Source organism: Pseudophaeobacter profundi (assembly GCF_029697505.1).
In the GTDB taxonomy this organism is placed as follows: Bacteria; Pseudomonadota; Alphaproteobacteria; order Rhodobacterales; family Rhodobacteraceae; genus Pseudophaeobacter; species Pseudophaeobacter profundi.
Genome location: NZ_JARJEF010000019.1, coordinates 1 through 45,578, shown reverse-complemented (window position 1 = coordinate 45,578; position 45,578 = coordinate 1). Strand labels below are relative to the sequence as shown.

Annotated in this window: 33 protein-coding genes, 1 tRNA gene and 1 pseudogene; 14 read left to right on the top strand and 21 right to left on the bottom strand. The window is 58.3% G+C overall.

Going from position 1 to position 45,578, the window contains the following annotated elements:
• Nucleotides 1-113 precede the first annotated feature (113 nt).
• Nucleotides 114-731, bottom strand: coding sequence for a type I restriction-modification system subunit M N-terminal domain-containing protein (locus P2081_RS19270; protein WP_278924421.1), 618 nt, complete (start codon nt 729-731; stop codon nt 114-116).
• A gap of 248 nt (nt 732-979) precedes the next feature.
• Between P2081_RS19270 and P2081_RS19265 the strand changes: the two genes are divergently transcribed.
• The gene (locus P2081_RS19265) at nt 980-1,447 is read left to right on the top strand and encodes a GIY-YIG nuclease family protein (protein ID WP_278924420.1); all 468 of its coding nucleotides are present in this window, start codon (nt 980-982) and stop codon (nt 1,445-1,447) included.
• Between the two features lie 224 nt (nt 1,448-1,671).
• Here P2081_RS19265 and P2081_RS19260 read toward each other — a convergent pair.
• The 10 genes from P2081_RS19260 to P2081_RS19215 form a co-directional block, all read right to left on the bottom strand.
• Nucleotides 1,672-1,746, bottom strand: a tRNA-Gln gene (locus tag P2081_RS19260).
• A 113-nt stretch (nt 1,747-1,859) separates the two neighbouring features.
• Entirely contained in the window at nt 1,860-2,855 is a 996-nt protein-coding gene (locus P2081_RS19255) for an NADPH:quinone reductase (protein ID WP_278924419.1), read from the bottom strand.
• Between the two features lie 76 nt (nt 2,856-2,931).
• Nucleotides 2,932-4,719 (bottom strand): transcriptional regulator, encoded by a 1,788-nt coding sequence (locus tag P2081_RS19250; RefSeq protein ID WP_313790364.1) that lies wholly within the window; start codon nt 4,717-4,719, stop codon nt 2,932-2,934.
• A 641-nt stretch (nt 4,720-5,360) separates the two neighbouring features.
• A complete protein-coding gene (locus P2081_RS19245; protein ID WP_278924418.1) occupies nt 5,361-6,308 on the bottom strand; it encodes an MBL fold metallo-hydrolase in 948 nt (315 codons plus the stop codon).
• 209 nt (nt 6,309-6,517) lie between these two features.
• A complete protein-coding gene (locus P2081_RS19240; RefSeq protein ID WP_278924417.1) occupies nt 6,518-7,693 on the bottom strand; it encodes an ABC transporter substrate-binding protein in 1,176 nt (391 codons plus the stop codon).
• Between the two features lie 47 nt (nt 7,694-7,740).
• Nucleotides 7,741-9,636, bottom strand: a complete 1,896-nt coding sequence (locus P2081_RS19235; RefSeq protein ID WP_278924416.1) for an AMP-dependent synthetase/ligase — start codon at nt 9,634-9,636, stop codon at nt 7,741-7,743.
• Between the two features lie 11 nt (nt 9,637-9,647).
• The gene (locus P2081_RS19230) at nt 9,648-10,421 is read right to left on the bottom strand and encodes an ABC transporter ATP-binding protein (RefSeq protein ID WP_278924415.1); all 774 of its coding nucleotides are present in this window, start codon (nt 10,419-10,421) and stop codon (nt 9,648-9,650) included.
• Entirely contained in the window at nt 10,421-11,188 is a 768-nt protein-coding gene (locus P2081_RS19225) for an ABC transporter ATP-binding protein (protein WP_278924414.1), read from the bottom strand. The genes P2081_RS19230 and P2081_RS19225 overlap by 1 nt, the downstream gene beginning before the upstream one ends.
• Nucleotides 11,185-12,270, bottom strand: coding sequence for a branched-chain amino acid ABC transporter permease (locus P2081_RS19220; protein WP_278924413.1), 1,086 nt, complete (start codon nt 12,268-12,270; stop codon nt 11,185-11,187). The genes P2081_RS19225 and P2081_RS19220 overlap by 4 nt, the downstream gene beginning before the upstream one ends.
• A 4-nt stretch (nt 12,271-12,274) precedes the next feature.
• Nucleotides 12,275-13,150 (bottom strand): branched-chain amino acid ABC transporter permease, encoded by an 876-nt coding sequence (locus tag P2081_RS19215; RefSeq protein WP_278924412.1) that lies wholly within the window; start codon nt 13,148-13,150, stop codon nt 12,275-12,277.
• A 470-nt stretch (nt 13,151-13,620) separates the two neighbouring features.
• On the opposite strand from P2081_RS19215, the gene P2081_RS19210 reads away from it, so the two are divergent.
• Entirely contained in the window at nt 13,621-14,232 is a 612-nt protein-coding gene (locus P2081_RS19210; protein ID WP_278924411.1) for a TetR/AcrR family transcriptional regulator, read from the top strand.
• Nucleotides 14,233-14,258: 26 nt separating this feature from the next.
• Here the strand turns inward: P2081_RS19210 and pcaQ are convergent, their stop codons facing one another.
• Nucleotides 14,259-15,233, bottom strand: coding sequence for a pca operon transcription factor PcaQ (pcaQ, locus tag P2081_RS19205; protein ID WP_313790363.1), 975 nt, complete (start codon nt 15,231-15,233; stop codon nt 14,259-14,261).
• Between the two features lie 62 nt (nt 15,234-15,295).
• Here pcaQ and pcaC point away from each other — a divergent pair, with 62 nt between their 5' ends.
• The 4 genes from pcaC to P2081_RS19185 are packed head-to-tail and all read left to right on the top strand — an operon-like array spanning nt 15,296 to nt 17,935.
• Nucleotides 15,296-15,712, top strand: a complete 417-nt coding sequence (gene pcaC / locus P2081_RS19200) for a 4-carboxymuconolactone decarboxylase (protein ID WP_278924410.1) — start codon at nt 15,296-15,298, stop codon at nt 15,710-15,712.
• Complete coding sequence (gene pcaH, locus P2081_RS19195; protein ID WP_278924409.1) at nt 15,709-16,449, top strand: protocatechuate 3,4-dioxygenase subunit beta; 741 nt, start codon at nt 15,709-15,711, stop codon at nt 16,447-16,449. Before pcaC ends, pcaH begins: the two co-directional genes overlap by 4 nt.
• Nucleotides 16,449-17,075 (top strand): protocatechuate 3,4-dioxygenase subunit alpha, encoded by a 627-nt coding sequence (gene pcaG, locus P2081_RS19190; protein ID WP_278924408.1) that lies wholly within the window; start codon nt 16,449-16,451, stop codon nt 17,073-17,075. Before pcaH ends, pcaG begins: the two co-directional genes overlap by 1 nt.
• A 14-nt stretch (nt 17,076-17,089) precedes the next feature.
• Nucleotides 17,090-17,935 (top strand): 3-oxoadipate:acetyl-CoA acetyltransferase, encoded by an 846-nt coding sequence (locus P2081_RS19185; protein ID WP_278924407.1) that lies wholly within the window; start codon nt 17,090-17,092, stop codon nt 17,933-17,935.
• A gap of 96 nt (nt 17,936-18,031) precedes the next feature.
• Here P2081_RS19185 and cueR read toward each other — a convergent pair whose 3' ends face one another.
• Complete coding sequence (gene cueR / locus P2081_RS19180) at nt 18,032-18,448, bottom strand: Cu(I)-responsive transcriptional regulator (protein WP_278924406.1); 417 nt, start codon at nt 18,446-18,448, stop codon at nt 18,032-18,034.
• Nucleotides 18,435-20,978: a heavy metal translocating P-type ATPase gene (locus tag P2081_RS19175; RefSeq protein ID WP_278924405.1), complete on the bottom strand. Its 2,544-nt coding sequence runs from the start codon at nt 20,976-20,978 to the stop codon at nt 18,435-18,437. The genes cueR and P2081_RS19175 overlap by 14 nt, the downstream gene beginning before the upstream one ends.
• A gap of 301 nt (nt 20,979-21,279) precedes the next feature.
• Between P2081_RS19175 and P2081_RS19170 the strand changes: the two genes are divergently transcribed.
• Nucleotides 21,280-22,392 carry an S-(hydroxymethyl)glutathione dehydrogenase/class III alcohol dehydrogenase gene (locus tag P2081_RS19170; protein ID WP_232405706.1) on the top strand — a complete coding sequence of 371 codons (1,113 nt, stop codon included), beginning with the start codon at nt 21,280-21,282 and terminating at the stop codon, nt 22,390-22,392.
• An 89-nt stretch (nt 22,393-22,481) separates the two neighbouring features.
• Here the strand turns inward: P2081_RS19170 and P2081_RS19165 are convergent, their stop codons facing one another.
• The 4 genes from P2081_RS19165 to P2081_RS19150 form a co-directional block, all read right to left on the bottom strand.
• Entirely contained in the window at nt 22,482-23,579 is a 1,098-nt protein-coding gene (locus tag P2081_RS19165; protein ID WP_278924404.1) for a M24 family metallopeptidase, read from the bottom strand.
• Nucleotides 23,580-23,895: 316 nt separating this feature from the next.
• Nucleotides 23,896-25,410, bottom strand: coding sequence for a SpoVR family protein (locus P2081_RS19160; protein WP_278924403.1), 1,515 nt, complete (start codon nt 25,408-25,410; stop codon nt 23,896-23,898).
• A complete protein-coding gene (locus tag P2081_RS19155) occupies nt 25,403-26,734 on the bottom strand; it encodes a YeaH/YhbH family protein (protein WP_278924402.1) in 1,332 nt (443 codons plus the stop codon). Before P2081_RS19155 ends, P2081_RS19160 begins: the two co-directional genes overlap by 8 nt.
• Nucleotides 26,735-26,751: 17 nt before the next feature.
• Nucleotides 26,752-28,686 carry a PrkA family serine protein kinase gene (locus P2081_RS19150; RefSeq protein ID WP_278924401.1) on the bottom strand — a complete coding sequence of 645 codons (1,935 nt, stop codon included), beginning with the start codon at nt 28,684-28,686 and terminating at the stop codon, nt 26,752-26,754.
• A gap of 789 nt (nt 28,687-29,475) precedes the next feature.
• Between P2081_RS19150 and P2081_RS19145 the strand changes: the two genes are divergently transcribed.
• From P2081_RS19145 to P2081_RS19130, 4 genes are all read left to right on the top strand, one after another.
• Nucleotides 29,476-32,637, top strand: a complete 3,162-nt coding sequence (locus P2081_RS19145; protein ID WP_278924400.1) for a beta strand repeat-containing protein — start codon at nt 29,476-29,478, stop codon at nt 32,635-32,637.
• 76 nt (nt 32,638-32,713) lie between these two features.
• Nucleotides 32,714-34,018, top strand: a complete 1,305-nt coding sequence (locus tag P2081_RS19140; protein ID WP_278924399.1) for a TolC family protein — start codon at nt 32,714-32,716, stop codon at nt 34,016-34,018.
• A complete protein-coding gene (locus P2081_RS19135) occupies nt 34,015-36,345 on the top strand; it encodes an ATP-binding cassette domain-containing protein (protein WP_278924398.1) in 2,331 nt (776 codons plus the stop codon). Before P2081_RS19140 ends, P2081_RS19135 begins: the two co-directional genes overlap by 4 nt.
• Complete coding sequence (locus P2081_RS19130) at nt 36,342-37,514, top strand: HlyD family type I secretion periplasmic adaptor subunit (protein ID WP_278924397.1); 1,173 nt, start codon at nt 36,342-36,344, stop codon at nt 37,512-37,514. The genes P2081_RS19135 and P2081_RS19130 overlap by 4 nt, the downstream gene beginning before the upstream one ends.
• A gap of 115 nt (nt 37,515-37,629) precedes the next feature.
• On the opposite strand, the gene P2081_RS19125 is transcribed toward P2081_RS19130, so the two are convergent.
• Both P2081_RS19125 and P2081_RS19120 read right to left on the bottom strand, forming a co-directional pair.
• Complete coding sequence (locus P2081_RS19125) at nt 37,630-38,343, bottom strand: trypsin-like serine peptidase (RefSeq protein WP_278924396.1); 714 nt, start codon at nt 38,341-38,343, stop codon at nt 37,630-37,632.
• Between the two features lie 617 nt (nt 38,344-38,960).
• Nucleotides 38,961-41,009 (bottom strand): PAS domain-containing hybrid sensor histidine kinase/response regulator, encoded by a 2,049-nt coding sequence (locus tag P2081_RS19120; RefSeq protein ID WP_278924395.1) that lies wholly within the window; start codon nt 41,007-41,009, stop codon nt 38,961-38,963.
• Between the two features lie 376 nt (nt 41,010-41,385).
• Here P2081_RS19120 and P2081_RS19115 point away from each other — a divergent pair, with 376 nt between their 5' ends.
• The 3 genes and pseudogenes from P2081_RS19115 (at nt 41,386) to arsB (ending at nt 44,068) form a co-directional block, all read left to right on the top strand.
• Nucleotides 41,386-41,796, top strand: a complete 411-nt coding sequence (locus tag P2081_RS19115; protein ID WP_278924394.1) for a sugar 3,4-ketoisomerase — start codon at nt 41,386-41,388, stop codon at nt 41,794-41,796.
• Entirely contained in the window at nt 41,793-42,887 is a 1,095-nt protein-coding gene (locus P2081_RS19110; RefSeq protein ID WP_278924393.1) for a DegT/DnrJ/EryC1/StrS family aminotransferase, read from the top strand. The genes P2081_RS19115 and P2081_RS19110 overlap by 4 nt, the downstream gene beginning before the upstream one ends.
• A gap of 171 nt (nt 42,888-43,058) precedes the next feature.
• Nucleotides 43,059-44,068 (top strand): annotated as a pseudogene (gene arsB, locus P2081_RS19105) (ACR3 family arsenite efflux transporter).
• A gap of 791 nt (nt 44,069-44,859) precedes the next feature.
• Here the strand turns inward: arsB and P2081_RS19100 are convergent.
• Nucleotides 44,860-45,189, bottom strand: coding sequence for a hypothetical protein (locus P2081_RS19100; RefSeq protein WP_278924392.1), 330 nt, complete (start codon nt 45,187-45,189; stop codon nt 44,860-44,862).
• Nucleotides 45,190-45,578 lie beyond the last annotated feature (389 nt).

Below are 45,578 nucleotides of genomic sequence, written 5' to 3'. Positions count from 1 at the left end.
TCCCATGTCTATCACTCCCAATCCCCCCAACGAAAACCGTCGGGGCAGTGTGTTCACATGGGTCAATTCTCAGTGACAATTTATCGGCATACCGGGTCAGTTCTCAGTGACAATCAACAATCATCGCCTTCTTGTGGATCGACCAGTCGCGCCATCAGCGAGGACACCTCTGCCGGGGTGTAGAATTCGCCGGCCTTTTTACCCGCCGTGGCCGCAAACCGGGAGATCAGATATTCATAGGCGCCGCCGATGATATCCAGCTGCCCCACACGGGTGGGCCGCAGGTCGAGCGCCGGTTTGGCGAAGTCTTCCAGCAGGTGGCGAAGGATGTCGTTCTTCTGCTCCTCATCGCCCAGTTTATTGGAGTTGAAGCTGATATCCTGGAACACATCGCGCAGTTTGGTGATGTTGGCCTCTTCGATGGCATGCAGGGCCTTGTCGATCCGCTCCCCATTGCCGGGTTCATGGCGACGTTTGTGCAGGTTGGAGAAGCTGGCACCCTGGGGCAGCACGAAGGCTTCTTGCTGCATCATCGCGTCAACCAGTTCCGGGGCATCGGGATGCTCGGCCTGGTAGCGGGTGAGATGATCCTGCCAGACATCGCTGAGATACTTCAGGAACAGCAGGGTCAGCACGTAATCCTTATAGATCGAGGGGTCGACGACGCCTCGGAAAGTGTCACAGGCTCCCCATGCGGCTTTGTTGATTTCAGATTGGGTAACGGGGGTCATTCAAGCATCCTGCCAGGAGAATTTTCGCGATATTTCAACAGTATCTTGAGGGGGCGGCCCGAACTCAAGCACAAACGGCCCTCCGGTGGCATTATGACCGGGCAGCTTGCCACACATGCTTACAGGATTAGTCCACTGCCGCCACGCTTGCTATGGTTGTGGCCAGCTGAAAAGATATGATCAGAAAATCCTAGTGTAGAGCTCAATGCCCTCCGGCCATCGCCTTCACAACCCTAAGGACGCCATCAATGGACGCAAAATTTGCCACAACGATAGAGAGCCTTCACCCCTCATTTGAAAGGTTATTGGAAATGCCCCCGTGCTCTGCTGGGCAACTGCCACGCGGGATGCCCGCGTCCGGAGTGTATCTGTTCAGTGACGGCGAGCAGCATCTCTACGTCGGAAGATCCCGCAACATGCGCCGCCGCTATGGCCTGCATACACGTCCAAGTGCCGACCATAACCAGGCCAGCTTCGCATTTCTGCTGGCAAGAGAAGCGACTGGGATGCTTACTGCCAGCTACAAACAAAAAGGTGGGCGCAAGGAACTAGCCAAGGATCCCGGCTTCATTCGGGCCTTCGCTGAAGCTAAAAGTCGAATTCGCAATATGAACTACCGGTTCGTAGAAGAAACCGATGGAACACGGCAAGCATTGTTAGAAATATACTGCGCGGTTGCCTTGGGAACGCCCTACAATGATTTTCGAACGCACTGACCACATTCATCGTCAAAAAGGCGGGCGTCACAGCAAGTCACTCAGGCGAAAAATCCCAGGAGATACGGTGGCAAAACAGGGGAGCTCAAACACCGGGTGTATTGGGTGCCTAGAATGCTCATAGCGCCCCAATAAACTGTGACCCGTGCGACACACACCGAACTGTAACACCGGCGGCTTACGAGCCTCACCTATCCCACTGAATTATAAAGAAAAAGTGTTACTGGCTGGGGTGGTAGGATTCGAACCTACGATCTTCAGTACCAAAAACTGTTGCCTTACCACTTGGCCACACCCCATCAGTGAGCGGCGTTCTAGTGCGAGTTTGGGGGGGGCGCAAGGGGATTTGAAGAAAAAAACAAAACTTTTTCTCCCCACCCTCATTCGCCCCCCGAAAACAGGCGTAAACGCCCTAGCTATCGTTGAGGCGGATCAGGACAGCGCCCTCGCGCGCGCCAGCCTCTACCGCCTGATGTGCAGCGCAAACCTCTGAAATATCGTAGACCTTTTGGATATCAAACTTCAGCGCCTCGGCCTCTAGCGCATCATTGAGACGTCGGATCGCCCTGTCGCGTTCAACTGTGCTCAGCAGGTAAACCAAAATGATATCCACCGTCACAGCCTTGAAGAGCAGCGGCATGAAGGGCAGCTTGGGCGACATCTCGCGGGCCGATCCATAGGCGGCGATGCGGCCGTTTTCTGCGATCACCTGGGCATCCGTGTCGATGTTGCAGCCGAGCTCGACTTCGACAATCAAATCGACGGGGTTGCCATCATTTGCAGTCAGAACCTGATCCCCGAGGTCCTCGGCGCGGTAGTCCAGCACCGTATCGGCGCCCGCGCGCCGCGCGCGGTCGCTGCCCTGGGCACCACAGGTCGCAATGACCCGTGCGCCGCCCCATTTGGCAAGCTGGACGGCCAGAATACCTACGGTCCCCGCCCCGCCCTGTACCAGCACTGTTTTACCCGTGACATCGCCCTGACCAAAAACTGCGTGACAGGCGGTCAGCCCCGGAATGCCAAGCACTGCGCCTGCTTCCAAGCTGACATTATCGGGCAGCGGCACGGCCTGCGCGGCTGGCAGGGTGATTTGTTGCGCCGCAGTGCCACAGGCGCGGCGGAACTGGCCGTTCCAGATCCAGACGCGCTCTCCGATACGACTGCTAGGCACACCGTCGCCCACAGCCGAGATCACCCCGGAACCGTCACTATGTGGAATGATATATTCCCAGGGAAAGCCAGTGAGACCGGGCTGACCACGCGTGCGGGTTTTCACATCCGAAGGGTTCACCCCGGTAAAGGAAACCTCGACCAGAACCTCGCCGTGATCAGGGCTCGGGGTGGGCAGTTCTTCCAACTGCAAAACCTCGGCGGCGGGCCCAAAGGCGCGGTAGGTGATAGCTTTCATAGTGGTAATTTCCTTGTGTTTTGTCTTGTCTGCCCGGTTCAAAAGCGGACCGCAGGTCGCAGCGACAGGCAATCCGCTATTTGCAGGATTGGGCGCAGAATACAGGGCGACAGCCGGAAAGACAGGGCCAAGATGGGGATTTCACCCGGTCCCCTGCCCCGCATCGAGACTGCGCCGCGGCGACGATCACAAGAGGTCGCGAAAGATCAGGCCGGAACGCCCGCTTGTTTGAGCGCATCTGCCCAGGCGTCCCCCCCCCCTGCGCAGCCGCACCGGGGTGTTCACTACTATACTGCGTCAGGTTAAAACTGGGAGAGGCCGCCAAGAGGTTTTGCACTGCGGCGCGCGCCTCGCCAGATCGACCGGCCAGTTGCAACGCAATCACCTTGGTACGCAGGCTGGCGGGATAGGCCGCATTGGCCTGCAACGAACGATCAGCCAAAGCCAGCGCGCGGTCGTAGTTATGCGCCGAAAGATTGGCAAATGCCGATACCGAGTCGAAATAATACTTCTGCGGCCCAAGTGGCGATAGGCGGCGCGCCGCATCGGTCAGTTCCACCGCCTCAATCGGGTGCCCCTGATAGGCCCAGGTGGCACCTTTCAGCAAAATCGCCAGTGCCTCGTTCGGGTTATCCTTCAGGGCCAGATCGTAGGATTCTTGTGCCTGCTCAAAATCAAACAGAAGATGGCTGGAAATCGCGCCTTTCAAGGTATGGGCGAGCGAAAAAGAAGGATCGGATTCCAGGGCAGCACCGGCGAATTGATTGGCAAGCCCCGCATCCATTTGACGGTCGCTGGAGAAGCCTTTTTGCACCCGCAACACATGCCAGAACCCAATCCAGGTCAGAACCAGCGGGTGTTTTGGGTCACGCTCCAGCAGAACCTTCAGCACCTCACGCGCGCGGCTGAAACGTTCCGGCGTCATTTCTTGCATCATCGAGATTGCCGCCATCAAAAGCATATGCCCTTCCAGACTGGGAAGCGGCTTGAACCCCGCAATGCGCACGGCCTCCCCGATCAGCGTCTGGCCAATCTGCCGCGTCGCCTCGCAGAGTGCCTCGCTGCGGCCCGTCATCAAATCCGGCAAGGGGCCCTCAAAATGGCGCGACCAGATCACCTGCTCACGCTCTGCGTCATGCAATTCGATCTCGGCGGCCACCACTTGGCCATTGGCCCGCACCGACCCCGATACCAAATATTTCACTCCGGCAACGGCAGAGACCTCAGAGGGGCGCACCCGGGTCGCATCAAACTGCCGCGAGGCCAGATAAGAGGTCACGGTAAAGGCCTGGCTGCGCGCCAGACTGCGCGACAATTCCTCTGCTATGAGAGAGCCCAGCGGCGAGGTGTCCTCTCCAGGTGCCAATTGCACAAAGGGCAAGACAGCGATCAGCGGCAACAGTGGTTCGGGCCGCAGGCGCCGTTCCTGCAGCGGCACCTGGCCCCGGCGCGCCTGGCTGCGCAGCGTATCATGCCGGATCTGCTGCAACCAGCGGGCAAAATTCGCCTCATGGGGCAGTTCAAATCCCTCCATGAATTCGGCATCGCCAGTGCCATCCTCAAAGGCAACACCATTCAAATCCAGGATAACCCTTTCGCGGTTCGCGCTAAGCAGGGCTGCGGCCTCTGCGCCGAGATGGCGGCGCGGTGTCGACAAAGCGGTGCGCAGGCTGGCCTTGGCCTGCTCTGGCTGCGCCAGACTCCACAGGGCTTGCTCCAGAAAGGCCCGGGTGCGTACCCCGGTATCCGCAGTACAGAGCAAAGCCAGAAGTGCCTGATGTTTAGCACCCAAAGGGATTGGTGTTCCGTCGCCCAGAGCGACACTAAAGGCACCAAATTGACCGACACGCAGCAAAACACTCATGAAACACCCACCAGACAACACTAAAGTATAATTAAAGTACAGCAATTCTCCCTTAAATTGTAAATAGTAATCACCATCAAATGAATTGAGAGAGACGTTCTCAGACCAAAACGGGAACACGTAACAGTGCAATCGATGATGCTAAATTATGCATATTCAATGACCTACGTCAGTCCCTCCCACTATTGGAAAAAATTCACTTTGATGAGGTGTTTTCTGCGCCAAACAGCCCTTTCAATCAAAAAACGACACGTGCGTATTGCGACCAGGTGAGTCGAATGACACCGTTGCCGCCCTGTCCCCCATGCAAAGTGGCATGATTCCCTCATGAAATATGGCGCTATGGTTGACCTTTTTCTGCATGCAAGCAGGCGCAGTCTCGAGACACAGTCGCGCAAGTTTCGACCAAAGGCCTGTGAACGCGGCTGTTCCCACGCCCGCCTTTGGTAAATCGACGGCCAGAAATACTGCCGCTGCCTGCTGCTACATCCCATTTTTCTGGGAAAAATGCCTCACCCCAATTCGCCAGAAAATTAAAGAGAAAAGGCAAAAATCAGGGTCAAAACACTAAATTAATTAATTCATTTAGATATACAGGTCAGAGACAACAGATCCCCCAGGAACATCCGGTGATAGCCCAATCAATTCACCGCATCGGGAATGAATTGAAAGCCGCTGCCCAGCAGTTCAACCCGGCCAATACCACCCTGCGGCAGATGGGCTCCAATCAAGCGCATTTGGTCATGTGCTAGCATATCCAACAGCCTTAAACGCGACTTTGCCGCCTGCTCTGTGTCTTGATCGGTGCCGATGGGCCAGCCCGGTTCAGCAAAGCTGACGTGGTGGTTGCCGATGGCATCCCCTCCAATCAGCAGGCTCTCTCCTGATGAGCGCAGAGCGAAGCACATATGCCCAGGTGTGTGGCCATAGCTGGCCTGGGCTTCGATACCTGGCAAGATCTCTTGGCCATCTTCAAACCGGGTGGAGCGTTCTGCCACGATCTGCATCCGGCGGCGCGCCCCTACCGCCATTGAGGCCCGCTCCTCGGAAATGGTCGACGCAGTATTGGGGTCAAACCAATAATCCCATTCAACCCTGCCCATCAGATATTCGGCATTGGAAAACAATGGATCGTCAAAATCATCCAGCACCCCCCAAAGATGATCCGGGTGGCAATGGGTAAAGACAACATGGGTCACCTCTTCGGGGGACAGACCTGCGGTTTCCAGCGCCGCGAGCAGACGCCCGGCAGACGCCTGGAAACTGGGGCCAGCCCCGGTATCAAACAGCACCACCCGGTTGGCATCCCGCAGCAGGGTGACATTGATCGGCGGCTCAATGGGACCTGCCCCGATCCCCTTGGCCTGCAGGATCTGGTCCACTGCGGCGGGTTCCAGCCCGGCAAACAGCATCGCACGCGGCAGCACCAGATGGCCATCCGACAGGGTCTGCACCTGCATGTCCCCAATGGTAAGATCCGCTGCCCCTGCTGTTGCCCAACCCTGCGCGGGCAACAGGAGCCCCGTGGCCAAACCCGTCGCCAAACCAGTCATGACGTCGCGCCGGTTCACTGTCATATCTTTTCCCATTTGGTTTTCCGCGCCTTCCAACGTTAAAATACATTCTTACATGCGAATTTATATGAGATTGCATCTTAATTCAACGCAACATCAACACGCCCAAGCCGAACCTGCTGCGCAATAGCACATAAAAAAGCCCGGCGTGCCTGTGGCAAACCGGGCCTTGTCTTTTGTCAGCCCCGCAATCTAGCGCGGGGAACCGCCGACTGGTACGCGCCTTACTGGCGGCTCAGCTCTTTCCACTTGCCGCCTTCGACAACCGAAATCACGATGTCATCAGCACCACGGTGATCATCGGTACTGTAGGAGATCTCAGTATCGGTCAGCTCGTCGAAATACTCGAGCGTTTCCATACCCTTGATAAAGGCTTCCTGCGTCAGATCGGGACCTGCCGCTTCCAGCGCGCGCACCACGGTATCCGCAGCCGAATAGCCAAGCATGGCAAAGCCGCTTGCTGGCTGGCCAAACATCGCATCATAATCCGCGATGAACTTGGCAGGGGCCTCGTCTTCTGCGCGCGCGATCAGGTCAACCCAGCCAGCCGCAGCATAGAGCCCCTCTGTCACGCCACCAGGCACGGCGGCGACAACATCCAGGAACCCCGCAGATGTGTTGAGGAATTTGACGTCGGTCCAGCCCAGCTTTTTGGCGGTGCCAACAACAGTGATACCCTGACGCACACCCAGCGCCATGGCAATGACGTCACAGCCCGCGGCCTTCAGCTTGGTCAGCGAGCCGACAAAATCCAGTTCATCCGGTTTATGGCTGGTTTCAGCAGCATAGTTCAGGCCCAGCTTTTCAGTCGTGGCCTTGGCGCTTTCCTGAATTTCCTTGCCAAAATCCGATGGAATATACATCGAACAGATTTCCTTGGCGTCGAATTCGCCAGCCAGATAGGTCACCCCGGCATCCACCTGATCATAGTAGCTGGAAAAGCCGATGAACTTGTTTTCGACTGGATCCTGCAGCATCTGACGCGCCGAAGACAGGGGGCCGATGTTGGGAATACCCTTTGGGTCCAGCAATTTAAAACCGGCAGTATTCATTGGCGTGCCCAACGACAGCAACATGCCAAAGACCTTGTCGCGGTTCAAAAGCTTGTTGTAACCCTGCATCGCGCGCGGGATCTGATAGCCGTTGTCTTCAACCACAAAGCGGATCTGGCGCCCATGCACACCGCCTGCGGCATTGACCTCGGCAAAGCGCATATTGGCACCATTGGTGGCGGGAACCCCGACCGCCGCAAAGATGCCGCTGAGGTCATTGACCGAGCCGAACACCACCTCGCTGTCGCTGACGCCCTGGCTTTCGGCCTGCACAGCAGAGCCCGCGCCAAGCGCCAGAGCGCCCGCCATCAAGGTCCCCGCCATCACTTTGGATGTTAGTGTCTTCATTTCCATTTCCTCCCTGGATTGATTCGCGGCGCGTTTGCTTCGCACCGTCAATACATGTCGTCGATCAGTGCCTTATGCTTCTTCTCCACAAAACTGCGTTTCAATTTCATTGTCGCCGTCAGCTCGTCATCCTCTGCGGTCAACAGAACATTGATCAGGCGGAAATCCTTGATCTGTTCCACTCGGGCAAAATCCCGATTGACCGCCTCCACCTCTTGGCCGATCTGCTGCACCACTTCAGGGGCGGCACAGAGCGACGCAAAGTCACTAAAGGGTATCTTCCGGTCTTGGGCAAATTTTTCAACGTTTTCCTGATCGATCATGATCAGACAGGTCAGGTATTTGCGCTTGTCCCCGATCACAACCGCATCCGAAATATAGTGGCTGAACTTCAACCGGCTCTCGATTTCGGCCGGGGTGATGTTCTTACCGCCCGCCGTGATGATGATATCCTTGATCCGGCCGGTGATGGTCAGGTAACCCGCATCATCAATCCGGCCAACATCGCCCGTGCGTAACCAGCCGTCGGCAGTGAAGGTTTCGGCGGTCTTTTCGTTATTGCGCCAGTAGCCCTGAAAATTGTTCAACCCAAGGGTCTGAATTTCACCATCCTCGGCGATCCGCAGCTCAATCCCCGGCAGGGCGCAGCCAACGGTGCCGGGGAGGTTTTTCTCCAGCGTGTTGATGGTGGCAATGCCGGCGTTTTCGGTCATGCCGTAACCTTCGATCAGCGGCACCCCAATCGACCAGTACCAGTTCAGCAACTCGGGCGAGATTGGTGCCGCCCCTGTGCCGCCCCGCCGCATCCGGTCCATGCCCAGCATCCGGCGCAGGTTGCGCAGCACCATGAAATCCCAAAAGGCATAGCGCGCCGCCACCCCAGCCGGGGGTTGTTTGCCATACATCACATATTTGGCCCGCGCCTGCCCTGCCTTGATGGCGCGCTGGAACGCCCAGCGCCCCATCGGCGTTGCCTCTTGCGCCATAACCAGAACGCGGGAATAGATCTTTTCCCAGACCCGTGGCACCGCAAAAAACGTCGCGGGAGAGACCTCTTGCATATTGTCAAAAACCGTCTCTGGGCTTTCAGCAAAATTCACGGTGCTAGAGGCCGCAAGCGGAAAATAGACCGAGACATTGCGCTCCAGAATATGGCACAGCGGCAAAAAACACAGCTGTTCATCATCCGGGTTCACAGCCAGGCCGCGCGCGCCAGATTCCATCGAGGCCAGTACGTTTTCATGCCCCAGCATCGCGCCCTTGGGCATGCCCGTGGTGCCAGAGGTATAGATCAACATGGCCGTGTCTTCGGGTTTGGATTCGGCAATTCCTGCCTCAAAGGCACCTGGATGCTGGGCTTCATAGGCCTGCCCCAATGCGCAGAGATCTTCGAGAAACAGGCATTTATCCCGGTCCAGACCATGCAGACCGTCGCGATCATAGATGATCACCTTGAGCAGGCTGGGCATCTCTGCGGCAACTTCGAGGTATTTATCCAACTGTTCGTCATTTTCGACAAACAGGAACCGGCTTTCGCTGTCATTGACCAGATAGGACAGCTGCGATGCGGAATCGGTGGTATAGACGCCCGAGGCAATGCCGCCGACCCCCTGCACCCCCATGTCGGTATACAGCCATTCACGGCGATCTTCGCTAAGGATCGACACCACTTCGCCGCGTTTCAGCCCCAGAGAGACCAGCCCAAGGCCAATCCATTTCGCCTGCTGCCAATAGGTGGACCAGGAATAGGATTTCCAGATCCCCATGTCTTTTTCACGGTGGGCCGTGCGCTCTTGCAGCGCCATGCAGCGGGCCTGGAACAGTTTTGGCACCGTATCGCAGCCATCCACCAGAACCGGGCGTTGCCCCGGTTCCGCGTTGTAAGAGACGCCATTGATTTCAATCTGGGCAGGTCCGGTCTGTTTGACGACTTGCATATTCATCTCTCCGCCTCCTAGCGCCATGTCTTCTTGCGTTTCCAGCGCTTTTCACCGCGCTGGCCCTCTTCTTGGTGGCCAAGGTAGAAGGATTTGATGTCCTCGCTTTCCATCAACCGGTCCGCCGATCCATCCATCACGATCCGGCCGATTTCCATCACATAGCCCACGTCCGCCAGATCCAGCGCAATACGCGCGTTTTGTTCCACCAGCATCATGGTCACATGTGCTTCGGCATTCAGACGGCGCAGGATGGCAAAGATTTCCTGCACCAACAGCGGCGACAGCCCCAGGCTCGGCTCATCCAGCAGCATGATCTGCGGCCGTAGCATCAGCCCGCGTCCAATGGCCAACATCTGCTGCTGACCGCCCGACAGCGTGCCTGCCTCCTGGTTGCGCCGTTCCGCGAGGATCGGGAAATACTCAAAGACCATCTCACGATCGCGCTCTATCTCGGCCTTGTCAGAACGGGTATAGGCGCCCAGGCTCAGGTTTTCATCCACGGTAAGCAGTGGAAAAACCTCACGCCCTTCTGGCACATGCACGATGCCATGTTCGACGATGCGATGCGGTTCCTGGCCCTGAATGGGTTTGCCGTTGAACAGCACCTGCCCCTTTTCGGGATCCATGATGCCCGAGATGGTTTTCAACAGCGTCGATTTTCCCGCGCCATTGGCCCCTAAAACAGTGACGATCTGGCCCTTGTCCACTTTCAGCGAAACGCCGCGAATGGCCATGATGGGGCCATAAAAACTCTCGAGGTTTTTGATTTCCAGCAAAGGTTCACTCATCACACAGCCCCCGCACCCAGATAGGCCTCGATGACCGCCGGATTGGCCTGGACCTCTGCCGGTGTGCCCTCGGCCAGTTTGGCGCCATCCGCCAGGGCCAGCACCCTGTCAGACACCCCAGAGACCAGCCCCATGTCATGTTCCACCATCAAAACGGTGATCCCCATCTGTTTGCGGATATCATCAATCCACCAGCGCATATCCTGGGTTTCCTCGACTGACAGGCCCGAAGCGGGCTCATCCAGCAAAAGCAGGCGCGGTTTTGAGGCAAGCGCACGCCCCAGCTCAACCACCTTGCGCACCCCATAGGGCAGCCCGGCGATCATCTTGTTCCGGTAAGGCTGCAGATCGAGAAAATCGATCACCTCCTCAACCGCCTCACGGTGGCGCTCTTCTTCGCGGCGGACACGCGGCGTAAAAAACATCTCTTCCAGCAGCGTGGTCTTGCGATGGCGGTGCCGCCCGACCAGCAGGTTTTGCAACACGGTGGCATGTTCAAACAGCTCGATATTCTGAAAGGTCCGGGCAATTCCCAGGTCAGCCACCTGATCGGCCTCGCGGTCGAGCAGGTTGTTGCCGTCAAAGGTGAATGTTCCGGCAAAAGGCTCATAAAAGCGCGAAATCAGGTTAAAGGCTGTGGATTTCCCCGCCCCGTTTGGCCCGACGATGGCGTAAACTTCCCCCTCTTCAACAGAGAAGCTGAGATCATTGACCGCAACCACACCGCCAAACTTGAGCGTGGCATTTTTGATTTCCAATAGGCTCATCTCAGGCGCTCCGTCTTCAGGTAGGATTTCTGGCGGCGGAACATGTCCTTGCGCGCAAATGGGAACAGCTCAAACCAGGTGCGGATTTTCAGCCACCGCCCGTAGATCCCCATCGGTTCAAACAGGATGAACAGGATCAGGATCATCCCAAATACACCGGTTTCCAGCCCAGGAATGGCGACACCACTGCCCACAACGTTGTCCTTCAGGATCGACAGCGCCTGCGGCAGAAAGGCGACAACCACGGCGCCAAAGAACGCCCCGTGGATAGAGCCAAGCCCGCCAATCACGATCATCATCAACAGGGTGATGGAAATCACCAGGCTGAAGGTCTCGTTGTTGAAGGTGCCCGCGTAATAGCCCATCAAGGCGCCGGCCCAGCCGGTGATCATGCAAGACAGGCCAAAGGCCTTGCCCTTGGTACGGGCGATATGCACCCCCATGGCCGTGGCCGAAACCTCGCTGTCACGCACCGCAGCAAAGGCACGCCCCAGGGGGGAGCGCAGCAAGTTGCGGTAAAACAGGGTGCAGATGATGGTGACAACCAGAACAAGGTAGTAGAACCGTGATGGCATCGACCAGCGCTCGATCTCAAAGCCAAAGATGGTGATCATTTCCGGGAACTTGCCAGAAACACCGCCGCTCCAATGTTCGGTCAGCACGATAATGTCATCAGCCAGAACCGACAAGGCAATGGTGGCAATTGCCAGATAGATCCCGTGCAACCGCAGTACCGGAATAGCAATGATCACGCCGATCAGCCCGGTTAGGATCCCCGCCAGCGGAAAGGCAATAATGAAGGGCACGCCCTGCTCGATCAGGATGGTATTGGCGTAGCAGCCGATTGCCAGAAAGGCTGCGTGACCCAGGCTGGCCTGTCCGGTCTGCCCCGTAAGCAGCATCAGCCCCAGGCCTGCGATGGCCCATATCAACACATTGGTGACCTCGCCCAGAAAGAACTCGTCCAGCAGGTAGGGCAGCGCAAAGGCCAGCACCAGCAGTGAGCCATAAATCGATAGGGTCCAGCGATCAGGAAACAGTCGGATATCATGCGCATAGGATGTTTTGAAATGAATCCGCATTGGCTTACACCTTCTTCACGCGGACCTGACTGAACAGACCATGAGGCCTGAAGACCAGCACGGCCAGCAACAGCGCATAGGGCGCAATTTGTGAATATCCTGCAGCAAGATAGCGTGCAGCAAAGGGTTCAATGACCCCGACGATAAGACCACCGGCCAGGGCACCGGGAAGCGAGCCAAAGCCGCCAATCACTGCCGCGGCAAAGGCCTTGATCCCCAAAAGCCCGGCATTGGGATCAATCGCCCCCTTGGAAGCAAACAGAATGCCCGCAACCGCAGCCGTGGCGCCGGACAGCCCCCAGACCAGCCCCTGCACCCGTTTCACCGGGATGCCCATGAAATAGGCCGCCATCTGATTCTGACTTGCAGCCTGCATCGCCAAGCCCAGCTTGGTACGCTGAAAGAACTGATACAGGAAAAAGGTCATCAGGAAGGTGACGATAATAATGGCCACATCCGCCATGCCCAGCACCACACCGCCAAGTTGCAAATCCCCCAGCGCCAGCGGGCTTTCCAGCGTCTGCGGCTCATGCCCCCAGATCAACCCGGCAACAAAACGCAACACGAAGCCCATGGCAATTGTCAGGATAACCACCGCCGTCTGGCTCTGGCCAAAGAGATGGCGCAGGACAAACAGGTCCAGCAGGTAGCCAAAAACCGCCATGATCGAAATCGCCAGCGGCGCGGCAATCCAGAACGGCAGATCCATATATTCCGCATTGGTCAGACCAAGGCTGACAAAGGCCCCGATCATCATGAAATCACCCTGGGCGAAATTCACCGCTTCGGTGGCTTTGTAGATCAGCACGAATCCAAGCGCGATCAGGCCGTAGACACAGCCATTCGCAAGCCCACTGACCAAGAGCTGCAATACTTCCAAATTTTCCTCCCCCCGTTCCTAAAGAACGGTTCCTCGCCCGGTCATATCCGGGCCTTAGCGCCTTCTTTTGTGGGTTTGCGCGCTGCCTCCTCAAGCCGCGGAATCCCAAGCGTCTAAAAACAGACTACTGAGTATGTTTTTCACCTGTCAATCGGCGAGACCCTGCGTCAAATGCTGAAAAACCGCCTATTTTTGATGCCAGACACCCCTTAGGCTGATTCTCAAACTGGCCTGCCAAGCACCCTCTGGCCGCGCCTATAGGTGATCGTTTCTATCAGGTCTTTGGCACTGCTTCGCCAGGGCGCGGAGTGGCTTCTGGCTACGCATATCCGCCCCCTGGCCCGTCCGCCTGGGCTATGGTATTTTAGCACCACTGCCGGGATTGCCTCTCGCCAAGCGGGTCTGATAAAGCCCCGCCTAGGCAGAGCTGTATTCCAGCAGTGTCCCACCCCGAACGGCAGGCAGAGGCCATGTTAGAACAGATCAGCACCTCCAAGAGCGAGATTCTGGATGCAGCTGCCCAATGTTTCATGACGCTGGGCACCGACCGGGCCTCGGTGGATGATATTGCAGCCCAGCTGGGATCGACCAAGGGGCGGATCTATCACCACTTCCCGTCAAAAGGTGCCCTGCTTGCGGCGGTGCAGCTGCGGGCGGCGCGCTTCACCCATCGTGCAGTGGCACAGGTGATCGACCCAAGCCTGCCTGCCGCAACCCTGCTGGAACAGATGGCACGGTGTCACGTCTACGAGGTGTTGAACTCGTTGCCCTATCACAAGGTCATCCTGCACACCTATGCCGGGACAAGCCCCAAAGCCGTAAGCGAGGTCGAGCGCGACCTGCAAGAAAAGCTGCGCTGCGGGCAACGCCAATATGAGATGCTGTTTCGCAACGAGCTGGCCCGTGGGATCCGCGAGGGCAGCTTTGAACCGCGCAACCTGACAGTGGCGGTGGCCGGGTTATTGCTGATCCTCAATTCTCCGGTGTTTTGGTTCCGCCCCGAACGCGGTGCCTCACAGCAATTCATTGACACCATTGCCCGCGATGTCAGCAGCATGGCCCTGGCCAGCCTGCGCGCCTAGGGTCAGGTCCCGGCTCAGATCTCGGCTCAGATCCCTGTCTGTGGCTGCGCCAACCCAGAACACAACCGCCGCAAACTGGCGCAAAACTGCGCCCCCAGACCCGACAGTTGATGCTCGCTGCGAATACACAGGCCCACCGGCCCCTGGGTGCTGGCGGTATCAATCGGCAGCTCTTGCATCACCCCGGCGGCCAGATCACTGCGCACCACCCCCTGGCTGATGATCCAGATGGCCCCGTGTTCCAGTACAAAGCGGCGGCCAAAGCTGGGTGAGACCGTCTCGATGGGGGCCTGCGGCATCAGCAACCCCTGTTCCAGAAACATATGGTCCACCAGCGAGCGAATGATCGCCCCCGGCGGCGGCATCAAAACCGGATGCGTCTGCAAGGCCCCCGGCGGCAGCTGCGCCCGGCCAGCCAGCGGGTGACCTGCAGCCACCACCACCGCCACGGGTTCGTGAAACAAAGGTTCGAAATCAATACCCATCATACGGTCAGGTGCCGGCAAACGACCCACCACCAGATCCAGATCCCCCCGGCGTAGCTGATCCAGCAGCGTGTGATTGTCACCAGTTGCAACCGAAAACCGGCTTCGCCCGCTGCCCGCCCCCAGCTGTGCCAGGGCGTCCGGCACCAGGCTGGCACAGGCCGTGGGCAGCGCCCCGATGGACAGCCGCGCCCCCTCTGCCGCCTCTAATCCCTGCAACATGGCGACCCCATCGCGGGCCAGTGCCAGGCTGCGCCCAGCGTGATGGCGAAACATGTCGCCATAGGGCGACAAGCGAATGCCGCGCCCGTGCCGCTCCACCAGCGGCTTGCCGCAGACCGCCTCCAGCTCACGCAGGGCACGGGTCACAGCGGGCTGGGTCAGGCCCAGGGCCTCTGCCGCCTGGGTCACGCTGGCCTGGCGGGCCACTTCGACAAAGACTTCCAGGTGGCGCAGTTTAAGCTGAGAAGAAAGACGCATATCACCCTCGGAATGCAACCATGCTAATTTTCGCATTATACCGTTCATTTTTGATATGCGATACTGCCGTAGCCCCGCAACAGCAGATGAGACCGCAAATGAGCAGCACACGATATGATCAGGGCATGGCCACCCGCCGCGCAGTTCTGGGCACGGCCCATGTGGATCGCGCCGAGGCCGCCAAAACGGAGATGGACACCGCCTTTCAGGCGCTCATCACCGAGAGCGCCTGGGGCACTGTCTGGGCCTCGCAAGGCATTGCCCAACGCGAACGTTCCATGCTGACACTGGCACTCTTGGCGGCGCTGGGGAATTTTGATGAAATCCCCATGCACATTCGTGCTACCGCCCGCACCGGGGCCAGCCGCACCGATGTGATCGAGGCCTTTCAGCATGTGGCGATCTATGCGGGTGTCCCCCGCGCCAACCATGCCCTGAAACTGGCGAAACAGACCTATGCGGAAATGGAGGCTGAAGCCGCCGCCCAAAGCCCTGAGGAGGAGACCCCAACATGACCAAAGCCCCCCAAAAACAGGGTGAGTTCTACCAACGCGACCGGCGCTGGCACCCGCCCGCCTATGCCACGGATTATAAAACCTCGGTGGCACGTTCCCCCAAGCTGGCGCTGATCAGCCTGGAAAACACCGCCAGCGAAATCACCGGGCCGCGCTTTGGCCATTCGGATATCACGCCGATCGACAATGATCTGCTGTCCAACTACGCCCAGCCCGACCAGAGCCCGATTGGCGAACGCATCATCGTGCATGGCCGGGTGCTGGATGAAAACGCCCGCCCCGTTCCCAATACCCTAGTCGAGATCTGGCAGGCCAATGCCAGTGGCCGCTATCGCCACAAAAAGGACGCCTATCTGGGCGCGATTGACCCCAATTTTGGCGGCTGTGGCCGGACCATGACGGATGAGAACGGCTACTATTATTTTCGCACCGTAAAACCCGGAGCCTATCCCTGGCGCAACTGGGTCAATGACTGGCGCCCCGCGCATATCCATGTCTCGATCTTTGGTTCTGGCTTTGCCCAGCGCCTGATTACCCAGCTCTATTTTGAAGGCGATCCGCTGATCAAGACCTGCCCGATTGTGGCTACCATCCCCGATCCGGCGGCCATTGATCAATTGATTGCGCGGCTGGATATGAATGCCACCATTCCGCTGGATACCATCGCCTATAAATTCGACATCGTGCTGCGCGGCCGCCGCTCGACCCTGTTTGAAAACCGCCTGGAGGGGAACTGATGCCACAGCAAAGCGATTACCTGAAAGAGACCCCATCGCAAACTGCCGGTCCATATGTGCATATCGGCCTGGCCCCGGGTGCCGCCGGATTTGAAATCTACGACCAGGAATTGGGCCAGGACATCGCCGGCCCCAATGCCAAGGGCGAACGTATCCGGGTGGAAGGTCTGGTCATTGATGGCATCGGCTCGCCCGTCAAGGATGTGCTGCTAGAGGTTTGGCAGGCCAATGCCGATGGCATTTACCCGCACCCAGAACATGCCGGGCACGAAACGGTCGAGACAGGCTTTCGCGGCTGGGGACGTGTCATCACCGATTTTGAAACCGGTGAATGGGCATTTGACACCGTGAAACCCGGCGCGCTGATGGGGCGCAATGGCCAGATGATGGCCCCGCATATCAACCTGTGGATCGTGGCGCGCGGCATCAATGTCGGGCTCAACACCCGGCTATATTTCGACGACGAGGCCGAGGCAAACGCCGCCGACCCGGTGATCAATCTGGTTGAGTGGGAAAAACGCCGCAAAACCCTGGTCGCAAAACGCAGCGAGCGCAACGGCCAGGTCGTATACCGTTTTGACATCTGCCTGCAGGGCGATGACGAAACCGTCTTTTTTGATATCTAACGGAGAGAGCAAGCATGACCACCTCCCCCCAGGGCAAGCCCTGTATCATCTGCGTTGCCATCACCGGGTCCGTTCCGCGCAAGGAACACAACCCGGCAGTGCCCGTGACCATTGCGGAACAGATCGAAAGCACCCAGGAAGCTTTTGAGGCCGGGGCCTCCATTGCCCATTGCCATGTGCGTAACGACGACCAAAGTCCAACCTCGGACCCCGAGAAATTTGGCCTGCTGCTGGAAGGGCTTAACAAGCACTGCCCCGGCATGATCGTGCAACTTTCAACCGGTGGGCGCTCGGGCGCGGGCCAGGAACGTGGTGGCATGCTGTCGCTGCGCCCCGATATGGCCTCGCTTTCGGTCGGATCCAACAACTTCCCCACCCGCGTCTATGAAAACCCGCCAGAGCTGGTGGACTGGCTGGCCAGTGAGATGCGCAACTATGACGTCAAACCCGAGATCGAAGCCTTTGATCTGTCCCACATTCACCAGGCCGTGAAGATGAACGCTGACGGGCGGATCAATGGCAATCTCTATGTTCAGTTTGTCATGGGCGTGAAAAATGCGATGCCGGTCGACAAAGAAACCTTTGATTTTTATATAAAAACAGTAGAACGCCTAGCACCCGATGCCCAGTGGTGCGGCGCTGGCATCGGCCCCGGCCAGATCCAGATCAATGAATGGGCCATCGCGGCGGGTGGTCATACCCGCACCGGGCTGGAAGATAACCTGCGCCTGAACCGCGAAACCCTGGCACCGTCGAATGCCGCGCTGGTGCAGCGCGCGGCAGAGCTTTGCGACAAGTACGAACGCCCCGTCGCCAGCTGGCAGCAAGCCCGTGACATTCTGGGGCTGCGCCCCGCCTAATTCCGAGCACTCGGAATAAAACAGGCAGGTCCCGAACGGGCCTGCCTGTTTCTTCATGTGCGACCACTGCACGCATATCTGCACCAATGGGAGCGCCTAGGCCTTTACCCCCTGTTCGGGTAGGTCTGTCTGGCCTGCCAGATCTTTCAGGATTGGACAATCCGGGCGGTTGTCGCCGGCGCAGCACTGGACCAGTTCGGTCAGGGTTTCCCGCATCGCCTGCAAATCGGCGATCTTGGTTTCGATCTTGCGCAGATGTTCCAACGCCAACTGCTTGACGTCACCGCTGGCACGGCTCTCATCTTCATAGAGCGCCATCAACAGGCGGCATTCTTCGATGGTGAAGCCCAGCGCCCGAGCCCGCCCCAGAAAGGCCAGCTTATGCAGGTCTGCCTCGACAAAGCATCGATAACCATTCTCACTGCGGTGCGGCTTGATCAGACCGATGTCTTCATAATAGCGAATGGTCTTGGCCGGCAGGCCCGAACGGGTTGAAACGTCACCGATATTCATGCTGACCTCCTGTTGTCGCAGCCTGTTGCGCCGGGCGAGACGTGGCATCACCCACGCCGGGCTGCCCTGCCTCTTCATCTAAGCTGGATTTCAGCCGATGCAAGCGCAGCGCATTGGTCAGCACAAAGACGCTGGACAGCGCCATGGCCCCCGCCGCAAGGCCAGGTGACAGCAGCCAGCCGCCAAAGGGATAAAGCACCCCGGCCGCTACCGGCACCAGCAAAATGTTGTAGCCAAAGGCCCAAGCCAGGTTCTGACGAATATTGCGCAGGGTGGCACGGCTCACCGTCATCGCGTTCACCACACCGCGCAGATCCCCCGAGACCAGCACCACATCTGCGGCCTCGATCGCCACATCGGTGCCAGTGCCGATGGCAAGCCCCACATCTGCTGCAGCCAGCGCGGGGGCATCGTTCAACCCATCCCCGACAAAGGCCAGGGTGCCATATTCTGCCTGCAGCGCCTCCAGGGCGGTGACCTTGTCGCCGGGCAGGCATTCGGCGCGCACCAGATCAATGTTCAGGCGGGCCGCAATAGCCTGGGCCGTGGCCTCGGCGTCGCCAGTGATCATCGCCACCTTCACCCCCTGCGCCTGCAAGGCCAGGATCGCCTCGGGGCTGCCGGGCTTGATCGGGTCGGCAACCGCCAGCGCGGCGGCGGCGGTGCCGTCGATGGCGACATAGAAAGGTGTCTCACCTGCCTTAGCCCAGGGGGCCGCCGCCGCCACAAGCGCCGCAGCCTCAATGCCTTCGCGCTGCATCAGACGGGCGGTGCCGACCAAAACCTGCCGCCCTTCGACCTTGGCGCGCAGGCCATAGCCCGGAATTGCCTCGACCGCTTCGGCCTGGGGTAGGTCACTGCCGGCAGCGGCAACCAGGGCGCGGGCGATGGGATGTTCCGACTGCGCCTCGGCGGCACCGACAAGGCGCATCACCGCATCACGCCCAAAGCCGTCGCTGGCGGCAAACTGTGTCAGCGCGGGATGGCCTTTGGTCAGGGTGCCCGTCTTGTCCAGCGCCACCACCTGCACCGATTGCAGCCGTTGCAACGCATCGCCCTTGCGAAACAGCACCCCAAGCTGCGCTGCACGGCCAATGCCAACCATGATGGAGGTGGGCGTTGCCAGCCCCATGGCACAGGGGCAGGCAATGATCAGCACCGAGACCCCGGCAACCAGCGCCAGCGGCAAGGCCGGCGCCGGCCCAAGCAACATCCAGGCCAGCACTGTCAGCGCAGCCACCAGTATCACGGCAGGCACAAACCACAGGGTGATGCGATCCACCAGCCCCTGCACCGGCAGCTTGGCCCCCTGTGCCTGCTCTACCATCTGGATGATCTGTGCCAGGGCAGTATCCCGGCCAATATGGGTGGCGCGGTAGTCTAGCGCCGCCGCGCCGTTCACCGTCCCGGCCGAGACAACAGCCCCTGCGGTTTTTTCAACGGGAACAGGTTCACCACTGAGCATGCTTTCATCGACATAGGACTGGCCGGATATGACCTCCCCATCCACCGCGATCCGCCCGCCGGGCCGCACCCGGATCACGTCGCCCGCCACGATGTCGTCAACCGGGGTTTCCACCAGTTGATCGCCGCGCATGACCTCGGCAGTTTTGGGCTGCAGGCTGACAAGCTTGCGAATGGCCGCTCCGGTGCGCCCCTTGGCGCGTGCCTCTAGCAGGCGACCGGTAAGGATCAGCACCACGATCACACAGGCGGCCTCATAGTAGACATGCGCTGTCCCTGCGGGCAGCAGGCCGGGGGAAAAGGTGGAAATGACCGAAAACCCATAGGCCGCCGCCGTGCCCAGCGCCACCAGCGCATTCATATCCGGCGCACCGCGCAACAGGGCCGGAATCCCGAGGCTGTAAAACTGTCGCCCCGGCCCCGCCAATACCGCCGTGGCCAGCACGAACTGCATTAAATAACTGTTGAACTGGCCGATATTGGCCATCACCCAGTGGTGCAGACCCGGCACCATATGGCCGCCCATCTCGATCACAAAGACCGGCAGAGTAAGGATGCCAGCAATCAGCAACTGACGTTGCAGACGCAGCTGTTCATCCGCCTTGCGCTGCTGCACCTGGGCCTCTTGGTCCTGGATGTCTACATCAGCGCGCCGATGCGCCGGATAGCCCGCATTGGCGCTTGCCTCGCTCAACTGCGCGGCGCTGACCATGCCTGACAGATAGTCTACCTCTGCCCGTTCGTTTGCCAGATTGACCTGCGCCAGGATCACCCCTGGCACCGCCTGCAAGGCGGCCTCGGCACGGCCAACACAAGAGGCACAGCTGAGCCCGGCGATGTCCAGGCTCAGATGCGAGACCTCTGCCGGGTAGCCGGCACGATTCAGCGCCGCAACAATATCCGCCATCGGTAGACCGGCGGCGGCCTCAACCTGCGCCTTACCCGTTGCCAGATTGACCGAGGCCGCCTTGATGCCCTCGACCCCGCGCAGGGCTGCCTCGGCTCGACCAACGCAGCCTCCACAGGTAAGCCCTGATATTTGCAGTGAAATTTTCTGATATGCCATTCTCGTCAATCCAGAGGTTTTGATCATCTGCCCCTCATATGGGGCTTCCAGTCAAGGGAAGGTCAAGGCCTTCTTGACCAAAATTCAGCATTATTGGTCGCATTTGGGATCTGCCTGCCTGCCGAAGAAAGTTAGGCTCGCCCCACCCTTGCCTGTTGAGTTTGGCGAATGTAACGCTAGACGCAGCGATCCTTGCGGGCGCGGCAGCGCGCTGCCACAAACCAGGGTGAACACGGCTCCAAATGATCCTGGCGCCCATGGGTGCAGGGTCAGACAATACAAACGAAGGATCAAACACATGATGCGCACGCGTGCCGCCGTTGCTGTCGCTCCGGGCAAACCGCTCGAAGTGATGGAAGTGAACCTGGAAGGCCCCAAGGCCGGTGAAGTGCTGGTGGAAATCAAGGCCACCGGCCTGTGTCACACCGATGAATTCACCCGCTCCGGCGATGACCCCGAGGGGATTTTCCCTGCCATTCTGGGCCATGAGGGGGCCGGCATTGTGATCGAAGTGGGCGAAGGCGTCACCAGCCTGGAAGTCGGTGATCACGTGATCCCGCTCTACACGCCAGAATGCCGCGAATGCGAGTACTGCCTGAACCCCAAGACCAACCTCTGCCAGTCGATCCGCACCACCCAGGGCGCGGGCCTGCTGCCAGATGGATCTACCCGGTTTTCGATGCTGGATGGCACGCCCATTCATCACTACATGGGCTGTTCGACATTCGCCAACCACACCGTGGTGCCCGAAATCGCGCTGGCCAAGGTGCGCAAGGACGCCCCCTTTGACAAGATCTGCTACATCGGCTGCGGTGTCACCACCGGTATCGGCGCGGTGATCAATACTGCCAAAGTAGAAATCGGTTCGACCGCGATTGTCTTTGGCCTGGGCGGCATTGGCCTGAATGTGATCCAGGGGCTGCGGCTGGCCGGTGCCGACCAGATCGTCGGTGTTGACCTCAACCCCGGCAAGGTCGAGATGGCAACGCATTTTGGCATGACCGATTTTGTCAACCCAGCAGAGGTGAGCGGCGATCTCGTGGCGCATCTGGTCGAGCTGACCGGCGGCGGCGCTGATTACACCTTTGACGCCACTGGCAATGTGAACGTGATGCGCACCGCACTGGAAGCGGCGCACAAGGGCTGGGGCGAAAGCATCATCATCGGGGTGGCCCCGGCCGGCGCCGAGATCTCTACCCGCCCTTTCCAGCTGGTCACAGGGCGCAGCTGGCGCGGCACCGCCTTTGGCGGCGCTTCGGGACGTACCGATGTGCCTAAGATTGTCGATTGGTACATGGATGGCAAGATCGAGATCGACCCGATGATCACCCACAAGCTGACGCTGGATCAGATCAACGAAGGCTTTGAGCTGATGCACGCGGGCAAATCCATTCGCGCGGTTGTCGAATTCTGATCGCAGCACAGACCTGAAGATAAACCAGAAAGGCGCAGCCCATATCGGGACTGCGCCTTTTTTGTTGGTTCAGCCTTGGTCCCGGGCGTTCAGCCGCCGACCACCAACAGTTCCTTGGGGAACTGGGTCAGGACTTGGCAGCCCTCTTGGGTAATCAAGACGTCGTCTTCGATGCGTACGCCAAGCTCTCCCGACAGGTATAGCCCCGGCTCGTTGGTATAGACGGTTCCGGCAGGCAGAACTTGGTGGTTGCCCCGCATGATATAAGGGGCCTCATGCACGTCACGGCCCAATCCGTGTCCGGTTTTGGTGCGGATATGCTCTGCAAAATCAGAGGCCTCCAACACCCCTGTCACCACATCGTCAATCTGATGCGCAGTGACCCCAGCACGGGTTGCCGCCAGCCCGGCCATATTGGCCGCCAGCACTGTATCATAGACCGCGCGGCCTTTCTCGCTGACCTCTGCAACAAAAACCGTGCGGGTGATATCGGCGCAGAATCCGTCCTTGCGGCCGCCAAAATCAAACAGAAGCGCATCACCGGGCTGGATTTTGTAATCCTCGCGGGCATGGCCGTGGGGACGCGCCGCATTATCGCCAGCCACCACAATCGGCGGAAAGGACAGCGCATCGGCGCCTTCAGCGAACAGGGCCTGGATCAGGCGGCTTTCGATCTGCTTTTCGCTCTGCCCGACCTGAACGGTTTCCAGCACCTGCGCCAGGGCGCTTTCTGAAAGATCAATTGCCCGTTGCAGCGCCGCGACATCCGTCTCTGTCTTGACCATCCGCAGCCCGGAAATTTCACGCTCGGCGTCGATGATTTCCAGCCCCGGAGTGGCCTGCATCAAAGCGTGGTGGACAAACACCCGCATCACCTGCCCCTCGACCGCAAGCCGCTTGATCGGCAGATGCGCCGCAAGATCGGCAAAGGCCGTCTGATAGCCGGTCTGGTCGCGCCAATCAAAAACCGCACCATCAAAACCCAGCTGCCCCCAAGAGCCCAGTTCCAGGTTGGGCAGCAGGGCCGCAGGCTTGCCTTCTGCGGGGATCACCAGCACGAATGGGCGTTCGTGGCTCATGAAATCTTGCCCAAGCGCGCGGGTGAAGTTCGGCCCCGGCACCAGGGCCAGTGCATCAACCGACATGGATTTGGCCAACTGGCGGTACTCGGCAAGAGAAGCGGTCATCAAGGGTCTCCGGATGTTGAATAAGATAGGCAGGACACAGGATCGGGTGCCCCGAACTGGCAAAACCGCCAGTGGGGTGGCCACGCAAAGACCAGTTAGAATATTTTATCCAATTTGAAAACACCCTTGTCCATCAAGCGCCCCAGCATGATGCTAGGCACGCGGCCCCCATCGGCATCCGGACCTGGCGCCGGATCATCCGCATCTGACAGTGACCGCCCTGCGCACCGATAGCGCATCGGGACCGCAGCCGCATCAGCCCCCTTATGTGATTGATGAGCTGCACAAAACCTACCCGCCGGGATGATGTGCTGCTTTAACTCTCAATCAGGGTTTCGACCGCGTCCAGCGTAACCTCATAGCCCCAGAGACGGCGCAGGTGTTTCAACACTTCATCTTTATTGGCCTCATCCAGGTGAATGCCATCGCGTACCGTATGGGTCAAAATCAAGCGTCGGTCGCCGCTCAGATCCGCATCGGTGACCTGAATATCGGGTTCCAGATAGGCCAGATTATATTGCTGCGCCAGGGCCTGGCGCATCGCCTTGTAACCGGCACGATTGTGAATATGGCTGACCACCAGATCTTTTTGCGAGGCGTCATCCACAAGGGTGAACAGCTTGAATTTACGCATCAAATGCGGCGATAGAAACTGCTGGATAAAGCTTTCGTCGCGGTAGTTGGCCCAGGCGTGGCGCAACACATGGCGCCAGTCGTCATGACCGGCGATATCTGGAAACCAGTCGCGGTCTTCTTCTGTTGGCTCTTCGCAGATGCGCCGGATATCCATCATCATGGCAAAGCCCAGTGCATAGGGGTTGATGCCGCTATAGCGCGGATCGTCAAAGTCAGGCTGCAACACCACATTGGTATGGCTGTGCATCATCTCCAGATAAGCACCTTCCGACAGGCGCCCCTGACTGAAAAGCTCATTGATGATGTAATAGTGTACAAAGGTGGCGCAGCCCTCATTCATCACCTTGGTTTGCTTCTGCGGATAGAAATACTGCGCCAGCATTCGCACGATCCGCAGCAATTCACGCTGCCAGGGTTCCAGGACGGGGCTGTGCTTTTCCAAGAAATACAGGATGTTCTCCTGCGGCAAGTTCATGTTCTTGCGGCGCGCCGCCTGGGGCGCATCCTTAGGTGTCTCTGCACTGTCGTGCCCCAGGGTGGCATCGGTCCAGATATCGAGCAGACTGCGACTGCCGGCATAGCCATCGCGCACGCGTTGCATCGCCGCCAGCTCTTGCGAGGTCGGCTTGGGCGGACGGCCATAGCGAAACACCCCCTGGGTTTGCAAGGCATGCCCGGCATCAAGAATTTCCTCAACAGCATCAATCCCATAGCGTTCTTCGCAGGCAGCGATATAGTTCTTGGCAAAGGCCAGGTAATCCTGAATGCCATCGGCATCTGTCCATTGCAGAAACAGATAGTTGTTCTTGAAAAAATGGTTATGGCCAAAGGCCGCATGCGCCATGACGAGCACCTGCATCGCCATGGTGTTTTCTTCCATATTATAGCTGATGCAGGGGTTGGAGTTGATCACGATCTCATAGGCAAGCCCCTGACGACCGGTGCGATACAGCGCCTCATCGCGGGCAAAATGCTTACCGAAAGACCAATGCTGATACATCAGCGGCAGCCCGACGCAGGAATAGGCATCCAGCATCTGTTCCGACGAGATGATTTCGATCTGGTTTTGATAGAGGTTCAGCCCCAGATCATTCAGCGCGATTTCCTCAATGGCATCGCGGGCCTTTTCCAGCAGCGCAAAGCTCCATTCTGGCCCCTCAAACAGCAGTTTGGAGCCTGACTTTGCTTCAGGCATTCTGGCCTCCTTTCAGCCGTGGTAAAAAGAACTCTCTGAAAATTGGGTAGATATGTGCCGCATGGGCGACCCGCTGCATTGCAAAATGCTCGGTCTGGTCTTTGACTGCCCGGTAATTTTGCCACAGGTCATCCCCGGCGGACAGATCTTGCAGCAGATCCTCGGCGTCTTCTTCAACCACCTCCATATAGGCGTAATACTGGCAGACGGGCAGCAGGTCCTCGAGCAACAGTTTTTTGCAGCGCACGGAATCATTGCCAAAATTCTCTCCGTCCGAGACCTGGGCGCCATAGATATTCCACTCTTGCGGCGGATAGCGGTCGGAGATGATTTCGCGCATCTTGTCCAGCGCGGTAGACACAATGGTGCCGCCGGTCTCACGGGCATAAAAGAAGGTCTCTTCGTCCACCTCCTGGGCGTGGTGGGTATGGCGGATAAACACCAGCTCTGTCTGTTCATAACAGCGCGCCAGAAACAGGTGCAAAAGCAGGAAAAACCGCTTGCCCAATTCTTTTTCACGGTCCTGCATAGAGCCCGAGACATCCATCAGGCAAAAGACAACCGCCCGGGACTTGCGGATCTTTTCAGGTACATGGGTGTCAAACCGCAGATCAATCGGGTCGATATAGCCCACCATCTTGCGCTTGCGCTGCAGGCTCTCCAGCCGGGCGCGCATCTCTGCCAGTAGCTCTTCCTGCGCGTCAGAGCGATTGGGCAGTGCCTCGAGCATTTCAATCTCGCTCTGCAGCTCTTCCTCAGCGCGGCTTGACGGGCGGTGCAGCGCGATGCGGCGGCCCAGCGCATTGCGCATGGTGCGCACCAAGTTGAGGTTGTTGGGCGTCCCGACCGTGGTCAGCCCGGCCCGGCGCGTGCCGATTGTCTCTGTCTCGACCAGTGATTTTTCAACCAGGTCGGGCAGTTCCAGCCCATCAAACAGGATTTCCAGATATTCATCCTGGGTCAGGGTAAAGGAGAACTCATCCTCACCCTCGCCATCCTCGGAGGCCTGGCGCCCATTTTGCCCCGCGCCGCCATTTGGTTTGGGCAGGGTATCGCCAACAACAAATTCTTTGTTGCCCGGCAGCACATGGCGCCGGTTCCCCCCCTTGGAACCATGGAAGAAACGTGGCTCTTGCAGCCCCCGCGCGGGGATTGTCACCTGTTCGCCATCCACCGGCACGGCCTTGCCATCCTGGACGGATTTATCGCGCACTGATCTGTCCACCCGGTCTTTGATGTTCTCACGGGCCCGACGCAAGAACCGCTGCCGGTTGCCATGGCTTTTGCCCTTTGGGTTGGCACGTCTGTCGATAAAGTGATGCACTGTCCTGGCGCCCCCTGTTACCCGGCCTTATTGACCCGCATGTACCATTCCACCAAGCGGCGCACCTGACGGTCAGTGTAACCGTGACTGCGCATGCGCTCGACAAATTCCTGGTGTTTGCTTTCCGTCTTGCTATCCTTCTTACTGCCAAAGCTGATCACCGGCAGCAGTTCCTCGACCTGACTGAACATGTGCTTTTCAATCACATCACGCAGTTTCTCATAAGAATTCCAGGCAGGGTTCGACCCGGTATTGGCCCGGTGGCGCAGAGCAAATTTGACCACCTCGTTGCGAAAATCCTTGGGATTGGCGATCCCGACCGGCTTTTCGATTTTGCTCAGCTCAGCATCCAGGATGTCGCGATCATAGAGCTGGCCAGTGTCGGGATCCTTGTAATCCTGCTCTTCGATCCAAGCGTCGGCATAGGCAATGTAGCGGTCAAAGACATTCTGGCCATATTCAGTGTAGCTCTCAAGATAGGCCTTTTGAATTTCATTGCCGATGAATTCCTCATAGCGCGGCGCCAGATCGGATTTGATGAACTCCAGATACTTTGCCTCTACCTCGCGCGGAAACTGTTCCCGCTTGATCGTCTGTTCCAACACATACATCAGATGCACCGGATCGGCGGCGATTTCATTGGTGTCGAAATTGAAGGTCGACGACAGCACCTTGAAGGCAAAGCGGGTAGAGATCCCGGTCATGCCCTCATCCACCCCGGCCCGATCCTGGTATTCCTGCACGGTCTTGGCCTTGGGGTCCGTGTCTTTCAGGCTCTCGCCGTCATAGACCCGCATCTTGGAATAAAGGTTCGAATTCTCGTGCGGCTTCAACCGGGTCAGCACTGAAAACCGGCTGAGGATCTTGAGCGTTTCTGGCGCACAGGGCGCAGCGGCCAGCTCACTGTGCTGGATCAGCTTGTCATAGATAAGCGCCTCATCACTGACCCGCAGGCAATACGGCACCTTGACGATCGACACCCGGTCGATAAAGGCCTCGTTGTTCTTGTTGTTCTTAAAGGCCTGCCATTCGCTCTCATTGGAATGGGCCAGCACCAGGCCGGTAAAGGGAATGGCCCCAAAGCTTTCAGTGCCCATATAGTTGCCTTCCTGGGTGGCTGTCAGCAGGGGGTGCAACATCTTGATCGGCGCCTTGAACATCTCGACAAATTCCAAGATGCCCTGATTAGCGCGGTTCAGACCACCAGAGAAACTATAGGCATCCGGGTTGTCTTGGCTGAAATGCTCTAGCTGGCGAATGTCGACCTTACCCACCAGGGTTGAAATATCCTGGTTGTTTTCATCACCGGGTTCGACCTTGGCTACCCCCACGCGCCGCAGCCCCGAAGGATAGATCCGCGCCACGGTGAATTTGTTGATATCACCGCCATACTCATCCAGCCGCTGCACCGCCCAGGGTGAGAGAAGACCAGGCAGCCGATGGCGGGCAATGCCGTAGCTCTCTTCCAGCACCTCACCCATGCGCACCGGGTCAAACAGGCCCAGCGGGCTTTCATAGATTGGCGACAGCTGATCGCCCGCTTTCAGCACATAGATCGGTTGATCTTCGACCAGCCGTTTGAGTTGCTCTGCCAAAGAGGACTTACCACCGCCCACTGGCCCCAAGAGATAGAGGATCTGCTTGCGCTCTTCCAAGCCCTGGGCAGCATGGCGGAAATAGCCGACGATCCGTTCAATGGTGTCTTCCATCCCATAGAAATCTTCAAAGGCGCGATAGCGTTTGATGGTGCGGTTCTGAAAGATCGGCCCAAGACGCGCATCGCGTGAGGTATCAATGATCTCCTCCTCGCCAATCGCCTTGAGCATCCGCTCAGCCACATTGGCATAGAGGCTCGGATCCGTTCGGCACCCCTCAAGATAGGAGTTGAGGGACATTTCCTCTTCACGGGTCTGGCCGTATTGCTCTGCAAAAATCTCGGCAATGTTATTCATCGGGATCTAGCCTCCTGGGGTTACGCTGCGCCTGTCCTCCTGGCGGTGGGAAACCCACGGACACGAGACAGGCCAAGCCTGGCCGAGGGATGTCCGCGAGTGTCTTTGGTTGTGTGATCTCTGCTCTCATCCGGCGGTGCCCAACGCACCGGCGACCCGCTTCGGTCAGAGGGCTTGCTCGGGTGTGGACGGGGCTCGGGCGCCGTTTCGTCATCCGCGTGAACTTGCGCGCGGGGACATTAGGTTCATGGTTCATACTAATAAGATCTGGTGTACTTTCAGTTAATATCCAGAGGAAAATTAACAAATTCCTTCACAACTTTGCCATTGCAAGCGCAGCCCCCGACGCAACCCACCGCCGGACCAGTCCCTGCTTGGATTTTTCCATCGCTGTGTCAGCCCTGCCAAGGCCCGCCTCTATGCAAGCAAAACCGATGGCATTGGCCTGCCGTAGCGCCGCCATATTCGGCAGGGCCTGTCGCCAGAAACAGCGCTCAACGCTCCCCTGCCGTATCATCCACCAGCCCACCACCCCAATAGCGTTAACCAGCTGTTAACAAAGCCCGCTTGACGGGTTTCCCAAGGCCAAACATGCGGCAAACAAGTCACGCTTACCCAGGGGTCGTGGCCTCTCCCGGCACGCATCGACTAGACAGTTGATTAAAATTAGACGCAATATATCCACAATATGGCCGCAAAGAACGGCCCGAGGCAGAACTTTACAGGCACAAGACCGTCACGCGTCCCTCGCTTTGGGCGTCGCACGGTCTATGAACGAGCGGCGAAAATATGAAAACTGTTGGATTTATCACTCGGGATCTCTCGGGAACCACCCGTCAAAGCACTTTTTCAGAGGGGTCTCCCTCTCTGCTGAATGTTACCCACTCCAAGGATATTTCGCTGAACCTCAGTGCGTCGGACATTGACAGCTATATGCGTCGGGGATCGGATCTCCACCTGGTGCTGGCCGATGGGCAAATCCTTGTTTTGCAGAACTATTACAGCCAGAACACCCCAGGCGGTAAGAACCTGTTCCTCAGCGAGGAAGGCAATTTCGTCGAGGTGGTTCTGGAAGACAAAGCCGAAGGTGCGCTCTTTGCGAGCTACGAACCGCTGGATCTTTCGGGGAAGTGGTCCGCCTATGACGACATGGTCTTTCTGAACGTTGATCGTATCGAACCCGTGATTGCCCCCCTGGCCGCGCCGCTCTTCGGCGGGTTTGGCGCTGCGGGCGCGGCCGCCGGTGCGGCTGGCGTTGCTGTCCTCGCCGGCGGTGGCGGTGGCGGTGGCAACAATGGCGGCGGTGGTGGTGGCGGTGGCGGCGGTGGTCCGATCCTGCCCACGGTCGACAATCCTGACGCGACATATCCGGTGGCCGGATCCACCACTGCCCCTATTGTGATCACCGGCACCGGCACCCCCGGCGCCGAGGTCGAGGTCGATCTTGGCGGCGTCACCCAAACCGGCACCATCCAAGACGACGGCACCTGGGAAGTCACCTTCCCGGTTGGGGATCTGCCAGTTGATGGCTCCTATGACACCACTGTTCAGGTCTCTGACCCGGATGGGACAGAACATGATCTGGACGGGCCCGCTGTGGTGATCGACACCACGCCGCCTGATCTGGAGGTCACCAGCGGCACGGATTCCACCGGCGATCTGGTCAATGCCGCGACCCACGCCAGCGGCACCGTTATTGCCGGAACCGGCGAAGCAGGCGCTAGCGTTAGCGTGCTGGTAAATGGCGCCACCCAGACCACAACAGTTGGCAGCGATGGCACCTGGTCTGTCACTTTTGCACCCGGTGAAATCTCCACCGGTGAATATGACACCCCGGTTTCCATCACCACCACCGACAGCTTTGGCAATAGCGCCACCTTCAGCGACACCCTGATTGTCGACACCATTGCCCCGCCCATCGCCGTCAACACGGTCGAAACAGACGATGTGATCAACCAGGCCGAAGCCTCGGATGGGGTGATCCTGTCCGGCAATGGCGAAGCCGGGGCCGCGATCGAAGTGCTGTTCCAGGGCGTGATCCAAACAACCACCGTAGCCGCCGATGGCACCTGGTCGGTGAGCTATGACGCGTCACAGATTGCTGGTGGCACCTATGACAGCACCGCCACCGTGACCTCTACCGATCTGGCGGGCAACAGCGCGACCAGCGATCACAGCCTGCATGTCGATACCGAAACCTCGGTCATCCTGAACAGCAGCCATGCTGGCGGCGACGACGCAGTTTCCGGTGCCGAGGCACAGGCGGGTGTCACCCTGACTGGACTCGCCGAAGCAGGGGCCAGCGTTGTCGTGGAGATTGCTGGCGTTTCGCGCATTGTGACGGCCGATTCCGCTGGCAACTGGGAAGCAACCTTTGCGCCCGGCGCTCTTCTGGGGGGGGAATATAACACTGTTGTCAATGTTACCTCGACCGATCTGGCAGGCAATAGCGCGACGACCTCTTCGCCGCTGCGGATTGACACCGTGGCGGGCACCGTCGCCCTGTCGCCGGATCCGATCGAAATCGACGATGTGATCAATGCGGTCGAACGCGCCGATGGCGTCGAAATCAGCGGCACCGCCACACCGGGCATGACCGTCACGGTCGGTCTTGGCTCTGCCACTACCCAGGTGATGTCGGATGTCGACGGCAACTGGAGCACAATCTTCCCGGTCGGCAGCATCCCTCAGGGAACCGAGACCTTGGATATTACCGCGTCGATCACCGATGACCTAGGCAATACAGCCAGCGCGTCGGACACCGTTGCGCTCGATACACTGGTTACCCCGCTGACCCTGAACACCAATGGCATTGCAGGCGACAACACCATCAACGCGACCGAACGCGCCGATGGCGTCACCCTGACCGGCACCGTTGAACCCGGTTCTTCGGTGCAGGTTGCAATCGGCACTGGCGCGGCCCAGAACGCCATCGTGGATACGGCCGGCAACTGGAGCGTTACCGTCCCCACCAACGCCATCCCCACCGGCACTACGGATGTGGACGTAGTGGTGCAGGCAACTGATACGGCGGGCAATACTGGCAGCGTTGTTCATAGCGTGGCCATTGACACCGAGGTCACGCCCTTTACCTCTGATGCCAACCAGACAGCCAATGATGTGGTCAATCAGGACGAACTTAACGCCGGCTTCGCCTTGCAGGGCACCGTCGAGCCAGGCTCTAGCGTTGTGGTGACCATCCAGGGCAAAGCCAAGAGCGCCACCGTGGATGCGGCCGGCAACTGGAGCGCTGAATTTTCAGGCGCCGATCTTCCGCCCGGGGAATATAGCGCCGACGCAACGATCGTGGCGACAGATGCGGCTGGCAACACCAGCACTCTGACCGAAAGCTTTGAGGTGGATACCATCTTCGAAGCGCCACTGCTGGATTCCATCACCTATGAGATCGGTAGCAGCGATATCAGTGCCTTCAGCGTCGAAGGCACTGCAGCAACAGGCGAAACCATTGCCGTCAACGCACTCGAAGGCGATGGCAGTGTCTCCTCGCCTGGGGTGGTGATCACTGAAAGCGGAGGCAACACCTCCTTCGACTTCAACAACGCCATCCCCGACGGCACCGATCTGGTGGTCACCAATGTTGATACGCTTGGCAATGGCTCTTCCACCCTGCTGGTGCTGGAAGACAATGCCACGACCGCCAGCACCCTGACCCATGCGGGTCTTGGCCAGTTCAACATCGACGAACTGGACCTCGGCGCGGCTGCAAATGTGTCTCTTGTCCTGACCGAAGCGGATATCAAGGCCCTGTCCGAGAACTCGGACACCCTGACCATCCACAGTGGCTCTACCCCCGGTGAGGACAGTGTCACCATGACCGGAGCAACCCTTGCAGGCACCCGCAATGTCGATGGTGAGATGTACAACGTCTATACCATTGGCGACGACGGCACGACGCTGGTCATCGATCAAGACGTCTCTGTCATCATCTGATCACGCGGACCGGCCCGAACCATCGCGGCCGGTCCTACCTAGACCACCACAGGGCCTATCAACGGGCGGGGGCACTATGCAATTGGCACAACCCATTGGCGTATTGGCACTGTTGTGCAGCCTGTCAGGCTGCGCAGATGGCATGCCGTCCCTGCTGGGTAGCTCTGGCAACCAGACCGACCTGCCCCAGCACGGCAGCAATTTTGCCCAACCCGAGGGCGAGACCCGCTCTGAGGTCATTTCGACCCTGCTTGAACGGCGTTCCTTGCTGGCCGAAGGCACCATCTACAACAGCGTCGCCGAAGCGGCGGTGGCAGCCTCGGCCCGCGCCTCTGAGGCAGAGCTGATCAGCGCCAAACTGCGCGCCGAGGCCGAGGCCAAGAACTGGCTGCCCACCATTGGTCCCTCGGTCAGCCTGACAGACCTGGGAGAACTGGTCGCCGGAATGCTGATCCAGCAGGTACTGTTTGACAATGGCCGCCGCAAGGCGGAACGCGACTTTGCCGCCGCCGATGTCGAAGTCGCAGCGGTCAATCTGTCGGTCGATATGAACGAACGGGTGGAAGAGGCTGTTGGGCTCTATGTTGCGGGGCTGCGCGGCGACGAAAAATCCGCCTATAGCAGCCGCGCCCTGACCCAGATGCAAGAGTTTCGCCGCATTGTCGCAGGTCGCGTCGAAGGCGGGCTTTCCAACCGCGCCGACCTCAATGTGGTCGACAGCAAAATCAGCGGCATGCGCAACGCCCGCACCACGGCACAGGATAGTGCCAAAACGGCCCGCGCCGAGCTGACCGCCATGACCGGTGAAACCTTTTCTGAAAAGCCTGGCAAACTGGATCTGGGCACGCCGCCGACAGACGCGCAATATCTGGCGGTGCTGAAATCGCAGGCACAGGCCAATCGCAACGTGGCCCAGGCCGTGGTGAACCGCGCTGGCCTGCTGCCGCAGATTGCGGCGGCCGGCAATGTCACCTCGGATGGCTCTGGCGCGGGGCTGACGCTGGATCTGGCCGAACCTCTGGGGCTTGGCACCCCTGCGGCGCTACAGGCCATAGAAGCCTCGAAAGAGGCCGCCCGGCGCCAGATTGGCGAGGCCGAAGAAGATGCACGCCGCAGCTACGCCCGCCAGGTCCAACGGCTTGGCTCTTATCAGCGCCAAACCACCGAGGCCGCGACCCTTGCCCGCGCAAGCCGCGAAACCTACAGGCTGTTCAAGGCCCAGTTCGAGGCTGGCCAGCGACCGGTGATGGATGTCGTCAACATCTACGAAGAGTTGGTAAAACGCGAACAAGATCATATCGAAGCAAAATACGAAGTTGTGCTGATCCAGTTGGCACTGGCGCGTGACATGGGCCTTTTGGCGGATGGGGACAAGATTTGACCGACACGACCTCACGCACCCCGCCGGATGCCCCCCCCAAGGCCAGCAATCAGCCGCGCAAACCCGGCAAGACAAAGCTGCGGGCGGTTCCGCTCAGCCCGGCGGCTAATCGCCCGGCCACACCGGTTGCGGCTGCCCCTGCCGCACCAAAGGCCACGCCAGCCGACGCTGGCTCTGCCGCTGCGCCCCAGGGGCGGCGAGAAGTCGGCAGCCTGATCGAAGGTGCCTCTGCCCGCATCCGACACCGCGCCACCCTGATTGCCACCCTCGCCTCTTTGAAAGGGACCGAGGCCCAGGCTGGCGATATCGCCAATTTCATGTGGGGCAACCACTCTGGCGATACCTCGGCCGAGAGCCTGGCACAGGCGCTGGGATCAACCGGGTTGCAGGTGAAACTGCAACAGCAGCAGGAGCTGAACCAGGCTGAGTGGCCAGCCCTCGCCATGATGAAAGGCGGTCAATGTGTGCTGGTGCTGAGCCAGGACATGGATCAGCTGATCATTTTTGACACCACCTGCCCCGACAATCGCACCAAAGTCCCGCTAAGCGAATTCTCCCCGTTTTTCACCGGCACCCTGTTGATCGCCCGCCCCTCTTTGAAACAGATGGCAGCGCGGCACACGCCGCAACTGGACAGCGATCACTGGTTCTGGGGCGAATTCCCCAAATACCGCCGTCAGGTGGGCGAAATCATGCTGGGGTCTCTGGTTGCAAATATCCTTGCGGTTTCGGTGGCGCTGTTCTCGCTGCAGGTCTATGACCGGGTGGTACCGCACCAGTCCCACGCCACGCTTTGGGTTCTGGCCCTCGGGGCTTTTCTGGCCATCATGCTAGAGGCGCTGTTGAAGGTCGCCCGTGCCCGGCTGACCGATGCCGCCGGGCGTCAGATCGAACTCTCGGTGCAGCACAACCTGATGCGCCGCCTCATCGGCATGCGCTCGGACAAGAAACCGCTGCCGCCATCGGGGCTGTTTGCGGCGATGCGCGACTTTGGCGCCGTACGCGAATTCTTCACCTCATCGACCATCTCGACCCTGGCCGATATTCCCTTTATCGCCGTCTTCCTGTTGCTGGTGGCCTCTATCGCCGGCCCTATCGTTTGGGTGATCATGGCGGGCGGCGTGATGATGCTGCTGCCGGCCTATTTCATGCAGCGCAAGATGATTGCCCTTACGCGGCAGACCCAGGGCGCCAATGCCAAGGCCGGCCGGTTGCTGCACGAGGTGATCACCGAGCTGGACACCGTGAAAACCCAGCGTGGCGAAGACCGGGTGATGCGGATGTGGGATGAGCTGAACATGCTGTCGTCGCATTCCTCGACCGAGCAACGCCGCCTGGCCAGCGCGCTGACTTTCTGGTCGCAGGGAATCCAGCAGGCCACCTATATCACCGCCGTTGTAATGGGCACGCTTCTGGTTTTTGCCGGGGACTTCACCGTCGGCACCATCATTGCCACCGGGATCCTGACCAGTCGTACCCTGGCCCCGCTGACCCAGTTTGCAGCCACCATGGCCCGCTGGAGCAACGTCAAGGGTGCCCTGGAAGGTCTGGAGGCCATCGCCAAAGCGCCGCAAGAAATGGACGCCGAACGCAGCTACCTGCGCCGTGAACAGCTTGAGGGCCGCTTTGAACTGCGCGAAGTGGTGTTTCGCTACGATGAAGACGCCGCCCCCACCCTGGATGTGCCGGGTGTTGCCATTACACCCGGCCAGCGGGTGGCGGTTCTAGGCGTCAATGGATCTGGCAAATCCACCCTGATCAAGCTGTTGTCCGGGCTTTATTCGCCCGATGCCGGCCGGATCATGATCGATGGCACCGATATGGGCCAGATCGATCCACGCGACCTGCGCCGCAATATTGGCTATCTCAGCCAGGATGTCCGGCTTTTTTCGGGCTCGCTGCGCGATAACCTGAACCTGAACCAGCTGGAACGCGACGATACCCGCCTGATGGAGGCCTTGGATTTTTCCGGTTTGGGCACCTATGTGCGCGGCCATCACAAGGGGCTGGATCTGGATATCGGCGATGGTGGTGGCGGCCTGTCCATTGGTCAACGCCAATCCATCGGCTGGGCACGGCTCTGGCTGCAGAACCCATCAATCGTGCTGCTGGATGAACCCACTGCGGCGCTGGACCAGACGCTGGAACGTACCCTGGTAAGCCGCCTGGAAACCTGGCTGCAGGGCCGTACTGCCGTGATCGCCACGCACCGGATGCCGATCCTCACCCTGACAAACCGCACCCTGATCTTGCAGGATGGGCGCATGGTTGTGGATGGGCCGCGCGACAAGGTTCTGGCACATCTCGCCGCCGGAGAGGGCAAATGAACACGCCCACCCCCTATGATCTGGACCAGAGCGCCCGCGGCGCCAGCCGCATCGTCTATCTGGTCGGGGCCGCCCTGGTGCTGTTTCTGGCTTGGGCCGCCTTTGCCTCGGTGGATGAAATCGTGCGCGGTGAGGGCGAAGTCGTCTCTTCCTCACGGGCGCAGATCGTGCAGAACCTCGAAGGTGGGATCCTGGCCGAACTGCATGTGCGACAAGGCGATGAAGTAAAGGCCGGACAGGTGCTGGCCAAACTGCAAGACACCAAATTTCGCACCATCGCGGATGAACTGCAGGATCAGATCGATACGCTGGAAATCAAACAGTTCCGGCTAGAGGCGGAAATGGACGGTGCATATGAATTTTTCGTCCCGGATGAGCTTGCCGACCGATCTGGCGAAATTCTGGCCTCGGAACGCGCCCTGCTCAAGGCACGGCAGGGGGATTTTGACAGCCGCCGCACCAGCGCACGCAAGATCCTCGATCAACTGAATGACGAGCTGGCCAATATGCATCGGCTCTATGAACAAAATATCGTGGCCCTGATCGAAGTGAACCGCGCCCAAAAGGCAGCGACCGATGCGCAGGCCAAATTCAACGAGATCGGCACCCAGAATGAGCTGAAGCGGGCGGAGGAATATTCCGAAGTCCTGCGCGAGTTGACCTCTTTGCGGCAGGACCAGCGGCTGGCCCAGGATCAACTGGACCGCACCGTCATCACATCGCCGATGTCAGGGATCGTAAACAGCCTGGGCGTGACCACAATTGGCGGCGTCGTGCGCCCCGGAGAAGAGATCTTTGAGATCATCCCGATGGGGGAAGAGCTGTTTGTCGAAGCGCGGGTCAAACCAAAAGACATCGCCAGCGTGCAAACCGGTCAGACGGCCACTATAAAACTGTCAGCCTATGATTACACCATCTATGGTGCCCTGAACGGCGAAGTGGATTTTGTCTCGGCTGATACCTTTGAAGATGAACGCAACCCCCGTGCAGAGCCCTTTTACCGGGTAACGGTGCGGGTTGACCGTTCAAAGCTGACCGAGCGGCAGAAAACCATTGAAATCCGCCCAGGCATGCGGGCCACTGCTGAATTGCAGACCGGGTCCAAGACTGTTCTGAACTATCTGTTGAAACCGCTGTATAAATCCCAGGAAGCATTTCGAGAACCTTAGAGCGACGCTGATCTAAGAACTGGAATGCAGCGATCCACTATCTGGTTCCGATGTTTCCCACTGCCATTCTAGCAAGTGGGTCACCTGGGAACATCGCAAAGAAACGACGTCGAAGTTAGCCGGCCTGTTGCATCAATCGCCACAGGGAGGAATCCAGGGCAGTGCCAATCGACACTGGCTGGCTTCCCATCGCAGCCTTGGCAGAAATCACCGACACCAACCTTGGCAGACGTCCAGGCACCACCTGCAAGACAGGGGCCCCCGAGGCACCGAATTCAACACGGCACGACATCACCAGGGTGGTACGCTGCTTTGCCAACACTTCACAGCTGCGTTCCAAGCTCGGTCTTGTCGCATGGGTGAAATTGTAAGACAAGACCCCAACAGCGTCTCCGCGGGCGGCTTCCCATGACATCACCAGCGGGCGTATCTCAGCCGAGCTGATCGGATGAGACAGGCGCAATACCGCGATATCATTCCCCATCAAAGACGTGTTGCTACGGAAATGATCATAGCCAGGATGCATCACCGCCTTGGTAATATTGCGGGCGGCTTTTGCACGACGACCGACCAGGCCGGCCTCAAACTTAATCGTCGTTGGATCAATCGCCCGACCAGAAACCGGATCATAGAGGCAATGCGCTGCGGTCAGCACCAGATTTGGCGCAATCAAAGATCCGGTGCACATGTTGCGCCCAGAAATATTAAGGCGACCAACGGCTTCCCAGCCAGGGAAGGAGTCCGCACCAACCTGCGAACCCTCTGCTTTGGCAAGGCCCGGCAAGCTGGCCATTAGGCATGCTACAATAACTGTAAATAATCGTTTCATGTTCCACTCCAAATTCCCACATCAACATCGTCGTTCAGTCATGCGGCTGGAATGGGGCCTGTTTGGGCGTGGAATGGACGAAATAATGGGCAGAATGTGACGCAGTAAACAAAACCTTAACCCCCCGGTTATTGGTGCCTCAGTTGACGCGAAAACCGTTAAAAAGACCACCCGGCGTTAAGACTTTCGTTAATCTTTTACATAAAACTTTGTAAAAGCTTGGACTTTTCATCCCCAAAAAGAACAGAATCCGCCCCCCAGAGCGCAAGACTTCGGTAAGAAATACGTGTGTTTGTGCCCCTCAAACGCGAAATGAGGCAAGAATCAGCGTTCCCCCCGCAGTGAGAGAATGGCGACCTTCGCCGTTTCCGGCCCTTAACCCACACGCCCCGTTAAGAGTTGGTGTCACGATGAGATCTACAAAGGCTGCCCACCTGCCGCCCTATGCCAGGGGCCACAATGGACCATCAACAGCCCACCGGCGCCCCCAGCGCAAGGCGGGACTTTTACATTTTCAAAAGACACCATGACGTGCCACCATCCAAAACCACACCTTTCAGCAGACCAAGCACCAGCCATGAGAGCCTGAGGGCCAGGCTGGTCGGCACGCGGGTCAGCTAGGCACGGTCAGCCAAAGATTTGGTAATCGCGGTAAGCAGCGTGTTGCGCCCCACCGGCTTCATCAAGCGAATGTCCTCCGGCAATAGCCCGTTGCCGTGAACCGTTGCCTCGTTTGCATATCCCGACATGAAAATGAACGGCACGCTTGGATCCTTTGCCCGGATCGCTTTGGCCAGGTGGGTCCCCTGCAGTTTACCCGGCATGACGATATCAGTTGCAACAATGTCAAAATCCCTGTTCTGCAACCAGGTCGCCATCGCCTCATCACCTGATGTCGCGATCGTCACGTCGAAACCAACCCCCGTCAGCATATCTTCCTGGGCGGTCAAAAGCTTGGCATTGTCTTCGACCAACAAAATTCGCTTGCCGTGAATATGCGAAAGATCCTGTCCAGGCCGGTCAGGGCTGGGGCGCGCGGCCCGACCCGTCTCTGCCTTGAAATACAGCTTTACAGAAGTGCCAACCCCGACTTCGGAATAGATGCGCACAGTGCCGCCGGACTGCTTCATGAAACCCAGCACCATAGAGAGGCCGAGTCCCGTCCCCTGCCCCATTGGCTTGGTCGAGAAGAAGGGCTCGAACACCTGCGCCAACTTGTCTTTTTCGATCCCCGTTCCGGTATCGCTGACCGCTATCATGACATAGCGCCCCGGCAGCAGCTCTTCGCTGCGCTCGGCAATGTATTCATCATCAATGCGGATATTCGCAGTTTCAATCGTCAGTTGCCCCCCGTCTGGCATCGCATCACGGGCATTCAGGATCAGGTTGAGCAGCGCGTTTTTGGCCAGCCCCTCATCTGCGGTAAAGGCCCAGAGGTTCGCCAAGAGCGATGTCTCTATGTTGATGGTCGCAGGCAACAGGCGCGAGGACCAGGTCATCACATCGCGCACCACATCATTCCCTTTGAGCTGGTTTGGTGCCAGCTGTGAGCGCCGTGCAAAGCCCAAGATGTTGCGGGTCAGGTCACCGCCGCGTTGGGTCGCGTCGATAGCATTGGCAATATAGTCGGCTTGCTCGGGGCTCACGCCCGTCTCCTCCAGCAGATCAAGATTGCCCAGAACGACCGCCAGAATATTGTTGAAGTCATGCGCCATTCCCCCTGCGAGATTGCCGATTGCCTCCATCTTTTGCGATTGGCGCAGCTCGTTTTCCATATCAACCAGGCGCGACACATCTTGCAGCGTACCAACAAAACCTATGACCCGGCCATCGGCATCCAGCACCACTTCACCGCTATCAACGACATTCACCATGCTGCCATCCGGGCGCTGAATCCGATGCAAGCAGGAAAACTGCCCCCGCGATTGCACCGCCTGTTCCGAAGCAAGCCGCAGTTTGGGCTGGTCTTCCACAGGGACAAAGGACCAGACGCCTTCTAGCCTGGTCGGAAATTCTTCTGGTGGGATGCCACATATCTTGCCCATGGCTTCGGACCAGATCATCCCGCCATGCCGATCCGTCTTCCAGCGACCAAGCCCGGCAATGCGTTCCGCCTGCAGAAGATATCTCTCCTGTTCTTCCAGTTTTTGCTTGTCCTCTTCGGCCTGGCGCAGCCGTCTTGATTGCACATAGGTGACAAGAAGGGTGCCCGCGATCACCGCAACCAGGCCGAGGGTGACGACAGTGTATAGAATGATCCGTCGGCGCACCATGACGGCCATGATTTGCTTTTCAAAATCACGGATCTGCGCCGCCGCCTCCTCGTCAGAGATACGTACCCGGCTATCAACCTGCGATATCGTCAGCTGTTGTTTCTGTGATCCTTTGACGATTTGCAGCATATCTCTATAGGCCCGCAGCGTGTTCTGAATAGGTTCCAGATCGGCCTTGACCCCAAAAGCTCTGACCCTGACTGAGATTTCTTTCAGCGTGCTTTCGGCCACGGCATAGTCTTGCAGCGCAGCGTCTAGATAGCCGTCTTCCTGCGGACGCAAGACCAAATTTTTGAAATTATGGATAAAACCGTCATAGCCAATGGATCGCTCTAGCTGAATGAACAATCGTGGCAAGGTATAGGACGCCCGTTCAAACTGCACAAACCTCATACCAACGGCGCCCAAGAGCACGAGAGCAATAATCCCCCCAAGAGGCAGGAATAGCCGAGACCACTTCAATCCATTCATTTGTGCCATGCCCTGTTGCAAGGATCCTGTTTTTCTCCGCTGCGTATCGCGGATCAGGCCACCTCAACCTTGGGTGGTTTTACCAAAACAATCAACACCTGGAACCTGCAAGTGACTTTCCCCCTGTAGTTGCAGCCATTCTCTGCACTCAAAACCAGTTGCGAAACAGCACCCGAATTTGCTTAGTGCAGGGATTGCCACATGTGCTTTGGTTCCCGCTGTATCAAAATGTCCAGGGTTTCGTTTCCAAGTTCATAGTCTTATATAATCGTAGCAGAGCAAAAGTGAGCCCAAACCCATGCCCTTGAAAGATTGCCGTGTCGTTGACCTGCCCAAAATCGCGGATGCGAGGGGCAACCTGACCTTCGTTGAAGGGCAAAACCATATCCCGTTTGATATCAAGCGTGTCTACTATCTCTATGACGTTCCCGGCGGTGCAGATCGCGGCGCACATGCCCATAAGGATCTGCACCAGTTCATCATCTGCATGTCAGGCAGTTTTGATATCGTTTTGGATGACGGCTTTGACAAGAAACGCTTTCATCTGAACCGGTCTTATTATGGTATCTATGTCTGTCCGATGATGTGGCGGTATCTCGATAACTTTTCGTCCGGGTCGGTCTGCATGGTGATGGCCTCGGCCCCCTATGACGAGGCGGATTATATACGCGATCAACAAGAATTCTTGCAGGCGGTGGGCGCACAATGAAGGTTCCTTTTCTCGATCTTCAGGCGGCAGCGTCTGATATCTCTCCTGAGATAGAGGCCGCCCTGGTGCAGTCCGCACGGTCAGGACAATATATCATGGGCCCCATTCTGGAGCAGTTCGAGGCCGAGTTTGCCAGCTATACCGGTGCCGCGCATTGCCTCGGGGTGGCCAATGGGTTGGACGCGCTGCGTCTTGGCCTTCAGGCCATGGGCATCGGTGCCGGGGACGAAGTCATCGTGCCTGCCAACACCTTCATCGCGACCTGGCTTGCGGTCAGCCAATGCGGCGCTGTTCCGGTGCCGGTTGAACCCATTGAAGCCACGCATAACATTGATCCTGATGCCGTCGCAGACGCGATCACACCAAAAACAAAGGCGATTTTGGCGGTGCATCTCTATGGTCAGCCCGCCGATCTCGATGCGCTTCAGGCCGTGGCCGACCGCCACGATCTCCCCCTGCTACAGGATGCGGCGCAGGCCCATGGCGCCCGGTACAAATCGAAACCGCTGGGCAGCATGGGCACCGCCACATTCAGCTTCTACCCGTCAAAGAACCTTGGGGCTTTGGGCGATGGCGGCGCCCTGGTCACCAATGATGCCAGCGTTGCCCATCATTTGAAACTGCTGCGAAATTACGGTTCCGAAGAAAAATATGTCCACGAACTGAAGGGGCAGAACAGTCGCCTGGATCCGCTGCAGGCTGCGGTGCTGTCGCTCAAACTAAGGGTGCTGGACGACTGGAACGGCAAAAGGCAGGCCATCGCCCGGCGCTATAGTGACGCCTTCGCCAAGGCTGGGGCAATCATTCCGTTTGTCCCGGACTGGGCCGATCCGGTGTGGCACCTCTATGTGCTGCGCCACGCCGACAGAGACCAGTTTCAAACCCGGCTGAATGCCGCAGGCGTCGCCACGGCCATCCACTACCCGATCCCGCCGCACCTACAAAAAGCCTATTCTGATATGGGCTATGAACCAGGGCGTTTCCCGTTATCAGAAACACTGGCCAAAGAAGTCATCAGCCTGCCTATGTGCCCAGGCCAGAGCGACGCGCAGACAGAGTATGTAATAGACGCAGTCTTGAACCTTCTTTAGGGGCCGGACCGGTTGATTTTGGTGCTCCCCCATGCACCAGAATAACAGTACAATTGCGGCAGGCGAAGTGATTATCGCCGCCCCCGCCTGGCCTTGCCCAACGAGGCCACCATGAGCGGCCCCAATCGGGGCGGCAACTACGAGGCGATGCATACGTCAAAGGAGTGCGGTGTGAGCATTTTTGAAAGGTATTTGTCGCTTTGGATTGCATTGGCGATGGGGGCGGCATCCTTTTGGGAAATACGGCCCCCCAATTGGTGACTGGCGTCGCCGCGGCCGAAGTCGCCAGCGTCAATCTGGTTGTTGCCGTGCTGATTTGGGCGATGGTGTACCCGATGATGGTGGGCGTTGATCCAAAATCGCTGCGCGATGTGGCAAAACAACCGCGCGGATTGCTTATCACCCTTGTTGTGAACTGGCTGGTCAAACCTTTCACGATGGCGGCACTGGCGGTATTGTTTTTCCGCTATGTTTTTGCGCCCTGGATCCCGCAGGAAGACGCGATGCAATACATCGCCGGGCTGATCCTGCTTGGCGCTGCGCCCTGCACGGCCATGGTGTTTGTCTGGTCGCAGCTAACACGCGGAGACCCGACCTATACGCTTTTGCAGGTATCGGTAAATGACCTCATCATGGTCATCGCTTTTGCGCCGATCGTGGCCATCCTTCTGGGGGTCACGGATATAATCGTGCCCTGGTCGACCTTGGTTTTGTCTGTCCTGCTCTTCATCGCACTGCCACTTGTCGCAGGGTTGGCGACACGCCGCCGCCTTGGGTCTGACGCGGCCATAGAACAGTTTCAGGCGCGGGTGAAGCCCTACTCGGTCATCGGATTGATCGTCACTGTCGTGATCCTCTTTGGTCTGCAGGGCCAAGTAATCGTCTCCAAACCCTTCATCATCATATTGATCGCAGTGCCAATTATCCTGCAAAGTTATGGTATCTTTGCGATTGCCTATGCCGCCGCATTTGCCCTGAAAGTCCCCCACAGGATCGCCGCGCCCTGCGCCCTGATCGGGACGTCAAATTTCTTTGAACTGGCTGTTGCTGTCGCCATCAGCTTGTTTGGGTTGCATTCCGGGGCTGCGCTGGCAACTGTTGTTGGGGTTCTTGTGGAAGTTCCGGTTATGCTGACCCTGGTCGCATTTGCCAATCGCACGCGACAGCGGTTTTCTCTCTGACGAGGCGGGGAACCGGGATCTGACACGGCCAGCAAGATCTGCTGAAGCATATTTCAGGGCGTCGGTATTGGCTGCAAACAATGTCTGAAGGTAGTCCATGCTGTTGAATACCAATGTGTTGCTGGCACAGAAAATGGCGATTTGCAGCATGGGCAGGCGTGTTTCTGATCAGGCGTTTCGCGTTTTCTGCTCTGCCCGTTCAGACCTGAAACGCTCCCCTGGACCTCTTGCTGGACGGCCCTCCCCCCTTTGCAGCCTCGGAGCAGCCTTGGCAATCCTATCGGCGTGGTGAGCTCCGGATCGTTGTAGATTGGTTTCATCTTCTCCCGGTGTGCTTCCACGGGTTTGGAATGCAGTACGCCTCTGCTGCTGCCATGTCCCCTGCCCTATCTGTCCTTAGAGATTCGGCGTGGTGAGCGCCTTACCAGGCATTACGGCAGTGTTTCTTTTTCACCACATTACCAAACGCGTCCCTATTGCTTCCACAGTGTTTCCAGTACGGCTTGATACAAACGCGTAAAGCCACCCGTAGGTGGCTGCAAGTATCCGTTATTTATATGTATTTATTGGTTGCGGGAGCAGGCAACCGCCGTATCCTACCTGCCCTCTCCGCAATCATATAAACCCATGATAGCTCGCAGCTAACGGCAAGTCTGCGCAGATAGTGACATTAGCAAAGTCTTGGTTTTTACCATTAGGACACAGGTTCCACGCTGCACACGCACCAGGAGAAGCCGCCATTCGCCGCACCTGCAGCCGTCAAATACCTTCAGTCGTCCCCTGAGCGGGACTTAGTTGCCGTTCGCGCGCCAGCAAATGAAACCCTCACTGGTGGCCTCAGTTTCGCAATCTTCTCTAAGTGTTTTAGCAATTGAAGCGTCATGGTCTACGCCGATCACTACGATTTCCTTGGAGTCAGGGTAGTGATCCATGATGCCCCAGATTATTCTAACTGGTGCAGATTTCGGCGTGTCGTGGCTCTTTGTGGAGAATAACGCACTGTTCGGATCAAGACCCGTGCTTTCCTCAAATCGAACCCTGTTTGGTGCCGTGTCTAAAATCCAAACGGCTCCTGCAAGCTCGCCTTCATATTGACTGTCAAAAATTGCTGTTACCTTCATGTGGCGAGCAGACAGGTTAGGCGCTTTTTCGTCAAGGTAGGTTTGGGCTCAAGGCCGCCTTGCGGCGGCGCGGCATCGGGTTGCTGGGATACTGCGCCTGATCTCCGCCGCCAGATGACTGGAGCCAGCCCAACCACGACATTCACGCAGGGCACAGCGGAAGCTCCGCTGCAGGCGCGAAAGAATCTGCCAGGTTTCCCGGAAGCGGACCCTCAGATCAGGGGGCTGAAGGATGAGACGCTACACCTCGCTTTAAGGTCAGCAAAGCGTGACCTGAGCCCCTGAATTTCCTCCAGTTTTGTGTAGAGTCCGCCCAACCGAAGGACGGACAAATGAAGACGAGATTCACGGACGAACAGATCATCCAAATGATCAAGGAGCAGGAAGCT

Excerpts from the sequence above, each read along its gene's own strand:
- P2081_RS19240 (WP_278924417.1), bottom strand. The coding sequence starts at position 7,693 with ATGAAGACACTAACATCCAAAGTGATGGCGGGGACCTTGATGGCGGGC.
- P2081_RS19230 (WP_278924415.1), bottom strand. The coding sequence starts at position 10,421 with ATGAGTGAACCTTTGCTGGAAATCAAAAACCTCGAGAGTTTTTATGGC.
- P2081_RS19125 (WP_278924396.1), bottom strand. The coding sequence starts at position 38,343 with ATGAAACGATTATTTACAGTTATTGTAGCATGCCTAATGGCCAGCTTG.
- P2081_RS19140 (WP_278924399.1), top strand. The coding sequence starts at position 32,714 with ATGCAATTGGCACAACCCATTGGCGTATTGGCACTGTTGTGCAGCCTG.
- P2081_RS19175 (WP_278924405.1), bottom strand. The coding sequence starts at position 20,978 with ATGGCATATCAGAAAATTTCACTGCAAATATCAGGGCTTACCTGTGGA.
- P2081_RS19255 (WP_278924419.1), bottom strand. The coding sequence starts at position 2,855 with ATGAAAGCTATCACCTACCGCGCCTTTGGGCCCGCCGCCGAGGTTTTG.
- P2081_RS19210 (WP_278924411.1), top strand. The coding sequence starts at position 13,621 with ATGTTAGAACAGATCAGCACCTCCAAGAGCGAGATTCTGGATGCAGCT.
- P2081_RS19270 (WP_278924421.1), bottom strand. The coding sequence starts at position 731 with ATGACCCCCGTTACCCAATCTGAAATCAACAAAGCCGCATGGGGAGCC.
- P2081_RS19115 (WP_278924394.1), top strand. The coding sequence starts at position 41,386 with ATGCCCTTGAAAGATTGCCGTGTCGTTGACCTGCCCAAAATCGCGGAT.
- P2081_RS19185 (WP_278924407.1), top strand. The coding sequence starts at position 17,090 with ATGACCACCTCCCCCCAGGGCAAGCCCTGTATCATCTGCGTTGCCATC.
- P2081_RS19225 (WP_278924414.1), bottom strand. The coding sequence starts at position 11,188 with ATGAGCCTATTGGAAATCAAAAATGCCACGCTCAAGTTTGGCGGTGTG.
- pcaQ (WP_313790363.1), bottom strand. The coding sequence starts at position 15,233 with ATGCGAAAATTAGCATGGTTGCATTCCGAGGGTGATATGCGTCTTTCT.
- P2081_RS19100 (WP_278924392.1), bottom strand. The coding sequence starts at position 45,189 with ATGAAGGTAACAGCAATTTTTGACAGTCAATATGAAGGCGAGCTTGCA.
- P2081_RS19150 (WP_278924401.1), bottom strand. The coding sequence starts at position 28,686 with ATGAATAACATTGCCGAGATTTTTGCAGAGCAATACGGCCAGACCCGT.
- P2081_RS19235 (WP_278924416.1), bottom strand. The coding sequence starts at position 9,636 with ATGAATATGCAAGTCGTCAAACAGACCGGACCTGCCCAGATTGAAATC.
- pcaH (WP_278924409.1), top strand. The coding sequence starts at position 15,709 with ATGACCAAAGCCCCCCAAAAACAGGGTGAGTTCTACCAACGCGACCGG.
- P2081_RS19120 (WP_278924395.1), bottom strand. The coding sequence starts at position 41,009 with ATGAGGTTTGTGCAGTTTGAACGGGCGTCCTATACCTTGCCACGATTG.
- P2081_RS19130 (WP_278924397.1), top strand. The coding sequence starts at position 36,342 with ATGAACACGCCCACCCCCTATGATCTGGACCAGAGCGCCCGCGGCGCC.
- pcaC (WP_278924410.1), top strand. The coding sequence starts at position 15,296 with ATGAGCAGCACACGATATGATCAGGGCATGGCCACCCGCCGCGCAGTT.
- P2081_RS19250 (WP_313790364.1), bottom strand. The coding sequence starts at position 4,719 with ATGAGTGTTTTGCTGCGTGTCGGTCAATTTGGTGCCTTTAGTGTCGCT.
- P2081_RS19145 (WP_278924400.1), top strand. The coding sequence starts at position 29,476 with ATGAAAACTGTTGGATTTATCACTCGGGATCTCTCGGGAACCACCCGT.
- P2081_RS19110 (WP_278924393.1), top strand. The coding sequence starts at position 41,793 with ATGAAGGTTCCTTTTCTCGATCTTCAGGCGGCAGCGTCTGATATCTCT.
- P2081_RS19160 (WP_278924403.1), bottom strand. The coding sequence starts at position 25,410 with ATGCCTGAAGCAAAGTCAGGCTCCAAACTGCTGTTTGAGGGGCCAGAA.
- P2081_RS19265 (WP_278924420.1), top strand. The coding sequence starts at position 980 with ATGGACGCAAAATTTGCCACAACGATAGAGAGCCTTCACCCCTCATTT.
- P2081_RS19245 (WP_278924418.1), bottom strand. The coding sequence starts at position 6,308 with ATGGGAAAAGATATGACAGTGAACCGGCGCGACGTCATGACTGGTTTG.
- P2081_RS19170 (WP_232405706.1), top strand. The coding sequence starts at position 21,280 with ATGCGCACGCGTGCCGCCGTTGCTGTCGCTCCGGGCAAACCGCTCGAA.
- P2081_RS19165 (WP_278924404.1), bottom strand. The coding sequence starts at position 23,579 with ATGACCGCTTCTCTTGCCGAGTACCGCCAGTTGGCCAAATCCATGTCG.
- pcaG (WP_278924408.1), top strand. The coding sequence starts at position 16,449 with ATGCCACAGCAAAGCGATTACCTGAAAGAGACCCCATCGCAAACTGCC.
- P2081_RS19220 (WP_278924413.1), bottom strand. The coding sequence starts at position 12,270 with ATGCGGATTCATTTCAAAACATCCTATGCGCATGATATCCGACTGTTT.
- cueR (WP_278924406.1), bottom strand. The coding sequence starts at position 18,448 with ATGAATATCGGTGACGTTTCAACCCGTTCGGGCCTGCCGGCCAAGACC.